A 57671-nucleotide genomic window follows, 5' to 3' on the forward strand; every position below is an offset into this window, starting at 1 on the left:
AGGTTAATTGATGGGGTTATGCTTATGCAGAAGCTCTTGATCGAAGCCCCAGTAAACGGCGGCCGTAACTATAACGGTCCTAAGGTAGCGAAATTCCTTGTCGGGTAAGTTCCGACCTGCACGAATGGCGTAATGATGGCCAGGCTGTCTCCACCCGAGACTCAGTGAAATTGAAATTGCCGTGAAGATGCGGTGTACCCGTGGCAAGACGGAAAGACCCCGTGAACCTTTACTATAGCTTGACAGTGAACATTGAGCCTTAATGTGTAGGATAGGTGGGAGGCAAAGAAGCATGCACGCCAGTGTGTGTGGAGTCGACCTTGAAATACCACCCTTTAATGTTTGATGTTCTAACCTATACTTCTGAATCGAGGTAAGGGACACTGTCTGGTGGGTAGTTTGACTGGGGCGGTCTCCTCCCAAAGAGTAACGGAGGAGCACGAAGGTTAGCTAATCCTGGTCGGACATCAGGAGGTTAGTGCAATGGCAAAAGCTAGCTTGACTGCGAGAGTGACGGCTCGAGCAGGTACGAAAGTAGGTCATAGTGATCCGGTGGTTCTGAATGGAAGGGCCATCGCTCAACGGATAAAAGGTACTCCGGGGATAACAGGCTGATACCGCCCAAGAGTTCATATCGACGGCGGTGTTTGGCACCTCGATGTCGGCTCATCACATCCTGGGGCTGAAGTAGGTCCCAAGGGTACGGCTGTTCGCCGTTTAAAGTGGTACGCGAGCTGGGTTTAGAACGTCGTGAGACAGTTCGGTCCCTATCTGCCATGGGCGTAGGAAAATTGAGAGGGTTTGCTTCTAGTACGAGAGGACCGAAGTGAACGCACCGCTGGTGTTCGGGTTGTGATGCCAATTGCATTGCCCGGTAGCTACGTGCGGAATAGATAAGTGCTGAAAGCATCTAAGTACGAAACTAGCCTTGAGATGAGTTTTCCCTGAAGAGATTCAGTAAGGTCCGTTTGAGACTAAGACGTAGATAGGTCAGGTGTGTAAGTGTAGTGATACATTGAGCTAACTGATACTAATGAACCGAGAGTCTTAACCTTACAACTCGGAGTTGTTTTGGAGTTACGCGATAGGATGATTGAAGTTGATATATTTAGAGAGATTGACTTTAAATTGTTTAATAAATGAGAGAGCAGTTTGTTCCGGATTGAGCAATTGCTGTGGATATGAGATAATACATGGTAATTGAGAGAAGAGAAGACAGGATATGTCTGGCGGTAATAGCGCGGTGGTCCCACCTGACCCCATGCCGAACTCAGAAGTGAAACGCCGTAGTGCCGATGGTAGTGTGGGTATTACCCATGTGAGAGTAGGGTGCCGCCAGACTTTTAAATTTTATTTATATTAACACACCAAATACGGTGGAGCGGTAGTTCAGTTGGTTAGAATACCTGCCTGTCACGCAGGGGGTCGCGGGTTCGAGCCCCGTCCGTTCCGCCACTTCCATTTAGGGGCGTAGTTCAATTGGTAGAGCACCGGTCTCCAAAACCGGGTGTTGGGAGTTCGAGACTCTCCGCCCCTGCCACAAGATAACATTTATGTTTTAATTTTAGCCAGTTAACCGATTTTATCCGTATAAATAAAAGAATTTTGTTTACAGATTAACTTTGTCAATTATAATTCCCGCCAACTACTTTTACAATCTAGAGGATAGAACATGGCTGAGAGTTTTATGAGTCAACAACGTTTTTTCGATAATAAGAATTATCCAAGAGGATTTTCTCGCCACGGCGATTTTACTATTAAAGAAGCTATGATTTTAGAAAAGTATGGTTGTGCTTTTAAAGATCTTGACACAGAAGCTAAAAAGCCTACCACTGCAGAAGAAAAATCATTTGTAGCGGTTTGCAAAGGTAAAAAAGAGCCATCAACTGATTTTGAAAAAACATGGTTGAAGTATCTTTCTCGTATAAATAAGCCAAAACGTTTTCATACATTATCTGGTGGAAAACCACAGGTTGATGTAACAGACGATTTTGTAGATAGTGATGACTAATTCTTTAACCAATATTTTTGTGTAATTGAATTAGTAACCGATCCATAGAGCGATAACTTAATGCTTCTGAAACATGTTTTCGTTCTATGGTTTCTGATAAATCTAAATCTGCGATTGTGCGCGATACTTTTAGTATTCGGTGCCATGCACGAGCAGAGAGACCTAATTTAATTAAAGCTTGCTCTAAATATTCATTATTTTCATTTGATAATTGGCAATAGCATTGAATTTCATTTGTGCTTAATTGGCTATTTAGTTTGCTGCTTCTTTTTAATTGAGTATTTCTTGCTGTTAGAACTCGTTGTTTTACTGTTTCAGTTGATTCTGCTGAAGTTACTTTTTGGCTTAGAGCACCTTTAGGTAGTAAAGGAACTTCAATAGAAATATCGAACCTGTCAAGAAATGGTCCTGAAAGCCGATTCAAATAGCGAATAGTTTGCTGTGGTGTTGTTCTATTATGTGTGCCTTGATAATGTCCTGTTGGACTTGGATTCATTGCCGCTATTAACTGAAATCTAGCGGGAAATTTTATTTTTGCATTTGCCCTTGAAATGATAATTTCTCCCGATTCAATGGGTTCTCTTAACGCGTCTAATACTTTTCGATTAAATTCTGGTAATTCGTCTAAAAATAATACGCCGTTATGGGCTAGAGAAATTTCTCCAGGTCTAGGGATTGTTCCTCCGCCAACAAGAGCTGCAGTTGATGCGCTATGGTGAGGCGCTCTAAAAGGTCTTTTACGCCAATTTTTTACTGATCCATATGAACTGACAAGGCTTGTTATTGCCGCACTTTCAAGTGCTTCATCATCAGATAATTGAGGTAATAAAGAGGTTAAACGCGTTGCTAACATAGTTTTACCTGTACCTGGAGGTCCAATTAATAATAAATTATGCCCTCCCGCTGCTGCAATTTCTAATGCTCTCTTGGCGTGTTCTTGCCCAATTATATCTTGTAAACTAGCTGGGTTATTGTTACCGCCTTGATATTCACGATATTGAACTGTTGGTAAATCAATTTCTTTATATAAATATTGGCATAATTCTAGTAAATTACTGGTGATTAATGTGTTGCTTTGGTGAATTAAAGAAATTTCTGATTGGTTTTCGGCGGAAATAATTAATCTGCGATTTTTCTTTTTAGAGGAAATTGCAGCTGGTATTGCGCCTTTTACGGCTCTAATATTTCCTGAAAGAGCTAATTCACCCAAAAATTCATAATGTAATAAATCTTCTGTTGGAATTTGCTCTGTTGCGGCAAGTATCGCAATAGCTATTGGTAAATCAAAGCGGCTTCCTTCTTTGGGTAAATCTGCTGGAGATAAGTTTACCGTTATTTTTTTAGCTGGAAAGGTAAAACCACTATTAATAATGGCACTTCTAACTCGATCTTTAGCTTCTTTAACGGTTGCTTCAGGAAGACCAACTAATACAAAGCCTGGTAACCCATTGCTAATATGAACTTCAACGTTTATTAATGGTGCTTGTATTCCAATAGAGGCTCGAGTATAAATAATTGCAAGTGACATAGTTTTTAATTATTAATATGTTTAATTTTATTATTATCATATTAGAAAATATCGAAAAAACCATTAAAGCCATTTATTAATGGGATATAACACGCAATAAATAATACGATTTTGCAGTGATTTTAATTTGTTTTATTTAAAATGCGTTTTGAAATAAGTAATGATATAAAAAATAGACAAGTATTACTTAATACTATAGAGGGACCTGTTGGGGTGTCATAAACAAATGAGAATAGCACTCCAGCAACTACCGATAGCATCCCTACTATTATTGCAATTAACGCCATTGTTTCGGGTGTTTTTGAATAATATTTTGCTGTTGCGGCAGGAATGATAAGTAAAGATGTAATAATTAGCGCTCCAACAAATTTCATTGACAGACCTATGGTTAATGCTAGTAGTAAAGTCAAAAGCAATTTTGTGAGCTGTACATTAATGCCATGGCTAAAAGCTAATTCTTCGCTTACAGTGATAAATAAAATGTTATTCCATTGCCAAAATAATAAAGCACCAATGAATACTACACAAATAATAATCTGATAAAGATCTAAATATGTTACTGATAAAAGATCGCCAAATAAATATCCCATTAAATCGATACGGATATTGTCCATTAAACTAATTACTACTAAGCCTAGTGATAAGGCACTATGAGCTAAAATACCAAGTAATGTATCAATTGGTAATTGTTTTTGTGCTTCTAACCAAAGTAATCCGATAGCTAGTAAGAGTGTGACAAAAATGACTGCATAAAATAAATTGATATCCAACAAAAAGCCAAATGCGATACCAAGTAAAGCAGCATGTGATAAAGTATCGCCAAAATAAGACATTCTTCGCCAAACAACGAAAGTGCCTAAAGGCCCAGTTATGCTAGTTAAACATAATCCCGCTAATAAAGAAGGTAATAGTAATTCAATCATTGTTTTTTCCTTCTATAACTAGGCAAAACAATACGCTTATTTTGCTCAATAGATTGTTTACAACAATCATGTTGGTGATTGTGATGATGTTTATAAATAGCGAGTTGCGAGGTTTCATGTTGTCCAAAAAGAGAAATAAACTCTGGATCATTAGAAACAATTGCTGGTGTGCCAGAACAGCATATATGATGATTTAAGCAGATTACTTCGTCGGTTTTTGCCATGACCAAATGAAGATCATGGGAAACCATTAACACGCCACAATTGAACTGTTTTTTTGCATCAGCGATTAAATCATATAATAGTACTTGGCCATTGACATCTACCCCTTGAGTAGGTTCATCAAGAATCAGTAATTGAGGGCGCTTAACTAAAGCTTGAGCGAGCAAAACACGTTGCAATTCACCACCTGATAATTGATGCATAGATTCATTGATTAAATATTCAGCTTTTACCATTGATAATATATTAAAAATATCCTTTTTATTTAACTGTCTATTAAGACACATAAAACGTCTAACAGTAATAGGTAGTGTTGGATTTAAGTTGATTGACTGCGGCACATAACCAATCGTTAAGTTAGGTAAGCATGTGATTGTTCCTGAGGTGTATGGCATTAATCCTAAAATAACTTTCACCAGTGTCGATTTACCCGCTCCATTAGGACCAAGTACTGTAATAATTTGATTAAGATGAATGACTAACGAAACCTCATATAATATTTTTTGATGGTCAATTTGCACCGAAACATTATCAAGCGAAATGAGTGGAGTCATTTTGTTAATCACCCTTGTCTATAAATATGTTATGTTATATTATAACAATAATTAACTCTATTTTACCATACATAATAAATATAGGAAAATTGTATGAAAAAATATATTCTACTAAATAGTAAAAAATTAGTTTTCTTAATGATACTTGGTTCATTAATGTTTATTCAAAGTATTGTTAATTATGCTAATGCGAAAGTTATTTCGTCTGTAAAGCCAATAGGATTTATTGTCGAAGCAATCGCTTCAGGAGTAACTGATAATGATATTTTACTTCCTGATGGCGCATCTCCACATAGTTATTATTTAAAACCATCTGATTTGGCTAAAGTTAAATCAGCTGAACTTGTGGTTTGGGTTGGCGAAGATATGGAAGCTTTTATGCCAACAATATTAAAAAGTATTGATAAGCAAAAACAAATTGAATTAATGGCAATACCAGAGATTAAAGTATTGCTTCGAACAGGTCATGAGGATCATGAACATGAAGATACTCACTCCCATCCTATACCTGCTAATGGTCATCATGGTGAATATGATGAACATATTTGGCTTTCACCTAAAATTGCCAAGGTGATTGCGCAGTCAATCCATGATCGACTTATTACCCTGTATCCAGATAAAAACGCATTGATTGATGCAAATCTAAACGAATTCATCATAAAACTTGCAGAAACAGAACAAAACATTGCAAAAAAACTCATTAACGTACAGAATAGAGGGTATTTTGTGTTTCATGATGCTTATGGGTATTTTGAATCGCAGTTCGGATTAAAGAATTTAGGCAGTTTTACTATAAATCCAGCAATTCAGCCGGGTGTTCAAAAGGTTTATGCAATTCAACAGGCGCTCAAAGAGCACCGAGCAGTATGTGTATTTCGAGAGCCACAGTTTAGCCCTGCAGTTATTGAAAAAATAGTGAATGGAACAGATGTACGTATTGGAGAGCTAAATCCATTAGGAACGGGTATTTCTCTTTCTAAAGATGCATATTCACAATTTTTAGCAAAATTAACAGAGCAACTGTTGGATTGTTTAGATAAAGACTAGTTTTAGAATAAATAGTTAAGGTTAATTTTGGCAAGACAAATAAAATCACCTGATATTGAAAAAAATAATTTTAGAAATACCTATTTTTCAATATTAGGTGTTCTTTTCATTGTTATCTTATTTATCGTTCTGTGGAATCCACTCAATTTGAATCGAACGGTTTATGTTCCTTTAACGCCTCAAGCTGAAACGACTGTAAATGATAACACCCATTCTTCTGTTGTTATCGATGATGGAAAAGTTGAGATGGTAAATGGGAAACCTTCTACAGTTACTGAATCATCAGATATTCCTGAAGATGAGATTGTTAAAGATGAATTAGATGACATTGTTGATGATAAAGATAATACTGTGCAATACACTATTGCACGAGGGGATACCCTGCATGATATCTTGATTCGTTATAACGTTAATCGAAATGACATCTATCAGTTAACGACAAAATTTAAACAACTTGCAAATTTGAGAATAGGTCAACAAATTAGTTGGACGACTGATGATAATCATAATTTGCAAACTTTTAGTTGGACAATCTCCAGTAATAATATTCGAATTTATGAAAAATCGGGCGATAAATTTGTAGAAAGTTCAGAAACAGTTGAAAGTGTACCACAAAATATTGTGATAAAAGGTGATATTAAAAGTAGCTTTGTTGCAGATGCTCGCAAAAATGGATTAACTAGTAATGAAATTGGCGTAATTACTCGTGCTTTACAATGGCGTTTAGATTTTCGTCGATTGCAAGTTGGTGATAAATTTTCAGTTGTTTTAACCAGAGAGATGCATGGCAATCGTTTATCTAATAGTCAGTTGTTAGGTGTACGCATTAAAAATGGTACCAAAGATTATTACGCTATTTTAGCAGATGATGGTAAATATTATGATATTAATGCGAACAGTTTGTCGCAAAGTTTTTTCCGTTATCCATTAGCAAAGCAAGCTAGAGTTTCCTCTGGTTTTAACCCTCGTCGCTTACATCCTGTTACCGGTGCGATAACTCCACATAATGGTGTTGATTTTGCAGTGTCTCGCGGTACACCAGTTTTATCAGTTGGTAATGGTGAAGTAGTCATTGCAAAGTATAGTGGTTCGGCTGGTAATTATATTGCTATTCGGCATGGGCGTCAGTATATGACAACTTATATGCATTTGGATAAGATTTTAGTCAAACCAGGTCAGCAAGTTAAACAAGGTGATAAGATTGGGTTATCTGGAAATACAGGCCGTTCTACAGGACCTCACCTGCACTTTGAGCTACACATTAATAATAAGCCGGTTAATCCATTGACAGCAAGTTTACCTATTTCGGAAGGGTTGACAGGTAAGTCAAAAAAAGCGTTTTTGTCGAAAGTTAAAACTATTAGCTCACAGCTAGATTTTTAAATTCATACACTTGTTTTATGCTTCAAAATCGATTTTACCTGAAACTTTTTTACAAAAAGAAGACCGCAATATTCTTAAAAAATTATGTTATGATAAGCTAATTTTTATTGAATAATAAATATTAGGTGCAGTTTGAACACGTCAACTAAAACATCAAAAAAACGGTCTCCCAAAAATTCTCCAAAAAATAAAAAAAATAAGAAGTCTACACTTTGGCGCCGGTTTTTGACCTTATTATTTAAGCTATTTCTTGTCATTGTGGCTGTAGCTATTGTTTACGGCGTTTATCTTGATCAACAAATCAAGGAGCGAGTTGATGGTAACGTGTGGGAGTTGCCAGCGGCAGTTTATGGACAAATTATAGATCTTGAGCCTGATAGTGAATATAGTCTAAATGATGTAGTGACAATGTTAGAGGGTGCACAATATCGTCAGCAAGATACAAAAGCCAGCCGCCCAGGTGAGTTTATTGTAAGTAATAATGCTGTTGAGGTTTATCGACGACCTTTTACATTTCCTGATGGTGAAGAGCCGTCATTTAGAGTTAGTATTACTTTTTATAAAAATCGTATAGATCGCATTACTAATCTAGAAACTGGGCGCGATTTTGGATTGCTAAAAATTGATCCTAAATTAATTACCATGATGCATTCTCCAAATGGCGAGCAACGATTATTTGTTCCATTGAAGCAGTTTCCTGATTCGTTATTGCAAACATTGGTTGCTACAGAAGATAAGCGTTTTTATGATCATCATGGTGTAAGCTTATATTCTATCGGTCGTGCTATTTTCGTTAATTTGACTACTGGCCGCATCGAAGGAGGTAGTACCTTAACTCAGCAAACTGTTAAAAACCTTTTTCTGACTAATGAACGTAGTTTAAGCCGTAAAATACGCGAAGCCTATATGGCTTTGATTTTAGATGGTCGTTATAGTAAAGAACGTATTTTAGAGCTTTATCTAAACGAAGTTTATTTTGGGCAAGCGGGAGGAGAAGAGATTCATGGTTTTCCATTGGCAAGTCTTTACTATTTTGGGCGGCCAGTTAATGAACTTACATTAGATCAGCAAGCAGTGCTAGTTGGTATGGTAAAAGGCGCTTCGTTATATAATCCGTGGACACAACCTCAACAAGTTATTGAGCGCCGTAACGTGGTGTTAAAACTTGCTCAGCAACAAGGCATAATTGATGATGAGTTGTATAATTTATTAAGTCAGCGCCCACTATCAGTGCTACCCAAGGGGGGGGTGATTTCACCGCAACCAGCATTTATGCAAGTTGTACGTAGTGAACTGCGAAGACAATTGGGTGATAAAGCAGATCATTTGTCAGGTATGAAGATTTTTACCACTTTTGATCCGGTAGCTCAATCTGCAGCAGAGCAAGCGGTGACTAACGAAATTGACAAATTGCGCAAATCAACGAAAAAAAAATTACAATCAGCAATGGTTGTAGTTAGTCGAGAAACAGGGGAAATTCGCTCAATTATTGGTAGTTCAGACCCACGTTACCCTGGTTATAACCGTGCTTGGCTAATGCAAAGAGCGATTGGTTCATTAGCTAAACCATCAACGTATTTAACTGCACTTGGGCAACCTGATTATTACCAACTTAATACATGGCTTAATGATAGCCCATTATCGGTTAAGCTTGATAGTGGTGGGTATTGGCAGCCTAAAAATTACGATCGTAAATTCCGTGATCGTGTTATGTTAGTGGACGCTTTGGCACTTTCATTAAATGTACCAACGGTTAATTTAGGTATGGAATTAGGACTGGATGCAACGAAAAATACTTTACAAGCATTAGGAGTTCCTACAGATCGTATACCTAATTTACCATCAAGATTGCTTGGTGCATTAGAATTAACACCATTAGAAACAGCTCAGATGTTTCAAACTATCACTAATAATGGGCAACGTTCTCCGCTTACTATTTTAAGATATGTATTGACTGATAAAGGTAAGCTAGTTTATCAAAGCTATCCACAACAACTTCAGGCAGTGTCTCGACAATCAGCTTATTTGACAACTTATGCTATGCAACAAGTTGTTAGTTCGGGCACATCTCGTTCATTAAAAGCTAAATACGGTTCGTTTAATTTAGCTGCTAAGACGGGGACAAGCAATGATTCTCGTGATAGCTGGTTTACAGGCGTTGACGGCAGGAATGTTGCTGTTATTTGGATTGGTTTAGATGATCATTCACCAATGAAATTAACTGGAGCTACAGGAGCGCTGAAAATTTATAGTGAATATTTACAAAACAATCCACCAAAGAAATTGGTATTGCCGATACCGCAAAATGTTTTTATGGTACCAATTGATAGTAATGGTCAGTGGCTATGTAATGGCGATGGTGTGCGTACTTTACCCGTATGGACCATTAACCCTAAGGATTTATGTTCTGGAAATAACCAAATGATGGCCACTGAACAGGTACCCAATTGGGTTACAGACCTATTAAATAATTAAGAGGGGAATAATATGCCTGAATTACCCGAAGTTGAAACAAGTCGTCGAGGCATTTTGCCATATTTAAAAGGACAGATTATACATAAAATTATTGTTAGACAACCTAAATTACGCTGGCCTGTTGATAGCGCTATAAGTAATGCACATGGACAGGTTATTTTAGATATACAGCGTCGAGCTAAATATTTATTGCTACAACTATCTAATAACTGGATCGTAATTCATTTAGGTATGTCAGGTAGTTTACGTATTTTACCAAAGCCTCAAAAAGCACAAAAGCATGATCATATAGACCTCATTTTAGAAAATAGTGTTACATTGCGTTATACTGATCCTAGGCGTTTTGGATCTTGGCTCTGGGCAAATTCGCTAGACGAAATACTGCAATTACAACATTTAGGTCCAGAACCGTTAAGTCATGAGTTTTCAGCTATATATTTATTCGAAAAAGCCAAAAATAGACAGGTTTCCATTAAAAGTTGGATTATGGATAACCATATTGTGGTTGGCGTTGGCAATATTTACGCTTCTGAGTCATTGTTTATGGCGAAAATCAATCCTAACCGTAAAGTAAGCTCATTACAATTAAATGAATTTGAAAGGCTTGTTGCTGCTATTAAGCAAGTTCTTAGCAAATCCATTGAACAAGGAGGGACAACGCTCAAGGATTTTCTTCAATCTAATGGAAAACCAGGGTATTTTGCACAAGAGCTACAAGTTTATGGGCGCAATGGCGAGCGATGTCTAATTTGTGGTGCAGAGATAAAATCGCAAAAAATAGGACAACGCAATACCTTTTATTGTGAATATTGCCAAATATAGCAACGTTAGCTCTACCAAATTATTATTTTTTGTGATTAGTTGCTAAGAATTTTAAATATTTTGCATGTATTGGCTCCCTTTCTTTTACAAAAATATCTTTTTAAGCCCTTTAAACCTTATTTAAATAAGATTAGTATAAGCAACTACAATTAAAGAAGTTATTTTTGTTACTGCGTTGATTACTTTATATAGTAAAACCATTAATATTACAGAGATCTTTTTATTTTAAAGGCTATGGACTTGTTACCTGTTATCAGCTATCTTTTTTCTGAATCATTGTTTATAGCTTGTAAAGTTTAATATATGGGGGGCAATTAGCTGTTGTATCTTAATTTTCAAAGGTTTTGTTTTCTTTTTTACGGATTTATATTTTATTTAACTCAATGTGTCTTATTTTTATTAAGGAATTTAAGATGATCAAATTCGCTTTTCGCTTTTTGACAACTTGTTTTATTCTATGTTTTACCACGATGGCTAATTCTGAGGTAAGAATTATTATTACCGATGGCGTAAGCTCTGCTAAACCAGTCGCTGTTGTGCCATTTAAGTGGACAGGCTCTGGTCAACCACCACAAATTATAGAAGATATCGTTGCTTCAGATTTACGTAATAGTGGTAAATTTAATCCTGTTGAAGTTAATAGTATGCCACAAAAACCAACAACAGCTTCTGAAGTTACGCCTGCGGCTTGGAATAATCTGGGGGTTTCTGCGGTAGTTGTCGGCTCGATTCAGCCAGATGCTTCTGGGAAATACCTTATCAATTATCAATTAGTTGATATCGTAAATCGCCCAGGTGCCGTTTTAGCACAAAATCAATATTCTATTGATAAGCGTTGGCTCCGTTACGCGGCTCACACTGCAAGTGATGAAATTTTTGAATCATTAACCGGTATTAAAGGTGCTTTTAGAACACGAATTGCTTATGTTGTTAAAACAACTAAAGGACCTTTTTCACATGAATTAAGAGTATCTGATTATGACGGTTATGATCAAATTACTGTTCATCGTTCCAAAGAACCATTAATGTCTCCAACTTGGTCACCAGATGGTAAAAAAATAGCCTATGTAACATTTGAAGGAGGCCATTCTTCACTAGTTTTAAAAACATTGGATAGTGGCGCTGTTCAAACAATTGCGTCTTTTCCTCAACATAATGGTGCGCCAGCGTTTTCTCCAGACGGCAGTAAATTAGCTTTTGCCTTATCTAAAGGGGGAAGTTTAAATTTATATATGATGGATTTAAGTAGCAAAAAAATCACGCAAATTACTTCTAATCGTAATAATAATACAGAACCATCTTGGATGCCTGATAATCAAACTATTGTTTACACTTCTGATCAAGCAGGTCGCCCTCAACTCTATAGTATCAACATTAATAGTGGTGCATCTCAAAGGCTAACTTGGGATAATACACAGAATCAAAATGCGCGGGTATCACCTGATGGTTCTTTTATTGCTATGATATCAACCAATAATGGTGAACAACATATTACTCGATATGATATAAGCACAAATACCTATCAACGTTTAACAGACACCTTTTTGGATGAAACGCCAAGCATTGCGCCAAATGGTACTATGATCATTTATAGCTCATCACAAGGATTAGGTACAATTTTGAATCTAGTTTCAACAGATGGTAATTTTAAAGCAAGATTACCAGCAACAGATGGGCAAGTAAAATTCCCTTCATGGTCGCCATATTTATAAGAAGAGGTTATAATTTGCACAATATTGCAATTATTAAAATTGTGTAAAGCACAAGGGCATTATAATATATACCTCTAATCGTTCTGGTTGGTAACGGCTGTTACTTTGAAGTTGGTTAGGTGTGTAAAAATACAGGTAATAATTTATTTAAACAAAAGGAGTTAATACAATGCAATTTTCTAAATTTCTTAAAGTAGCCGCGGTTGCTTTACCACTAATTACTGTAACTGCATGTTCGTCTAATAACAGTAGCAATGTAGCTGGTGTTGCAAGTGGTTCTTTATCAAAAGAAGCTTTAGAGCAATTAAATAAATTACAACAAATCAATACAGTATATTTTGATTTTGATAAATATAATGTTAAATCTGACTATGCAACATTATTAAATGCACATGCAGTATTTATTCGTGCAAATAACGTGAAAGTAATTATCGAAGGTCATGCAGATGAACGCGGTACGCCAGAATATAACATTGCATTAGGTGAACGTCGTGCTGCTGCAGTTAAATCATATTTACAAGGTAATGGTGCTTCTGGTAGCCAAATGGAAATTGTATCATATGGTAAAGAAAAACCAGCAGTATTAGGCCATGACGAAGAAGCTTATGCTAAAAACCGTCGTGCTGTAGTAACTTATGCTATCAACTAATAGCATTTTATAACGGCTGATTATTCAGCCGTTTCTTTTCTACATTCATGCTGAGTAATATAATATGCATAAAAAAACACTCGTATTGTTCTTATTTCTTTTATTCACTGGCTGTGCAGCAGGCAGTTCAGAATCGGATAGAACTATTCAGGCACAAGGTCAATTATTAATACAAAATCAGGAAAGGATTAATGATTTACAAGCTGAAGTGGATGCGCTTCGAGGGCAATTAGAAGAAACTAGATACCAACTTAATCAGACGATAGAACGTCAAAAAATGATTCTTCAACAAATGGTTGGTGGCTCAGACGTTTCTGCAAATGCGAACACTTCTGAGGATAATACTTCTTCATCAACGGCAACAACGCCATCATCTGATTTATCTGGTTGGGAAACTTCGGGTCGTGATAAGGCTGATTATAATTTTATCATGCAGTTTGTTAACGATGGGAAAAAAAGTAATGAGGTCGTTGCGGCATTTCAAAAATTTATAAAAGCTTATCCAAAGTCAGGTTATTTAGCTAATGCTAATTATTGGATAGGTCAACTTTATTATAAGCAAGGAAATAAAGATCAGGCTTCATTTTATTATGCAACTGTAGTGAAAAAGTTTGCGACCTCTTCCAAAGCTGCAGATAGCCTATATAAAGTTGGTTTGATTTTACTTGAGAAAGGCGATAAGAAAAATGCTAGAATCGTTTTTCAACAAGTTATAAGTAAATATTCTAAAAATAAAAACGTTGTTGATCAGGCTAAAAAAAAGTTAGCATCGCTAAAGTAAAATGTACAAATAACCATCTGTTAAATAGAAATATCAATAAAAGGGTTGCGTAACATTATAATTATAAGTATTATACCAACCCGAAATTACTTGAAACCTTAAGGAATTAAGTAGTTGTTTTCTGAAATGGGTTGTTAGCTCAGTCGGTAGAGCAGCGGACTTTTAATCCGTTTGTCGAGCGTTCGAATCGCTCACGACCCACCACACTCTCTAGAAAATTCATCAATCAATCAATCAATTATTTTTTATTAGCCCTTTATAAAGCTTGCTAAGGTGTTAATGAAATAATTTTATTTTGTATTAACAATGTAGGATCGGTGAGAGGATTGCTTCTTATCGTTATCGAAATGCTTCGTAGGTGGAAAAAGGGAGATATCTCCCTTTTTAAGGTTATTTATTCTTGGCTGCTAATTCAATAATTTTCATTGTTACTTCAAATGATTTAAGAAATGATGATAATGGTAAAAATTCAAAGCATGAATGGAAGTTATGAGCACCAGTAAAGTAATTTGGCGTGGTAAGCCCTCTAGCAGAAAGAGCAGAACCATCGGTTCCTCCACGCATTGCGATGGTTTTTGGTTGAATATTGAGTTGTTCAAATGATTGATAAATTAAATCAATACAGCGACGGTCATTACCTAAATAGTTAGCGATATTGCTATAGGTATCGGTAATGTTACACTCAATTTTTGCTTTTGGATATTTTAAGCTAATAAAACGTATAACTTCTTGTATATAAGCCTTACGCGCCTCATACTTAGCTAAATCAAAGTCACGAATACTCATTTTTAATGTTGTGGTACTTTGATTACCAACGATATCATTAAACCAAAAATACCCTTCTTTGCCTTCGGTATGTTCTGGTGTTTCAAAGCTATCAAAACAGTTAATAATGTCATTGGCAATGCCGATAGGATTGATTAAAACATTTTTAGCAGACATAGGATGAGCAGAGATGCCTTCAATTTCAATAATGGCTGAGCCAGCATTGAATGTCTCATAAACGACTTCACCTAACTCACAACAATCGATTGTGTAAGCAAAATCAGGCTTGAAACGGTTTAAATCCAGTTTTTTGGCACCATTTAAGCCGACTTCTTCATCTGGTACAAAGGCAACATAAATATCGCCATATGTATAATTTTGTTGTTGTAATTGCTCTAACATAGTCATCACAATGGCAATGGCTGCTTTATTATCAGCACCAAGTACGCTGGTACCATCAGTGACAATCAATTCATCATTGAGATATTTATTTAGTTCGGGATGCTGATCGACTTTAAACCAAATATTTTTATCTTTGTTTAATAGAATATCTTGGCCAGTAAAGGTTACTCTCTGTGGCTTAACTTTATCTGATAAGGCAACATCGACAGTATCAAGATGGGCAACATAGCCAATTTTAGGCGCTTTTGGGTTATTGCCGGGGAGTTTAGCCGTTAGAATACTATGTTCATCAAGATGAACATCTTGTAGATTAAGTTCGATTAACTCTTGTTTAAGTAATTTGGCTAATTCTGTTTGCCCTGGAGTTGAGGGCACATGTGTGCAACCAATAGCGCTTTGACTTGGAACGTTGACATAACGTAAAAAACGTTTAACTAGTTGTTCGGTAATATTCATAATATTTTGACTCCTTGTGGTGGCTAATTATTTACTGGCGGATAAACATAACCGCTATCAAAACCAATTGGTAGGCCTAGGAACCAAAAAAGCAATAAGTTTATCGTTAATGCAATAAGTAGTGCAGCGGTATAAGGAATCATCATTGAACTTAATGTACCTACACCCGTATTTTTACAGTATTGCTGGCAATAGGCAATAATCAGCGGGTAAAAAGCAAACATAGGCGTACTAACATTAACCGCAGAACTAATGCGGTAAGCGGCTTGAGTTAATTCTGGCGAGATACCAACAGACATAAGCATAGGTACAAAAATCGGCGCTAAAATAGCCCACTTCGATGATGCCGAGGTAATTAACACATTTAACATACTTGTTAGAATGATCACACCAAATATGGTTACAACTGGAGGCAGGTGCAGTGCTTTTAATAAATCGGCGCCACCAACTGCAATTAATGTTCCAATTTGTGAGTGAGAAAAGACATATAGAAATTGAGCACAAAAGAAAGCAAAAACAATGAATGGAATAAGTGATTTAGTGATATTTTCCATTGATTTTACAATATCGCGTGATGATTTAAATGCACCAGTTATAAAACCATGTATTAAGCCTGGAATAGCAAAAAATACAAATAATAATGGCACAATAATTTGCATAATTGGAGCCTTATTGCTTGTCATGCTTCCATCAGATGCACGCAATAAAGAGTTTTCTGGTAACAATAATAAAATTAAGCCAATAGCAATAATTATAAAGACAATTGAAGCTACTTTGAAAGCACGATTTTCAACGGGTGTAATCGCTGGCGAGTTGGCAATGTTATCTAATTTTAGATCACTATTTAAAGGCATGGTTGCATTTAATCGAGGCTCGACGATTTTATCGGTAACAAACCAGCAAGCTAATAATACAAAAAAGGTACCGCCAAAACTTAAGAAATAGTTACAAAGTACATTGACTTGATAAGATGGATCAATAATTTGTGCTGCACTTTGAGTAAAGCCTTGCATGATTGGATCGATAATAGATGGTGTATAGCTTGAACTAAATCCACCAGCTAATCCAGCGAATGAAGCCGCAATCCCAGCTAGCGGGTGGCGACCAATTGCATAGAACATCATAGCCGATACTGGCATTAAAATCACATAAGCTGAGTCAGCAGCAATGTGGCAAACCATACTGACAAAAATCACTGATGGTGTGACTAAATTTTTCGGGGTAATAGCCAGTAATTTTTTGAGTAGCACATGGATATAACCACTGCTCTCAGCAATACCTATACCTAATGTCGCCACAATTGTAATTCCAAGCGGTGGAAAGCTGATAAAATTAGGTACCATCTTGGTAAAAAAAGTAACAAGATGCTCAGGCGCTAACATATTAACAACAACAAGCTTATCTTGCGTGACAGGATTAATATAGTTAAAACTCACAAAAGAAAGCAATAGCGAAGCAACAAAACAGATGACTAAAGCATAGAAAAAAAGAGTGGTTACATCGGGGATTTTGTTTCCAATTCGTTCAATAGTATTTAGAAAACCCCCCGTTCTTATTGGTGACGGATTTGTTGTCTGATTCATAATAAAATTAGTGTAAATATTGTTCGGATTGACAATCTAACACATGTTTATAGTGTAGGCAAATAACGTTGTTTTATACTGAAATTATCCTTTTCTGAATATTTTTTACATCACTATTTTTTACCTAATTGATGTGGTTGGTATTGTGTCAAAAGTGCATTCCAAAGATGAACAAAAGATTAATTTTATAAGAGATAATGTTAAATTTATACGCTAGCGGTTTACCTAATAAAAGGCAAAGTTTATTGAAAAAAGCATGGTGGTTTTAAGCGATAGTTTGTAGACTATGCATCATTATCCGTTTTAGGTTGTATACTTTGTATATAAATTAAATATGAATCTTTTAAAATCTTTAGCAACCGTAAGTTCCATGACAATGGTTTCCCGTGTATTAGGTTTTGTGCGCGATGCCATTATTGCGCGTTTTTTTGGCGCAGGCATGGCGACCGATGCTTTTTTTGTTGCCTTCAAATTGCCTAATTTGCTACGGCGTATTTTTGCTGAAGGCGCCTTTTCTCAAGCCTTTGTGCCCATTCTGGCTGAATATAAGAATCAACAAGGTATTGAGGCAACACGTACTTTTGTTGCTTATATAGCTGGGCTTTTAACCTTAGTATTAGCCTTTGTTACCTTAATTGGCGTTGTTACTGCACCTTTTATTATAATGTTAACGGCTCCCGGATTTATGCAAGAGTCAGCCGAAAAATTTGAACTTGCAACGACCATGTTGCGTATAACCTTTCCTTATATCTTTTTTATATCACTGGCTTCACTTGTTGGCGCGATACTCAATACATGGAATCGCTTCTCTGTTCCTGCTTTTGTTCCAACGCTATTGAATGTAAGTATGATTCTATTCACGCTATTTTTGACTCCTTATTTTAACCCTCCAGTATTAGCGCTTGCTGCATCGGTTGGTGTAGGCGGTATTTTGCAATTACTTTATCAGCTTCCCTATTTAAAAAAAATTGGTATGTTAGTGTTGCCACGTATTAGTTTTAAAGATAGTGGTGTTTGGCGAGTCTTGAAACAGATGGGACCCGCAATTTTAGGGGTGTCAGTAGGGCAAATATCTTTAATTATTAATACGATTTTTGCCTCATTTCTAGTTTCAGGATCGGTCTCATGGATGTATTATGCAGACCGCTTAATGGAATTTCCTGCTGGCGTGCTTGGTGTAGCATTAGGTACGATTTTATTACCCTCGTTAGCGAAAAGTTTTTCTAAAAGTGATCATAAGCAATATTCTGAGGTATTAGATTGGGGATTGCGACTTTGTTTTTTACTGGCTTTGCCAAGTACCGTGGCATTAGGCGTTATTTCTCGTCCCCTTATATCAACATTATTTGAGTATGGACAATTTACTCTAAATGATACCTTAATGACACAGCGAGCCTTAGTGGCTTATTCTATCGGTCTACTTGGATTGATTTTAATTAAAGTGTTAGCACCCGCATTTTATTCGCGTCAGGATATTAAAACTCCCGTCAAAATTGCAATTGTTACGTTAATTTTAACACAGCTAATGAATCTCGTTTTTATTGGGCCATTACAGCATGCAGGCCTTTCACTATCCATTGGTTTAGCCGCTTGCTTTAATGCTGGGTTATTGTATTGGCAACTGCGTAAAAAACAACTTTATCAACCCCAACCTGGTTGGTATTACTTTTTAATTAAAGTGATTATTGCCGTAATATTAATGTCCACAGTGTTATGGTCTGGCTCACAGCTATTACCTGATTGGTCAACAGGTTCAATGTGGGTTCGTATTGGGCGATTATTTGCATTGGTAATTGTTGGAATCGTTGTTTATTTTGCATCATTGATTGCTATGGGATTTAAGATCAAACACTTTATTAAACGAATTGATTAACAACAACCAATAATTAAAATTTTGTTAAAAATTTTAGGTAACAGGAACGTTTAAGTAAGAATTAATAAGGAAATAAGATGAATAAAGTCTCTTTTTTTACACTACCTATTATAGGTAGTATAGTTTATTTTTTATTGAGTTGTTTTTTTTCGATGTATTTCGCATTTGTGCAATACAATTACGAAACTTTTTGGGACGCATTTCGGTCACTAGATTTTGATACTTCAATTTATTTCTATCAAAATAAATTTGTAAATACATTATGGGTTTTTGGGGTGTTGTCGCTTGTTCTTCATTACGCTAATGTTCATATTGTTAATAAAATCAATGTAATACTGTTGAATTTTATGATGATGATATTTTCAATAATTGCTGCATTTATTCAACAAACTATAATTGTTTATTACTACGAGCTACCTATTTTCCCAATAATGATAATAGTTATCTCATCAGTTATTTTTTGCGCTTTGCTATACAGCTTATTAATTTACTATTTAACAAATTTCTTTGAAAAATACTTTATAAAAAGCAAACAGTCATTTGCAATTACAGAAACTAATAGCTCAAATATTCACTTCATTTTATTTTCAACGTTTATTGGTTTTATTTTGATTAAAGGGTATGAATTAATCACTAATGCTTTTGATTTAATGCTTAGTGACTTTCAAGAGTCTTTGTATATTGGTGGTATATTGCTTGGACTGTTTTTGTCTAAAAGCTGTTTTAAGCAACCCTTTAATAAAATTCAATCAGAAAAACTCATTAAAAGTATTTCTGTGTCTGCCATGATGATTTTTATTTGCGACATTCTTTATTTTACTTTCATGTACAAAATGCCGATAAGATATTATATTAACGCTGATGTATTGATACATGCAGGTTGTAGACTACTCCTATTGGTATTGCTTATTATGCTAATTTGTTTGATTATTAATAAAGTGACTAAGCATTATTTTTTAAAACAAAAATAATAGAGATCAAATAAAATCAATGGCTTTTCTGGCTGATTTTAAAAAATGATTTGTTTTGAGGGGGGCGGTCATTTTGAGCTTTGAGGATATAATAAGCGATTGATGATAACGCTTGCGCTGGGGAGGGTTATGCTGAATCACCCAGCCCGTGAAATGGTTGCCGAATGCGGCCTGCACTGTCCATCTCGTTTACTCGGTTTTACGCATCGGTACCGATTTATTCCTGACAAAATTATTCCCGATAAAATAGCCTTAGCCAAACATTCTTGTTTGACGTGCTAACCTTGCTTTGCCGATGGCACATTATGACGTCGAATAAGGTACGGCATTAACCACCGTTGTAGATAAAAAGTGGATGATTTTTATAAAAAAAGCAAAATAAAAACTTCAATAAAATCAATGTGTTTTCTGAATGTTTTTAGCGTAAAATGAAGATTATTGAGATTGTGTAGTTTCGAATGTGCTAACATTTGTTATATTTTTCGGGGTAATAGCCAGTAATTTTTTGAGTAGCACATGGATATAACCACTGCTCTCAGCAATACCTATGCCTAATGTCGCCACAATTGTAATTCCAAGCGGTGGAAAGCTGATAAAATTAGGTACTATCTTGGTAAAAAAAGTAACAAAATACTTCTAGTTTCAGGATCGGTCTCATGGATGTATTATGCAGACCGCTTAATGGAATTTCCTGCTGGCGTGCTTGGCGTAGCATTAGGTACGATTTTATTACCCTCGTTAGCGAAAAGTTTTTCTAAAGGTGATCATAAGCAATATTCTAAGGTATTAGATTGGGGGATTGCGACTTTGTTTTTTACTGGCTTTGCCAAGTACCGTGGCATTAGGCGTTATCTCTCGTCCTCTTATATCAACATTAATTGAGTATGGGCAATTTACCCTAAATGATACCTTAATGACACAGCGAGCCTTAGTGGCTTATTCTATCGGTCTACTTGGATTGATTTTAATTAAAGTGTTAGCACCCGCATTTTATTCGCGTCAGGATATTAAAACTCCCGTCAAAATTGCAATTGTTACGTTAATTTTAACACAGCTAATGAATCTTGTTTTTATTGGGCCATTACAGCATGCAGGCCTTTCACTATCCATTGGTTTAGCCGCTTGCTTTAATGCTGGATTATTGTATTGGCAACTGCGTAAAAAACAACTTTATCAACCCCAACCTGGTTGGTATCTCTTTTTAATTAAAGTCATTATTGCCGTAATATTAATGTCCACAGTGTTATGGTCTGGCTCACAGCTATTACCTGATTGGTCAACGGGTTCAATGTGGGTTCGTATAGGGCGATTATTTTTATTGGTAATTGTTGGCATCGTTGTTTATTTTGTGTCATTGATTGCTATGGGATTTAAGATTAAACACTTTATTAAACGAATTGATTAATAATAAACAACGGGTAAAGATAAATTTCATTTTTTCAAAAAAGTATCAAATAGTAAAAATCATTAATTATAAAACTAATGAGGAAATAAGATGAATAAAGTGTCTTTTTTACTCTCCCCATTATTGATGGTGTAGTGTAGTTTATTTTTATTGAGTTGTTTTTTTCGATGTATTTCGCATTGGTGCAATACCATTACCAAACTTTTTTAGACGTATTTCGGTTACTAGATTTTGGTATTTCCAATTTATTTCTATCAAAATAAATTTGTAGATACATTATGGGTTTTTGGCGTGTTGTTGCTTGTTCTTCATTACGCTAATGTTCATATGGTTAATAAAATATAATGCTATTGATTTACATAATGATGATATTTTCGATAATTGCTGTATTTCTTCAACAAAAAAGTAGCGTACTATTAATCAATAGGTTATGATTTAAGTGCTTTAAAGCAAAGGAATACTCATTAATTGAGTGATTTTTAAAAATTAAATAAAAACATAAAGTTAATTAATAGGATAATCGGAATGCGTTATCATGACTGGGCTATGGTCTGCCAAATCTACGCCCAAAATCTTTTTTATTTTCACTATAGTCAAAATCAAACTCATTTCTTATTTTTATCACCGAAGTTATCGAAATCATCACGCTTAATAAAGTTGTCGGATATATCGGTGTTTTTTTTGTGGAGGTTGCGTTTTTTACCTTTTTCATTTTTCTTCTTTAATCTATCTAATTTATTTAGGTTACCTAAATCACATAAATTATTTAAATTAACTAAGTTCTCGCTGTTCTTTGCGCCACTGCTTTTATTGTCATATACGCAGGGTTCTCAGGCATTAACGGCGCATACATCAAGGGAAATTGAGGGTAATGCGCCGTATTTAACGTTTGATGGTGGGCGAACTAAGGTGACTTCGACGGATAACCTATTAGCTATTGAGTTGCCAGATGGTAGAACCCTCAAGCCATCAACTAACACATCAAGTTCGAGAAATCCGATACAGCTAGTCAATGGAACTACTTTTAATGATATACACATGGTGGTGCCATTATCGGTAAATACAGTCAGTTTAAATGACTTAATTACTCAAGGTAATTGGGGAGATGACGATGGGGATGGTCAGGGTACTAATGGTGTTACTGCGATGGGGAGTGTATCGGTGAGTTTTACTGATGCGGATAATAATACTGTAAGTCGTAGTGATGCATTAGATATTTGTAAGGCGCCTTATAAGATGACATTAAGTAGTACAGGAGGGGATTTACAAACAAAGTACGGGTTACCTAATACAAGAAATTTTAGTAGCCAAACAGTAACGTATTATATTAATCCGTATAGTGGTCCTCGTATTTGTTTTGTCAGGCCGAGTACTCATTCTTCCACCTTCGAACCCTCTGGCATGGTTCCTGATAAGGGATTTTTAGTTCAGTCAACAAGTTCGTCATCTTATGGCCTTAATTTTCCAACAACGGGGGGGAATGGTTTGTATTTTGATTTACTCATAGCTGGGGTTGATGCGAGTCAGTTGACATGGTCTTCAGTCTCACGTGGAGGGATAACAGCTACGGTGAGTTGGAGACTGCCAAAACAAGGCGGCGAAGAAGATGCGTGGATTCATGATGAAGATAGATCCAGTTATGTAACGCGAGTAACTTTAACGGGGCCTAGGGCAAGTGATGCTCAAATGCAGTCAGATAATCCTAGCCCTTTAACCGTACCATCTTTGCCACAGACATTTGAGTTGGTGGGTAGAGATAGTAGTGGGAATGAGGTGAAGTATGGATTTGTGTTGAGGCAGTGGTTTGTCCATCGGGGTGATAAATGGGATTATTGGTCTAACCAAATATCTTGGTGTGGTCGTTTGGGTTATCGTGCGCCAAAGATCAAGGATTTAACTAACGCGAAGTGTGGTTCAGATAATCGATTTCCATGTTATGATGGCATAGATGGCGCCACGCCGTCGTCAAATACATGGTATAACACGCGTTATATAGGCGCAGGATTTTTCACGGAGTGGGACAGCTTAGAATTTTATTTTGATAGCATGAACTACGACGATATGAGCTTCAGAAGTGCAAGCTGGACAAGCGACGCTACAGATAGCGGTGTCCAGTTTAGTGTCTATGGCGGTGCTGTCCGCATCAAAGATGGGTCGCACCGCGAGTACATTTATTGCACCACACCTTAGCTTTTATTTCTTAGCCCTTAATCCTTAGGTCGTGGAGGGGGGAGATGGTGCAAACAGAGGGTAATTTATTAAAGAACAGCGCCCTAGCGTAGTTGGGGCGCTTTATTGGGAGTGCGGTTGTTGTGGTTTAAATTCGAAGTTTATTTTGTTCAACAAAGCTAATACGTCCGAAACCACTGCACCCATCAATTGTAATCACAAAAAAGTATTGATTTATTGAAGTTTTTTGATGAAACGGCTTATTAAAAACTTTAATAAAATCAATGACTTTTCTGACGGATTTTTATGCCCCCCATCCCCCTACATCGTTATAATAAATGAACATCAATTGCTATTTTGTTATTACCTAAGGAAGTTATTTGGGCTGTTCTGCGTTAAGAAATCACAGATTTCTTGCTGTGATTTGAGTGTTCTAATATTTTGTAGGACGTCTGCTGCTTGAGTATAGTGCTGTTTTAAGTAAGCAAGCCACTGTTTGATGCGTGCAGAATGATAAAGCGGTTTAACGTCATCAATGGAGGATGTCGCATAGTGGATTAAAATTTCCATCACTTGTTGCCAACTGAATGCTGATTGTTCAGTCCGAATCATATTGGCCAAGTTAGGAATCGTTAAAATACCACGGCCTAGCATAATATCGTTAGTTTGGCTTTGGTTTATGCAATTTTTTGCATCCTCAATAGCAAAAATTTCACCATTGGCAATAACAGGAATATTTAGCTGTTGCTTGACTTGACCTATTGTTTGCCAATCTATTTTTTCGGCTTTATAACCATCTTCTTTGGTTCTGCCATGAATAGCAATTTCATTGGCACCGGCAAGCTCAATGGCGCTGGCGATGTCGTGGCAATGTGATTTATTATCCCATCCTAAGCGAATTTTGACTGATAATTTATTTGTTGCCCCTATTGCTTGCCTTACTTGGCTGACAATATTAAATATCTGTTCGGGATATTGTAATAAATAAGCGCCTCCGTGACTGCCAACGACCGTTTTGGCTGGGCAACCAAAATTGATATCAATACCATAAGAGCCTAATTCAATGGCTTTAACGGCATTTTCCGCCATCCACTCTGGCGACTGGCCAAGAATTTGTACCCGAACTGGCGTGCCAGATTTAGTTTTTCCGTTATGGTAAAGCTCAGGACACAGGCGATAAAAAGTCCGATTAGATAATTTATGATGGGTTACTCTAATAAATTCAGTCACACAATAATCAAATTGGTTAATTTCAGTTAAAAGTTGCCTGACTTGATAATCAAGTACACCCTCCATGGGCGCTAAAATAATTCGGTTAATTTTCATTGCGAAACCTGATTAGTATGACTATTTCCACAAATGCGACAGTTAAATTGTTTGGTAAATTTAACTTGGTTAAATTCCATTGTCATTGTATCAATCATTAATACACGACCAATTAATGGTTTTCCATATTGGGTTAGCACTTTGATGGCTTCTAAGGCTTGCATGGTGCCAAACATGCCAACAAGTGGCGCCATGACACCCGCTTCAACACATGTGAGTTGATCTTGACCAAATAAGTGGCTCAAACAGTGATAACAAGGTTCATCAGGTTGATAAGTAAATACGCTTAATAACCCCTCCATACGGATAGCCGCTCCAGAAACTAGCGGTTTTTTTACATGAAAACAACAACGGTTAATTTGCTCTCGTGTCACTAAGTTATCAGTGCAGTCGATGACAATATTATGCTGTTTGATAAGCGAAATGAGCTTGTCATCGTCAAGTTGCTGATGCACTGTTTCAATTAACGTATTGGCATTGATATTGGTTAAGGCCTCTTTTGCCACCTCGACTTTGTATTGATTGATAGCGCTTTCAGTATATAAGATTTGTCGATTTAAGTTGGATTTTGATATGGTGTCAAAATCAATTAATGTTAATTTACCTAAACCTGATGCAGCCAAATAGAGCGATGCCGCACAGCCGAGTCCACCTAAACCGATGATCAGTGCTGAACTGTTTTTTAATATTTGTTGTTTATCAATATCAAAACCACGCAATGTGATTTGTCTATCATAACGAAACAATTCTTGATCAGTCAGTTCTTGCATAGTGGGTGTTTATTGTGGTTAATGATGAAGAAGCATTATAACAGAAACTTGGCACAATAATGTGCCAAGCCATTAAGATTATTTGTCAAAGCCAGATAGGAATGTTAAATATTCTTCTTTGGTCATGAGTGGTTTATATTCTGACATCAGTGTTTGTGCTGGTTTTGCGTCGTCATAAAGTAAATCGATAATTGTACAGGCCATCATTTGTGCGGGACGGATGTAAGCCATATCTTCATCAAATACGGTATAATCTTTACCGTGTAAAACACCTCGAACCGAACCAATCCATGGGTGACTAACAGGCATAATGTGGGATAGATCGCCAGTATCCGTGCTTCCTGTCATATGAGGGGCAATAGAAACATTTTCTTCACCAATTAATGCTTCAGCATTATGTTTTAAAAGCTCGTTAAGCGTTGGATTATTATTTAATGGTAGATAGCCAGGCAAGTCCTTAATTTCACAGGTTGCCCCAACCGCCATAGCGCCTGCTTTTAGTGCTTGATTAATTCGCTCATTGGCATCAATCATGGCGGGCACATTGCCTGCTCGTACATAGCTTTCCATTCTGACATCGCTTGGAACCACATTAACTAAATCACCGCCTTGGGTAATAATTGGGTGAAATCGAATATAATCTTTTTCTTGAAATGTTTCGCGTATGGCATGTACGCCCATCATTCCCATCATAGCTGCATTTAAGGCATTTACTCCGGCATGTGGCGCTGCTGCTGCGTGCGACGCTTCGCCTTTATATTTAATCAGTTTACCGATAAAACCATTGCTTGTTGTTGATATTTCAATAAAACCATCTTGGCGGTCATTGGGTACGCTAGTTAAGTGTATTTGTAATGCCATATCGATATCATCAAATTCACCGCGCGAGATTAGCTCTGGTTTACCGCCAATATATTTGATTTTACCTTCCTCAATAAGGCGATTACGATATGTGATTTCAACATATTCTTCAGCTGGAACCGCAAAAGGTACCACATCCCCTGCTAAAAATTGCATGGCACCAGAATCTATTAGCCCCATGGTCACAGCCATCATATTGGCAATTTGAGCATTATGACCACAGCAGTGTGCCGCGCCAGATGTTTCATCAGCAGCAGGATGATCAGCGCAAATAATGGCATCAAGCTCCCCTATAACAGCAATGCTATACTTACTGCCTTTGCCCCCTTTTAAGCGGCCTTTTACACCTGTTATTGCTAATTTATTTTTAAATGGTACGCCCAGTTTTTCAAAGCTTTCTTCAACTTTTTTGGCCGTTTTGTGTTCTTTGTAACCAAGTTCAGGCTCTGCCCAAATTGATTCGGCGACCGCCTTAATATCGGCCTTACGATTTGCAATAGCAATACAAACCTTCTTTTTAAGTTCTTCTTTTGTCATAAATTAAATCCTAATCCAAATTAGATAACACCTTCCCAATGTAAGGTGATTTGCGCAATGATTGCTGCAAAAATAAAGGTACCTGAAAACACCGCCAAAGAAACCGGAATGATTCGCCACGAGATATTTTTAAATAATGCTAAATCTTTGCCAATAGCAAGCCCTGCATAAGCAAGTACTGGGGTACAAACAGCCAATAAAGAAACCTTGTCAGTAATTGAAACAATCTGCTCATGAAAAGGGAAAATAGGTGATGAAGCGGCTGCTGCAACGACCGATACCCATAATATGACAGGAAGTTTGTTGCATAAAGGAATCTTGCTAATAATATATCCAACAATTGATATGGCAACTAAAATTGATAATGCTTCTATTGACTGCATAAAGTCAATTTTATAACCAACAGTATTACCAGCTGCCATAATAATGGCAACTAAGATCAATAAAAAAATTGTTTCTAAAAACTTCATTATAGTGCTCCTTCTTTATGACGATTACGACGTAAACGGCTAAAAGTGTTATATAAGAAAGAAGCAAAAGGTAATGAAAATAATGTATAAATATAAATACCAACAATGCTAGACATTAAGTTCGCTGTCGTGGCATAGGCTTTAATATCTTCACTTATTTCTGGATAAAGATCACTTATTGGTGCCAGTGACGCAGCCATCATACTACCACTTCCAACGCCTGCGCCCATAGCTAAGGCATAAGGGTGGAGAATATCTAATTTTGCTATCACACTGGCTAGTATACTCATCCATATAGCACCATAAAGTGTGCCACAAATATACATCGCCATAACACCTCGACCTTCGGCAGAGTCCAATCCGTATTTATCGGCAACAATTGCGATATTGGGTTCACGAGCAACAGAGTAGGTTGCTCCAACTGCTTCGCGTTTCATACCTAGCATCATTGCTAGTGGTAAACCAAGTAAAATGGTGCCAGCAAAATGACCTAACTCTTGAAAGATTAATGCCGATTTTGCATCTTCTAGAATCATTTCTATTTTTGGTCCCACAGAAAGCCCCAGTTTGGCGATAAGTAGCATTAACGTTACCATCATGATGGCACTAGCATGATTCATATTTTTTAGATTTAATATTTTAAATTTTGGTAGGCTGATTATGCCGCCAATAATCATGGCATATAACATGGGGTATAATGTGATAATCCAAATAGATTGTTTGCCAATAAACTCACAGAATAAAACGACTATCATTGCGAGTAAATGCACTTTGTAGTCTTTTAATATTTCCATTCCTGCTCCTTTTTTATTTTTATCTATTTTATACTAGGGTCGCCCCTAAGGTATTTTGAAAGTGCTTTAAAGCCCATTGATGACCGATAGGATCAAAGCTTGCAACTGCATTTTTATGAATAACTATTTTATAACCTAAGTTATAAGCATCGACCGCCGTGTGTAAAATGCAAATATCAGTACAAACACCAATTAAATGAATTTCAGTTATATGTCTCTCGCGTAAGCGGAGATCGAGATCTGTGCCACAAAATGCTGAGTAGTGGCGTTTGTTGATCCAGTAAATATTGGTTGAGTTTTGATGTTTTTGATAGATTTGATGTAAATTACCAAATAATTGTTGTCCAACTGTTCCGACAAGATTATGAGGTGGGAAGAGTGAATTTTCAGGATGATATGTATCTGAAGGTTCATGGGAATCAATAGCAAAAACGATAAACTGATTATTTTTAATAAATGATTCAGTTATATTTAATATTTCGGGCTCAATTTGTTGACCGGCAGAGCCAGTAGTTAAGGCGCCATCGTTAGCAATGAAGTCATTGGTGTAGTCAATTGAAATTAAAGCTTTCATATCAAGTTAATAATATCTAAATCATACTAAAGCTTAGTAATAAATATTTGATATGACAAGTTTTAAATGAATCATTTTCCAATTTCATCAAGAAAAAAGGAATTTAATTTTGTTATCCTATTGAATTTAAAATAATTTGTAAAATTACTTATAAAGTAAAATTATTATCATCAACCGAGTATAAATAAATTAAATAGTGATTATTTTAAAACATAGGCTTTATCCCCTGATAAATTGCTCTATAATAATTGTTATTTTTGACAATTGCACACAGGATATATTTAATGAGAACAATTTATTGCGGACAACTAAACGCAAGTTATATTAATCAAGACGTCACATTATGTGGATGGGTCAATAAACGCCGTGATTTAGGTGGAATGATTTTTATTGATATGCGTGATCGTGAAGGAATTGTGCAAGTTTTTTTTGATCCTGATTATCAACAAGCATATCAATTAGCAGGTGAGTTACGTAATGAATTTTGTATCCAAATTAAAGGCAAGGTAAGAGCAAGGCCAGAAGGGCAAGTTAATAAAGATATGGCGACAGGTGAGGTTGAAATTTTAGCCACCGAGCTGACTATATTTAACCGTAGTGATGTTTTACCGCTTGATTTCAATCAAAACAACAGCGAAGAACAACGTTTAAAATATCGTTACATTGATTTGCGTCGCCCTGAAATGGCAACGATCTTTAAAACTCGAGCAAAAATTACCGCTTTTGTTCGCTCATTTATGAATGAACATGGCTTTTTAGATATCGAAACACCGATGTTGACTAAAGCAACACCTGAAGGCGCTCGTGATTATTTGGTGCCAAGCAGAATTCATAAAGGTGAGTTTTACGCACTACCGCAATCACCACAACTATTTAAGCAATTATTAATGATGTCAGGATTTGATCGATATTATCAAATTGTAAAATGTTTTCGTGATGAAGACTTACGTGCCGATCGCCAACCTGAATTTACCCAAATTGACGTTGAAACATCGTTTATGACAGCCGAACAAGTGCGTGATGTTATGGAACAGATGATCCGTGAACTTTGGTTGCATGTAAAAAATGTGGATTTAGGAAAGTTCCCTATTATGACTTTTGCTGAAGCGATGCGTCGTTATGGTAGTGATAAACCCGATTTACGTAATCCCCTTGAAATTATTGATGTGGCTGATTTGGTTAAAGATGTCGATTTTAAAGTGTTTTCAACACCAGCTAATGATCCTAAAGGGCGTGTAGCTTTACTTTGTGTACCAAATGGTGCGCAATTAACACGTAAACAACTTGATGAATATACACAATTCATTTCGGTTTATGGTGCTAAAGGTATGGCATGGATTAAGGTTAATGAACGTAGTAAGGGGTTAGATGGTGTACAAAGCCCTGTGGCAAAATTCTTTAATGAATCGCAAATGGAAGCATTACTTAATCGTGCCAATGCTAAAGATGGTGATATTTTATTATTTGGTGCTGATAGCTATAAAGTGGTGAGCGATGCACTAGGGGCATTACGTTTGAAAGTCGGTAAAGATTTAGCGTTAACCGATGAAAATAAATGGGCTGTACTTTGGGTGGTTGATTTCCCGATGTTTGAAGAAACCGATGAAGGGTTAAGTGCGATGCATCATCCATTTACGTCACCAAAAGATTATTCGCCAGAAGATCTTATTAAAAATCCTGAGAATGCGGTTGCTAATGCCTATGATATGGTCATTAATGGTTATGAAGTTGGAGGGGGATCTGTCCGTATTCACCGTAGTGAAATGCAACAGGCCGTTTTTTCAATTTTAGGTATTAACGAACATGATCAACGTGAGAAATTTGGGTTTTTACTTGATGCATTGAAATACGGTACGCCACCACATGCAGGATTAGCCTTCGGTTTAGATAGGTTAAGTATGTTATTAGCCGGAACGGATAATATTCGCGATGTGATAGCATTTCCTAAAACAACTGCGGCAACTTGTTTACTTACCGATGCGCCAAGCCCGGCAAATGCAGCAGCTTTGACTGAACTGGGTATTGAAGTAAGTAAAAAATAGTTATATTTGATGCAAAAATTTAAAAATCCTGAATCTGTTCTGGTAGTCATTTTTTGCCAGACAACAAAACGTTGCCTTATGTTACAACGCCAAGATGATCCCCATTTTTGGCAATCAGTAACAGGTAGTATGGAGGCTCATGAATCGCCACAAGAAACAGCAATTCGTGAAGTTTTAGAAGAAACAGGTATTGATATTCTTGGTCAAAATCTTGAGTTAATTGATGTAGAGCATATCGTTGAATTTGAAATTTTTCCACAATTCAGGCATCGATATGCGCCAGATGTTACGGTAAATAAAGAACATTGGTTTTATCTTCCTCTTATTGACGAGATAACGCCAATACTTACCGAACATTTAGCTTACCAATGGCTTAAGATTGATGATGCTGCCAATCTTACTTTGTCTCCCAATAATAGTGAAGCTATCGGTAACATTCATCGTTTGATTGAATCTAATTAAGGGGGTAGGAAATGAAATCGTATTTATATGCTATTGTGTTATCCTTTTTATACTTTTTTGTATCAACTAGCCATGCAGATATAGACATAAAAAAATGTCAACCTAATCAAAACGGTCATGTTATTTTTAATGATGATGATGATAAAATCGCTAAAAAAATCATTGATGATAAATTTGAACAATATCTCCTTTACCAAGTTGATCAGAATCAATTTATTGATATCGATGAAAAACAATTTGACGCTTTATCATCTAAAATTATTGAATGTAATCAAGATAAACAAACGCCTATATATAGGAAGGTTTTGCCGTAGTTAGGCTATATAGTTAGGTTATGTAGTTAGACTGATAAATAAGTGAGCATTAAGGATTAAAAATATTCTGGGTTTAGTTAACTCAAGGTTAGTTAGTAATAGAGAGCCATAATAAATGAATTTTTCAAATTTTCGGGATTTTTTAGATTATCTTGAGCAACACGGTGAGTTAAAGCGGATTTCGTTCCCTGTTAACCCTTATCTTGAAATGACCGAAATTGCTGATCGCGTTTTACGTAGTGAAGGCCCAACTTTATTATTCGAAAACCCAATTGGTTATGATATGCCTGTTTTATGTAATTTGTTTGGCACAGCTAAACGTGTTGCGATGGGAATGGGGCGCAAAGATACTTCAGCTTTGCGTGAAATTGGTGAGCTATTGGCATTTTTGCGTGAGCCCGATCCACCAAAAGGGATACGGCAATTTTTTAATGTCTTGCCTAAATATAAACAAGTACTAAATATGCCTGTTAAACGTCGTTCATCGGCGCCATGCCAAGAGATGGTTTTTAAAGATGATGATGTGGATTTGACCCGTTTACCTATTATGCATTGTTGGCCTGATGATGTGGCACCATTGCTGTCTTGGGGATTAACTATTACCAAAGGCCCTTATAAAGAACGGCAAAATGTGGGAATTTACCGTTTGCAATTATTAGGTAAAAATAAACTAATTATGCGCTGGCTTTCACACCGTGGCGGTGCACTTGATTTTGCTGAGTGGCAACAAGCGCATCCTAACGAGAGATTCCCTATTAGTGTCGCTATTGGCGCTGATCCCGCAACTATTTTAGGTGCAGTGACACCAGTGCCAGACACATTACCCGAATATGCTTTTTCAGGATTATTGCGCGGTAGTCGAACAGAGGTCGTCAAATCGTTATCAAGTGATTTAGACGTTCCTGCCAGTGCCGAGATAATTCTTGAAGGTTATATTGATCCTAATGAGCTAGCATCAGAAGGACCCTATGGCGATCACACGGGTTATTATAATGAGGTGGAACAATTTGCTGTCTTTACTGTGACGCATTTAACTCACCGTAAAGACGCCATTTATCATTCAACTTATACAGGCAGGCCACCAGATGAGCCGGCGATAATGGGACTGGCGTTAAATGAAGTCTTTATTCCAATTTTACAAAAACAGTTTCCTGAAATTGTTGATTTTTATCTACCGCCTGAAGGATGTTCATATCGTATTGCGATTGTGACAATTAAAAAACAATATCCTGGCCATGCTAAAAGAATCATGATGGGAGTGTGGTCTTATCTGCGACAATTTATGTACACTAAATTTGTTATTGTCTGTGATGATGACATTAATGCCCGAGACTGGAAAGATGTGATGTGGGCGATTTCTACTCGCATGGATCCACAGCGTGATACGACTTTTATCGATAATACACCGATCGATTACTTAGACTTTGCTTCACCAGTTTCTGGATTAGGCTCTAAAATGGGATTGGATGCTACTAATAAATGGTCTGGTGAAACAAATCGAGAGTGGGGCAAAATCATTAAAAAAGATCCTAAAGTTATTGCTCGAATTGACGAAATCTGGAATGAACTTGGTTTATAGTATTATCGTTATCACATTTTTTATTATGGTAAAGTTAAAAAACCCATTAGGTGTGATACAGAAGAATAGAATTGTAAAAGACAAAATGCGCATTAAAGAATTTATTCCTATAAATGAATAAACGGTATATTGATATAAAAATAATGCGCTAAATAAGTTTCTTTTTAAAAATGGCAATAATATTGATATCGTTGTTCAATCCTAATCAAATTTTTTGTTATCGACCTTATGTGGCATGATGATTCAACTTTATTGATTAATAATGTTTTATTTTAAAAATAGTATAAATAAAATAACCCAAATAAGTCTTAAACAAAAACTATTCCTTTTAGATGCATTTATGTATAATTATAGGTAATCTCATAAAAATTAGAAAAAATGAAAAAAATCAAGATATTATTTGTATTGTTATTATCCATTTCTTATAGTGTACAGGCCACCAGTTATAAGGCACAGCCAGATGATACTCAATTAAAGCTTAAAGAATCAGATTTATTGCTTCCCGCTTTGCGTTTATCTGCAGAAAAAGGTAATGCAGAAGCACAATATTCGTTAGGAAGTGTTTATAAACAAGGCTTGGGCGTTGAAGTTAGTGATGTTCGTGCTTTTTTCTGGTATAAAAAAGCAGCAGAACAGGGGCTAGCTAAAGCACAAAATAATCTAGCATTAATGTATCAAAGTGGCTTGGGTACCAATCGCGATTTCAACGAAGCCGTTAAATATTTCAAATTAGCGGCAGATCAAAATTATGCATTGGCTAAATACAATTTAGCTTTAATGTATCAACAAGGTGAAGGTGTTGAAAAAAACACATTGACCGCAATTGATTATTTTACACAAGCAGGTGATAGCGGGATTTATGACGCTTATTTAAATCTTGGAATTATGTATTTTTTTGGTGATGGCATAAAAGAAGATCGTATGATTGCGGCTGATTGGTTTAGTAAAGCAGCTAAAGAAAATATGCCAGAAGCGCAATATTATTTAGGACTAATGTCAGAAAAAGGAGATGGTTTAACCCAAGATTATATGGCTGCTAGTTATTTTTATACACAAGCAGCAGAACGGGGGCACGTACTTGCTATGTATAATTTAGCTATTATGTACGCAACAGGTACCGGAGCTAAACCTGATAATACGCAAGCAGCATATTGGTTTACTAAAGCTGCCGAAGCTGGCAATGTTGATGCTCAGTATAATATTGGTGTAATGTATGATGTAGGTGGTGGTGTTTCTAAAGACGATAAGAAAGCCGTTGAGTGGTATCTAAAAGCTGCAGAGCAAGGCAGTGTTGATGCACAATATAATTTAGGCATTAAATATCTAGAAGGTAAAGGCACAGATCAAGATAACGATCGTGCCATTTATTGGTTTACTAAAGCTAGCGAACAAGGAGACCAAGACGCTAAAACCTATTTAGAACACTTATTACCTAAAAAATAAAAGTGCTGTATTTTTGCTTTATCCAGAATTTCGCATACCAGCTGCAATGCCAGAAATGGTGATCATGAGTCCTTGCTCTACTATAATATTGTCATCGCCGCAGTGTTTCCGTGAACGGCTTAATAACTCTACTTGTAATAAGTTTAATGGCTCAATATAGGTATTACGCAAGGCTACAGATTGTGCGATCCAAGGCAAATCAGCCATTAAACTAACATCATCGGTGATCGTTAGCACAGTATTGATATCTTGGGTTAACAAATTCCTTAATTCTTCGCCTAGTGGCCATAAAGCAGGATCGACCAAACGTTGCTCATAATATTCGTGGATATCAGGCGCCGATTTGGCGTAAACCATTTCAAGCATGCCTAATCGAGCATTAAAAAAAGGCCACTTGTGATACATTTCTTTAAGAAGCTCTTTTTTTCCCTCCTCGATGACAGATCTCAGTGCGTTACCGGCTCCAAGCCAAGATGGTAGCATTAATCGGTTTTGTGTCCAGGCAAAAATCCATGGAATAGCACGTAAGCTTTCAATCCCCCCTCCCGTTCGACGTTTTTGTGGTCTGGAGCCTAGTGGTAATCTGCCTAATTCAACCTCTGGCGTTACCGCTCTAAAATAATCAACAAAATCAGCTCGTTCGCGTACATAACTGCGATAGCAATTGCAGGAAAGTTCCGACATTTCATCCATAAGATGGCGCCATGCTTGTTTTGGTGCTGGTGGGGGCAATAAATTGGCTTGTAAAATCGCTGAGGTATAAAGCATTAGGCTACTGAGAGCAACTTCTGGTAAACCAAGTTTAAAACGAATCATTTCACCTTGTTCGGTAACTCTAAGCCCACTTTTTAACGATCCAGGTGGTTGAGAAAGTAGAGCTGCATGAGCAGGTGCACCACCACGACCAATTGAGCCACCTCGACCATGGAATAATACTAAATTAATATTATATTTTTCAAATAAGCTAACTAGCTCTTCTTGCGATCGATACTGTGCCCAAGATGCGGCAAGTGTACCTGCATCTTTAGCCGAATCAGAATAACCTATCATCACCATTTGCTTACCTTGGATTTTGTCACGATACCAAGGTATATCCAGCAGCTTTTGCATAACCGATTTAGCGTTATTTAAGTCTTCTAATGTTTCAAATAATGGCGCAACAGGGATATACTTTTGGCAATCAACGATTTTCAATAATAAGTAAACAGCTAAAATATCTGAAGGCGCCTTAGCCATTGATATTACGTAAGAAGCAATTGATTCTTCGCCTGCTTTTTTGATAACTCGACAAGTATCTAATACTTCTTGAACTGTTTCATCTGGTTGCCAGTTATAAGGTAGTAATGGTCGGTTAGATTGCAACTCAGTTAATAAAAATACTTGTTTTTCTTCCTCTGACCATTTTGCATAGCTACCTAAATTCAGTTCTTGGGTCAACGCATCAAGTGCCTGAATATGTACGGAACTATCTTGGCGAATATCTAATCTAACCAATTGTAAACCAAAACTTTTTATCCGCCGTAAAGTATCAAGTAATGGACCATGGGCAATTGTTGACATGCCATTATCAATTAATGATTCATAACAGGTATAAAGTGGTGTCCATAACTGTTCGTTTTTAATTAAAATATCTCTTGGTGGTAGTACTTGTTCACTATTCAGTAAAGCTTCAATATAATTGTGAGTTTTTATTAAACGAGTGCGTAACTGTTTCATTACAGCTCGATAGGGCTCGGAAACGGTTTTGTTCTTTTCATCTAATAGATTGATAACAGATTGGTTACATTCTGTCATTGAAAGTTCACGGACAAGTATTTGAATATCAGATAAAAATAATTCAATTGACTTTAATCTAGCTTGTAACATTACTTTTTCTGTCACTTTTGCTGTCACATTTGGATTTCCGTCACGATCACCTCCCATCCATGAAGTAAATTTTATGGGAACATGTTCAACGGAGAGTTGTTCATCAAAAGTATCAACCAACTGGTCATTAAGTTCACGTAAGAATAAAGGCACGCCTTGCCATAAACTATCTTCAATGACAGAAAATCCCCATTTAGCTTCATCGATTGGGCTTGGGCGTTTTTTTCGGATTTCATCGGTATACCAAGCTTGGCAAACTAACTGTTTCAAGCGTCGCATAATCCGTTCTATCTCATAATCAGCTAAATCATCATGATCAAGCTGAGATAAACAGCTATTAATTGCGGTATAGGTGTTTATCATGGTTCTACGATTGATTTCAGTTGGATGAGCGGTTAATACTAATTCAATTGATAAATCATTAATTGCTTTGGTAATGGTTTCATTTGAAAAATTAAGTTTTTTTAGAGTACTAAATAATTCAGTCATTTTTTTAGGGCTACTAGAAGCTTCCCCATGCGGTGAAATACCATAATACTCAGCAGCAGTGTTAACTAAGTTCAAAAATTGGTTAAATGCGCGTGCAACATGCAATAGATCATCATCATTCAGATTTTCAATTAATTTGAGTAGCTCATTATGTGCTTGAACGTTTCCTTGTTGAGCTGATTTTGATAATTGTCTTATTTTTTCGACTAAATCGAATGTTTCATTGCCTGTGGCACGTTTAATCGCATTGCCTAGTAAAGTACCCAGCATATTGACATTACTTCGCATTGAGGAGTATTGGTTATTCATGATTTTCTCGTTTTTGATTTTATTATGCCTAAGATCCTTTAAAATGCATGAAAAAAATGGCAGTTTAATGACATCGGTATAATTGTTGGTTAACTTGCTTAAGATATATACTTTATAACAATGTTGCTTTGAATTTAAATAATAAAATTTTATGGTTTTAATTGTTTTTAATTGTTTTAATTATATTTACTTCAAAATATTAATAAGTAAAAATATTTCTTTAATTTTGAAATGTTCGTCTAAATAGTATTTAGCTGGTTTATTTTTCAGTGAACACAGTGTTGCAAACTGTATATTAATATCATTTGGGTATATACTAACAGTATTATGAATATGTATTGGATAATTAGATGATCGCTATTTTTTATATCGCGTCGATTATTGCTGTTATTGCTAGTATAAAAGTGATTAGTAGCTTGCGAGTTGATAAGGCAATTTTGTACCTTATTATTTCGCTGTTTGCTTCAGCGTCGATATTTATTCTACTTAATACCTATTTTTCTGCTGTTATATATATATTATTGTTTATTGGTGGAACAACGGCTCTTTTTTATGTTGTCGCTTCAATTTTGGCAATTCGTGTTGATAATATAGAAACAAAAAAACAAGGCATTAGCCCAAAAATTTGGTTAGGGCCATTAATTTTAGCTTTTATTTTGTTAGTCGCGCTTATTTATGGTGTAGTAACGGTCAACTATTCGGAGCTGAAAGAGTCTCATGAATTAATGCATGAAATGTCTGTATATGCATACATTTTAATGGCTGAATTAGCTATATTTTTATTATTAGGTGCAGCTGTGATTGCTTATCATTTTATGCATCGGCTGTTGTCGGAGAAATAATATGATCCCACTTATGCATTGTCTTATCTTTGCTTCTATTTTATTTGTGATCGGCTTATTAGGGGTAATGATTCGACGCAATCTCTATTTTCTGTTGCTTAGCCTGATGATTATGAATAATGGTGCAATCGTTGCGTTGTTTTCGGCAAGTAGTTATTGGCAACAATCTGATGGACAAGTACTTGCAATACTCGCGGTAATAACAGCCCTAGCAGAGATTTGTGTTGGGCTAGCATTAATGATGAAACTATTCTACCGCCGAAAAACCTTAAATATTGACTCACTGAGTGAGATGAAAGGATGAATCTACTTTATTTAACTATCATTGTTCCCTTGCTTTCTTTTTTTGGATTGATTTGCCTAGGGAGGCATATACGCTCAATTAATGTAATAATTATAGGCGTCAGTACTATGCTCATCGTTGCATTAATTACGGTATTTTCATGTATTGATTTTTATTCAAATACAGTGCCCGACATGACGCTAATCTATACTAGGCTATTATGGAATTGGATTTCTGTTGGTGATTTCGTTATACCTTTATCTTTGACACTAGATGGTTTATCACTAACTTTTTTAGTGCTAATCTCATTTTTTGGTTTCTTGATCTATTTTTTTGCAGCTTGTTATTTGACGTTAAGAAAGGATATTTATACTTTTTATGCTTACAGTAACTTATTAATTGCTAGCATGTTAACTATTATATTAGTTGATAATTTATTTGTTATGCTAATTGGTTGGGAAGGTGTGAGCATAAGTACTTACTTACTTATTGGTATTTACTATCAACAAGCGCGTAATGGCTATGCTGCAGTGAAAGCATTTATCGTTATGCATTTAACGGATATATTTTTAATCATTGGTATATTTTTACTTTATCAGACTTTAAACACATTAAATATTCATGATGTTTTGGTGCAAGCACATGATAATTTAGCGGTTGATTCAGACATTATATTCTGGATAACTTTAATGTTATTCCTTGGAGCAATGAGTAAATCTGCACTGTTTCCCATGCATTCATGGTTTGCCGAAACAACATTAGCGCCAATGCCCGCGGTAGCTTTGTTACAATCATCAACAGTTATTTTAGCTGGGGTATATTTAGTTTTAAGATTAAGTAATTTGTTTATGATGTCGAGCGATGTTTTAGCTATTATATCGATGATTTCATCATTAACGATATTATTTGCTAGTACTATTGCATTAGTGCAGTACGATATTAAACGAATTATCACGTATATCAATTTAGCGCAAATTAGTTACCTTTTTTATGCTTTTTCAACACAAAGTTGGAATTTGTCTTTGAATTGCTTAATTAATTACTCCGTAACAAGCACATTGTTAATTTTAGCCTCATCTATTGTAATTAAAAAATGCCAAGGTGAGCGTGATATAAGCAAATTAGGCGGTTTAATTAAATCTTTTCCAACGCTGTATATTGTATTTTTGTTAATTATGCTTTCACTCAGTGCTATTCCTTGGATTTCGGCATCATTTTATATCAAAGGAGATATCATTTGGGGAGTAATGGCGCAGGGTAGATTAATATCTGGAACGATTGGTCTGATAGGTATTTTATTTTCTAGCTTAGGCATTTGGCGTTTAATTTCAATGGTATTTTATCATAAACAAAAATGGTATGATTTTACAAAAATAAAATGGGTAAGCTATAGCCCAATTTTTATCTTATTGGTATTTACTACCGCTTTATTTATTCATTTTCCGTTACCGATTCATGGCATTATTCCATTAGGCAAGTTAGATACTAATGGGCAATTGCCTTTTCAACTACTATTAGCCGCAGTGACAGGTTTGAGCTTTCTTATTGCCTACATTTTATATGTGCGCCCTAATAGCGAAGTGCGAGAAGTACTTAATACACCAATGATTAAATTATTTTTACGTTTGTGTAATAGTGATTGGCGTTATGATTATTTATTAAATTGCTTATTTGTTAAACCTTATATCTATCTAGCTAAATTATTAAAAAAAGATCCTATTGCTTTATGGGATAATTGGATAATGTTGGGCATAAAAAAAATAAACGCATTTATCGTTGATCTAGAAAATGGGCAAATTAGATGGTATATGGTTTCGATGGTTATAGGCAGTATTATTATATTAATGTTACTGATTTTCATTTAATAAAGGTGTAATCATTCATGTTGTTATGGCTTGTTTTTTTACCTGTAATAGGCGGATTTGTTGGTTGGTTATGCCATGCATGTTTACAAAGGGGGGTAGTTTCCATCAACGTACAAAAGCGTTGGTCAAAATTACCCATAATTGTAGCATTTACCACAATTTGTATTACATTATCGATAGCGATCGTATTATGGATAGATGCCGCTGAAACACTAAAGCAAGGCGCAAACTGGGGAAAGGAAATTAATCTAGAGTGGATCCCATTACTAGGCATCCGTTTTCACCTTGTTTTAGATGGCTTATCAATGGTTGTTATTACCTCAACATTATTTATTGTATTATTGACTATTGTTTATTCTAGTAAAGAAAATTTAAACAATCTTGGTTTATTTTACCTGTGCCTATTATTTATGACATCAACCATTATGATGTTGTTTGTCGCCACTGACTTATTTTTAATGTTCTTTCTGTGGGAAGCTGTGGCAATACCGGTCTATTTTTTGATCTCCTTATGGGGGCGCCGAGATTCGAGCTCGCAATTACGCTTTAATGGGGCAAGCAAATTTTTGATTTATACCCAATTAAGCAGTTTGCTGATGCTAATTTCAATCGTTTCATTGGCACTAATTAACTGGAACTTAACAGGTCATTGGACATTTGATTCTCAGGAATTAATAAAAACACCAATATCAAGCCATACTGAATTTTTACTGATGTTAGGCTTTTTAGCTGCTTTGATAGTACGCATTCCTTTTGTTCCCTTTCATGGTTGGCTTGTTGAAGCCCATATTGAATCTTCAACAACTGGCTCAATGATGATTAGTGGATTATTACTCAATACAGCAGCATTTGGTTTATTACGTTTTGTTATACCACTATTTCCTAATGCTTCAATCATGATTATGCCATTGATGTTAGCTTGTGCACTGGCTACCGTTGTTTATGCAGCATTGCTTGCATTCAACCAAACCGATATTAAAAAACTTGTTGCTTATATTCATATCGCTTTAATGGGATTTGTTACTGCAATAATCTATAGCGGTTCTATTATTGCTTATCAAGGTGTAGTTATCCAGATGATAGCCATCAATTTGGCAATCGTTGGTATGTTTATAATTAGTGGGTTATTGGTTGAAAGTTATTCCACTCGGAATATAAACCAGTTCACTGGGTTAAAAGGACGAGTGCCTTATCTATCTTCGTTAACTTTATATTTTATATTAGCTGTGTTAGGTATTCCAGGTACAGCTAATTTTGTTGGTAATTATATGATGTTACTTGGTAGTTATAACACATTTTCTTTTTATACCATTTTGCTAGTAATTGGCTTATTATTATTGTCTATTTCATTTATCGTGCGTATGCAGCCAATATTCTATGGCGCCGCAGATAAAGAGGCTTCCACAAAACATCTACTTAGTAAAAAAGATATTTTGTTATTATCAAGCATCTTAATTGTCCTTATTTTTATTGGTTTGTATCCACAACTGATTTTAGATATGTCTTATTCTATCATGAATCAAACACAACAATACATAACCACAGAACGAGTGGGAGAGTAATAATCTATGATAGCTTTATCGCCTATTTTTGTACTAAGCATTGCCATCATTGTTGTGTTATTTTCATTATTTGTTTTTAAAATAAGCACTAAAGGATGTACTATTTTAACTATTTGTGGATTAACATGTGCGTTAGCTTGTTCCGCGGTAGTTGGCTATAAAATTTCATTTAATGCACAAGCTATTGCAGATATCAGTAGTGATAATATGCAATTATCGGTATCAGTTTCAGATGCCAATAAAGAACTAACTCCATCAACTGAAGAAACGATAGCAATTGATACTGTGTCTACTGATGATGTGGACAAACAAAATGAAAACATTGATGACAACGTCAACAACAGTAAGATTGATAAGACAAATATTGATGCTAATTCAAACACTGATAATAGTTCAATAGATGAGTGGAAAGCGCACCATATCACCGCACTTTTTACTTGTGATGGTTATGGGTTGCTTTATACCAGTTTGATTTTAATGATATCTATTGCTGTAGCCTGTTTTGCTTATCGTTGGTTCCGGCAAGAAAAGATTCATCACGGACTATTTTATTTAATCCTACTTTTCATGACATTAGGTGGAGTAACACTCTTATACGCAAGCCATCTCATTGCATTTTTTATTGGGATTGAACTGTTATCTATTCCATTTGTAGGGTTAATTGGCTATCAATATACACAGACTCATTCATTAGAAGCAGCAGTTAAATACATGATTTTATCTGCTATTGCCAGTGTATTTTTATTGATAGGGATTGCATTTTATTATGCAACTACTGGTGAGCTAACATTCAGTGGGCTAAGTTATCAACTCTCAACGATGACTTACCCAAGTACATTATTACTGATGGGTGTTTGTTTGATGTTAGTTGGTATTGGTTTTAAATTATCTCTCGTTCCATTCCAACTTTGGCTACCCGATGTTTATCAAGGCGCACCAACGGTTGTTGCTTTATTATTATCAACAGTTGGAAAGGTAGCAGTTTTTTGTGCCATTGCTAGGCTGTTTTTATTGGCACCGATTGTGAACAATGAAACAATCCGTATTATTTTAGTTATTATGGCTTTTTGTTCTATTTTATGGGGCAATCTATTGGCATTGATGCAAAGTAGCTTAAAGCGAGTACTTGCTTACTCCTCAATTGCACATTTTGGCTATTTATTTACAGCGTTAATTGCTGTGCAATATCAAGTACTTGCATTAGAAACTATTGGCGTTTATCTCATTGGCTATATTTTAGCTAATATCTGTATTTTAGGCACAATCAGCTTAGATTCCCATTCAGATGAACTACAAGATCATGAAAATGAGATCGATCTTTCAGGTCTATTTTGGCGAAGACCAATTCTTGCGCTAGCTATGGGGATTGGTTTTTTATCTTTAGCTGGTACACCATTAACCGCAGGTTTTGTCGGTCGATTTTTACTGGTGCTATTAGGTGTTACAGCAGAATTATGGTGGTTAGTTGCTGCTGTAGTGATTGGTAGTGCATTAGGACTTTATTTTTATGCTCGCTTAATTATCAATCTTTATATAAAACCAATTAACTGTGATGGAAAAATGTTAAGTGGAGCCTCGATTAAGTTAAAATGGACTAATATTAGAATAAGCGAATTAATCATCGTATTATGTGCCTTATTGACGATGCTTTGCGGAATTTACCCTAAATGGTTATTTAACTTAGTTAGCATGGCTCAATATTTAACCACATAATGAGCCTATATCAGCTTCCTTTAATTCAATAGTGGAGTCATATTAACTAAAATAAATAAAACCAGCATTTTATCCTAAAGCATATGTTTTCCTAAGGCTTTTTGACAAGAAATAGTTAATAACAGATTTATTTATTATGTTATAATTCTGACCTTTAAAAATTTATTTTAATCAAGAGGACCAGTATGGACTTTTTAATCTCTAATGCTTATGCTGCAGATGGTAGCCAACCCGGTGGCGATTTTTTCATGCCAATTATGTTAGTTGTGTTTGGTTTATTTTTCTATTTTATGATCATGCGTCCACAACAAAAACGCGCAAAGGCACATCGCGATCTTATGGCTTCTATCTCCAAAGGCGATGAAGTATTAACCAATGGCGGACTTATTGGTCGTGTATCAAAAGTCAACGAAAATGGCTACATAGCGCTAGAATTAAATGATACTACTGAAGTTGTGATCAAGCGTGACTTTATCACATCAGTTTTACCAAAAGGGACAATGAAATCGCTATAATAGGGATCATCTATTATTGTTCATTGTATTGATTATCTAATTCCACAAGAGAATATGTCGTGTTAAACCGCTATCCTTTGTGGAAGTACATTATGTTGGTCGTTGTAATTTGCCTCGGCCTTCTTTATGCACTTCCAAATATTTATGGTGAAGATCCTGCTATACAGATTTCAGGCTCAAATACTGCTGAAATTAATGTTGCTACGCAAGATAAAATCAGAAAACTTTTAGCTGATAATCACATCGAGACTAAATCATTAATTTATGAAAATAAGTCAATTTTAATTCGCGTTGGTGATAATGATACACAGCTTAAAGCAAAAGAGCTCATATCAGAAGCATTAGGTGAAGAATATATCGTTGCATTGAACTTAGCACCAGCAACACCAACGTGGCTGACAGCATTAGGTGCTGAGCCTATGAAACTCGGTCTTGATTTACGTGGTGGCGTTCACTTTTTAATGGAAGTCGATATGACAACCGCATTAAGTAAACTCACTGAACAATCTATTGAAAACATAAAAACTGAATTTACAAATAGCAAATTAAATTATAAAAAAATCAGCAAAAATAGTAATCAACAAATTGTATTACAATTTGATAATACGGATGATCGCAATAAAGGTATTACTAAAATTAATGGATTGCGAGATTACAAAGTAGCTTCTCAAACAGACAGCAGTATTGTTGTCGATATCAGTGAACAACGTTTACAACAAACTAAAAATGATGCTGTGCAACAAAATACCGCTATTTTACGTAATCGTGTTAATCAACTAGGCGTTGCCGAACCTATTGTTCAACGCCAAGGTGCTGATCGTATTGTAGTTGAATTACCAGGTATTCAAGACACCGCGTTAGCTAAGCGCATTTTAGGGGCTACAGCGACACTTGAGTTTAGGCAAGTTAACGAAGAAAGCACACCAAACTTACCGGCCATTATCAATGGTGATATGCGCGTTCCTTATGGTTCAGAAATTCAGTATATGGAAAATGGACGTCCTGTATTACTTTATAAACGTATTGTATTAACAGGAAATCATATTACTGATTCTTCATATCGTGTTAATCCATATGGATTACCTGAAGTTGCTATTACGCTTGATGGTGCAGGCGGTAAAAAAATGTTTGATTTTACCCAAAAAAATCTTCATAAATCGATGGCAACCTTATTTGTTGAATACAAAGATACAGGAAAACGCGATGAAAACGACAAGCCGATTCTTGAAAAACAAGAACGAGTTATTAACGTCGCGACTATTCAAGGTATTTTTAGTGATCGTTTCCAAGTAACGGGTATAGGTAGTATTGATGAAGCTAAAAATTTATCACTATTATTACGTGCAGGGGCATTAATTGCACCGATCCAAATTATTGAGGAACGAACTGTTGGGCCATCCATGGGGCAAGAAAATATCACCCAAGGCTTAGAATCTTGTGTATGGGGTTTGGCGGTTTCAGTTATTTTTATGTTAGTAATGTATCGCCTATTTGGTGTGTTTGCTAGCCTTGCATTAGTTGCAAACTTAATTTTAATTGTTGGTGCAATGTCTTTACTTCCTGGGGCAACGCTAAGCATGCCGGGTATTGCTGGTATTGTATTGACCGTAGGTATGGCTGTTGATGCTAATGTACTGATTAACGAAAGAATAAAAGAAGAGCTGAGTAATGGTCGAAGTGTGCAACATGCAATTAATGAAGGATATGCAGGAGCTTGGAGCAGTATTTTTGATGCCAATCTTACTACTTTAATTACTGCGGTTATTCTTTATGCAGTTGGTACTGGTTCAATTAAAGGCTTTGCTATTACGTTAGGTATCGGTATCGTTACATCAATGTTTACATCGATTGTTGGTACTCGCGCATTAGCCAATCTTATTTATGGCGGTCGTCGCGTTAATAAGTTATCAATTTAGAGGTTTATTGTGATTATTAATAAAAAAGAAAATCATGATGTTAGAGAATTAAATCATGGTCGCAGAGTCCTCGACTTTTTAAAATTTGGCTTCGTTGCTTTTGTTATTTCTATGCTCTTAGTTGTAGCGTCTTTTGTCGTTATTTTTGTTAAAGGATTCAATCTAGGGCAAGACTTCACTGGCGGAACAACAGTCGAGCTTACCGTAACAAAAAATGTTAATCTTGATGATATTCGTAATAGTTTACGCGATGCAGGCTATCATGAGCCGATAGTACAATATTACGGTAGTAGTAAAGATATCATCATTCGGTTACCTTCGGCTAAGCAAGAAGACAATACCTCATCGGCTATTGATAATGCGCTAGGTACAAAAATTTCCAATTTAATACATAAAGATATTGATGCAGATGCTCAAATCAAACGTATTGAATTTGTAGGTCCAACTGTTGGCGCTGAACTTGCTCAAGATGGTATTTTGGCAATCTGTGCCGCATTAGTTTGTATTTTAATCTATATTGCATTCCGTTTTGAGTGGCGATTTGGTACTGGAGCGGTTGTTGCTTTAGCGCATGATGTCGTCATTACTGCAGGTTATCTATCACTATTTGAACGAGAATTAGATTTAACGATTATTGCTGCAATGTTATCCATTATTGGTTATTCACTCAACGATACTATTGTTGTCTTTGATAGAATTCGTGAAAATTTTAGAAAGATACGCCGTGCAGAACCTTATGATGTAATTAATATCTCATTAACGCAAACGTTGCATCGTACTTTAATGACATCTGGGACAACACTTGTTGTGGTGATTATTCTATATATCTTTGGTGGTTCAATGTTAAAAGGATTTTCTGAAACATTAGGGGTGGGTATTGTGCTTGGTACCATCTCATCAATTTATGTGGCGGCTTATATGTCACTTAAATTAGGCGTAAAAAGAGAACACTTTATGCCACCAAAAATTGAAGCAGAAGGAGCTGATCAACCTTCAATATTACGCTAATTGTTTAAACTCTGCCATTAATTGGCAGAGTTTCATTAGACTATTTTTAAAACAAATGATACCAAATTGATTGACACCTACCATTTAGTTGCATATTATTAGCCACAGTTTTATCCCTTTCTTTTGGGGCCATAGCTCAGCTGGGAGAGCGCAACGCTGGCAGCGTTGAGGTCAGGGGTTCGATCCCCCTTGGCTCCACCAATTCAATAAACAGTAACATTCTTTAAAGCCCATTAAAGTACACTAAACCCAATAACAACAAGCCTTAAAAGCAATTTTATTATCCAGTAAGTATCATTAAGGTACATTTACAACCAAATTTTTTAGGTATATGCTTAGGTTATACGGGCGCAGTATACTTATATATCGTATACCTAAAATAGTTATGGCAAGGAAAACGCACCCATTAATAGACACCCAAATAAAAGCCACCAAACCAAGAGATAAAGATTACTCTTTATTTGATGGCGGTGGTATGTATCTCTTAGTTAAATCGAATAATTCTAAAATCTGGCGTTTTAAGTATACGCGTCCATATACCAAAAAGGGCGCATTAATTAGCTTCGGTAGTTATCCTGAGGTTTCACTACAGCAAGCGCGAAAACAACGAGATGAAGCGCGAGAATTAATAAAGCAAGGTGTAGATCCTCAAGAGCACAAAGCAGAACAAGAACAACGTAAGCATGACGAAATTACTAGCACCTTTAAAAAGGTAGCCGCTGATTGGTTTAAAGTTAAAAGTGGCAAAGGACTAACTGAAAGCACCTTAAAAAGAACGTGGGAATCGTTAGAGTTACATTTATTTCCTTATATTGGTGATAAATCAATCTTTAAATTAAAAGCAAAAGAATTTATTAAGGCCATGGAGTCACTAAGAGCTAATGGTAAATTAGAAACAATTAAAAGACTTTGCCAACGTATCAATGAGATTATGTTTTATGCGGTGAATATAGGCTTGATTGATGCTAACCCAGCAGCCAAGATAAAAGATGCTTTTGAAAGCCCTATAAAAGGGCAAATGCCAACAATAAACGCGCAAGAGCTGCCCCAATTTATGCAATCCCTTGCTATGGCCAGAATCGAATTACAAACGCGTTGCTTGATTGAATGGCAATTATTAACAATGACACGCCCAAATGAAGCGGTAGGGGCAAAATGGCAAGAGATTGATCTAGACAATTGCTTATGGGTTATTCCTGCCGAAAAAATGAAAATGAGGCGAGAGCATACTATTACACTCAATAAGCAGGCTATGGCTATATTATCAATTATGAAGCCTATAAGTGGGCATAGAGAGCATATTTTCCCAAGCATGAAACCGCCTTATACAACCCCGATGAATAGTAGTACTGCTAACATGGCAATAAAACGAATGGGGTATAAAAACAAACTAGTCGCACATGGATTACGAGCCTTAGCTAGTACAGTATTAAACGAGCAGGGATTTGACCCTAATATTATTGAGGCAGCACTTGCACACGTCGATATCAATAGCGTAAGGCGAGCTTATAACCGAGCTACTTACCTAGAACAACGTAGAATCATGCTTGATTGGTGGGGTGACTTTGTCGAGCAAGCAAGCCAAGGAAATGTCTCACTATCAGGTAACCGCAATTTAAAGCTAGTTAATCATTAACCATATCACGCTATTCATACCGTGCCCCATATTTGGGTTATTCACTTCAATTCTCCATAATAACCACTCCTCATATCTGAGGGGTGCTTTTTTAAATGTCATCCTTTACCTATACCAATTATTAAGTTGTTTTTATGCTTACCTCCCCATAATCTTAAACTTTTAATATAAAGTGTTCACTACTATTCACCAACCTAATATTAATTTATATATATCAATATATTATATACTTATTATATATATTTTTTGGTGTTCACTAGTATTCACTAGTGTTCACTACTATACACATTCTTAAAATAATCCTGATCCTGTAATTAACCAATTGAAATATAAATATATTTATATAACGTTATTATTTTATTAAAATAAAATAATTATTAATCATAATGTTAAGCTAGGATGATTTTAAGGTTGATCTAGGGCTATTATTAGAGGAAAAGAATAAATGCTCTATGGTGATTTCCACCATACAGGTATTACATTTGCAATCTGCTAAAAAGCCAGCAGGTTTATTAAATTGAATTACTCAACCATAGCTATTTATGGTTACCCATTTAGTAATAGCAGTCAAAAAAATTATTTCAATTCGCGGTTTTGCATAAAAAGGAGGGTAGGCGGTTTAGAGCGTATAAGGTCGTAGGAATTTACTCCCCCCTCCTCTTGGTTGGTTTAGTGAATTTTTGGACACGTTAGAAAGCAATCTAATAATTCGCCTTATTGGATTATAATAGCCTTATTATTAGTAAGTTAGGTGGTAATATGGCAGGGCGAAAATCAAAGATAAAGGACATGTTAAAACTAGGGCAAGAGTATTTGCATAAACAGGGCTATATCAAAAATGGCGAAATCATTCCCTCTATGGCTGGACTGGCTTTATATGCTAACTGTTCAAGGTCAAGTTTATATAATTATGCGAGTTCAAGCGAAGAATTTAAGGACATGTTAGAACTTATCAAAGCACGCCAAGAAGTCGAGTTAATTAATAAAGGCTTAAAGGGTGAGTTTAACGCGAGTATTGCTAAATTGATGCTTGCTAATCATGGTTATTCTGAAAAGCAGACATTAGATCATCAATCTATGGGTAGTAGCATTATAGCCAAATCTAAACCAGTGCGCATAGAACTAGTATCGCCATCACCAAAGGATTTAACCGCCTGAAATCCCCCTGCTCCAAATTAGCTACTACTTATGGAATTTAAATATCTTAAAATCCGTTTAATTAATGAGAACTAAATACAATTTCTTCAATAAAAAGATAAAAGGTGGTTTAAGAGTTTATTATTAATTAGATTGAAAAATGAGCAATCAAAACTAAGATTAATTTTATTGAAAACACAATATCTACTTAGCTTTTATGTAAAAATAACTACATATAGTGTTTTTAGAAAACTCTTTCATGTTAAGCGTCAATAAAGGTCAATAAACATTAGTAGACATGTTACAAAAAATAATTATACTAGCTCCTAACAGTGCCCCTTTATACCTCTACATTTTTTGGTCGTTAATCTTTAATTTTGATTAATGCCTAAAACTTGATACGTTTGGGGCTTTCTTTTTTCTACTACATAATATTTTATGGCTAACTTAAAACCACATCTTTCATATGAAGATCAGCTAATAAAGTTAGAAAATCGGGGGATGATTTTCTCTGATTTAGACCGCAAACAAGCCCAAAAGAAGTTGGCCAATGTTGGATATTATAGGTTATCGGGTTATTGGTACCCTTTTCGAAAATTAAAAATCCCACCGCCTTCTGATAAACTTGAATCACGAAGAAATGAAAATTTTATAGAAAATACTCTATTCAGCAATATCTATAAGCTATATTTGTTTGATGTTAAGCTTAGAAATATTATTTTTTTGGGGCTGGAACGAATAGAAACATATTTAAAAGCGATTATTGCTTATGAGTTAGGAAAAATTTCACCAACTGCATATAAAGATAAAAAAATAATAGATAATAATTCACATGACAAACATGATAATTGGTTAAATAATTTAAATATTTTAATAGATAAAAATAAATCTAATGATTGTATAAAATGGAATATAGAAAAGTATAACGAAATTCCTATATGGGCTATTGTCGAAATATGGAATTTTGGAACAATGTCTAAATTTTATGGAATCCTTGATGATAAATATAAAGTTGCTATATGTAAATCGATGAAATTTCTCAGACCAAATAGCAAAAATGTGAAATTATCACTTAAGACATCATTAGAATATTTAAATATCATTAGAAATAGGTGTGCTCACCACGTTCGGTTATGGAATACCTCCGTGTCAAATAATAAAATTAATTTAGAAATGTTTGATAATTTAGATCTAAATGTCGCTAATTTAAATAATGATAGCCCTGAACTATATAGAATAGCAGGAATTATTTATATGATTTGGAGTTTTACATTACGTATTTCAGAGCATTCAGATTGGTTAGAAACAATTGTAAATCATATAAATGATCCTTATTATGTTAACGCTGTTAAATATTCTCAAATGGGGTTTAATAATGGAAGCTTAATTGGCATAAATAATTTGCTAAAATTGTATAAACAGCAAACTACATAATTTATCTCAATAAAATCTCACATCTAAAACAAATTTCATTTATATAATTACTAGTACTTATATAGGTATCCATTCAGGTATCCAGTGAAACTACTTTAAATTAATGGATACTAATCTAAGCAAAAGCGGTAATAATTGCTAATGCTTGCTTTCACAGAAAAATGGAAACCATTGCTTAAGTAAACCATACCCGATTAAGGTTCAAAAGGCAGTTATCTTCATTATGAAGACAGCTAAAAACTTACCTATTTGCTAAACTTGCTAAAATAGCCTTTTTTTCTTCATCAGTGACTTCCCTTGGCTGAGTTCTGCCTAGATTTCTAACTTTCGGCTTAGACATTTTAAAACCGTTAGCAATTTGCGTTTCAACTATGAAAATTTCACGAAACGTTAAAACAAATTCACCACTTGTGTTTTGCTTTTGAGTAAGCCCAACAGACGTAAGTATCATGTTTTTATACTGCCGTGTGTTAGTCTGTAGTGTGACAGGCTCACCGCTTCGCTGTATTGCTAACAGTTTTTCATGAGCATCAGCAATACGATCTGATGATGAGCTGTTTAAAAATGGAGATTAGTAGTCAAGTAAAAAATCAGCCACAACTTGATTTTTGACTTTCTCTTTTGTTTCATTTATGGATGCATAATAACGCTGAATCATTTTTTCCGCTTGTTCAGTGATTGGGCTAATTTTCATTGGCGCAGGGTATTCCTCAAAATTATAACCTGTCATCCGCTCAATCGAATTAGCTTTAGGCTCATAACTGACAACTAACCCGTACACCGTCACTTCTTTCGGGTCTAATACTGCGTGGTCCGCAATATTAGCCCCATTTTCAATTGGGTTTTCCGTTACTCTTAATTTTGATGTGTGTTGTTCAACAGTGTTGATATCAAGATTAAACGTGAAATTATCACTGATAATTAACCCAAAATTATTTGATGATTTATTTAATATAGATTTAAACGCCATTTTTCTATAACCTCTAAGTATTATTTTAATCCTGTAATTTTATCATAATTAATTCCATGTATATAAACACAGTGCTATAATGTACCTAACTGTATATTAATGTATTATTTGCGTCTAGGCTGATCCCCGAACATTCGCAACCCTAGCGAACTGGCGCAAATATCTATTAGGGGCGTGAGGGGCGTATGGCATTGAATCCAAAATTACCACCAATTCCATTTGTTAAACTAGAAAGAGCCGCTAGAATTCTAGATTGTGATGTAGATGATTTTTTATTTTGGAATAGTGAGGGGATGATTGCTTTGTATGCTTTCGTTAATAAGCTTGAATGTTCTTTGTGTTTTTGTGCAAAGAAAAAAGAATATAACGAACAATGTGAAACATTCATAGAAAAATTTAATAATGTCAATAAAATTGAAAATAGTATTAGGGTATTGGGGCAATTTACTACCAATATTTTAGGAAGAGCTAGTCGCTACCCACACCCACGTAAGTATGACTATCTTATTGAAACACCAGACAAGATAAAACCCGATAATTTCCCGAGACTTTTTAGAGCAACATACTTTGGTAAAGCTTACGGGATTTGGCGAATTAAAAGATTTAGCCATTGGTTGCAATTAAGACAAAACATGCGTACATGTGGAAATAAAAAAGGGTTCACTCCTCATGAAGTTTCTATTCAAACCCTACTGCCAATGACCAAAATTGGCGACATGGATGAAATTTTTGATTACTATTTAAAAATTAGGGGTGACAATGAGTTTATTTTTAATGCTAATGAATTACTTATTTCGACAGAAGATATCATTTTACTACAATCCGCAAATAACGAATTCTTACCTGATTTATTTATTGATGAACTGGGCTTATGCCCATCTTTCATACGTTGGGGAGATGTAATAGACTCTGGTGAAAACAAAGCAAATGTTAAAATAATGAGAAAACCCGAAAATTTTTACAAGCCATTTGCTATTGAAACAGCTTTATTAACAAGAGAAAAATTTCCACATTGTAAAGTAGTCTCCTTATCCAGAAAAATACTCTCTAAAATTGCTAATGATTTTAATGCTACAAATCCACCAACCGAAAAAACCATTTCAAATTGGTTATATGAAATCAAAATAGGTAAACCCTCCGTTACAAATAATAATGATTTTGAGTTGGTTATACCAGATGAATGGCAAGAATTTTCTGAATAAAATGGAAACTAATTTAGTAAAATGGGAATTATATCATTTTAATATATAGCGGTATTCAATGCTTAGTTATTGATAGTTAATCAGCTAATTTATTAGGTTTTTTCCCATTTTATTAAATGGGAAATTTTAATATTTAATGTAATGCATGTTTGTTTATACAGTTATATTCTTATAGCATCTTTTAGATACAGGAGAATATAACTAATGACAAACCAAATCCTTTCCAAACAAGAAGTAAAAAACTTACTACATTTCAAATCTGACACCAGCCTTTACACGCTAGAGAAGAAAGATAAAACTTTTCCGCAAAAAATTAGAATCGGTTTACGCCGTGTTGGCTATCGAGCTGATGAGATTTATTCTTGGCTTGAATCTCGCAGAGTAGAACGTCGCGAGGTAGCATAATGGTGATAAAACAAAACCCTCTATATCGCGAAATAATCGAGGGCTTGCATTGGAATCTTGACGCTTCCAATCATAGCCAATCTGATTATAAAAAGCTACCCAAAAAGCCGAGAGCTTACCTATTAATTGCGTGTACTGGTGACAATGGTATTACCGAAAATGAGATATTGCTCACCTGTAGGCTTTCTAGTGGTAGAAATTACTGTTCAGAGCTAGAAAGAAAGTTAGGCATCACATTAAAGCGCATGGATGAACCTAATACCGACGGAATAGGCTCACACTATCGCTATTACCTAGCCAATAAGGAAGATGCTCAAAAGGTGGTTAATCTGATTCTTAGTTATGAAAATAGCTTATTAACTGAATCAGATATCAGCCAAATTTTAGCACTTTACCCAAGCAAAGCAGCTTAATTAATTGATTTTATAGCAAAGCTCATTTTTGAGCCGACGGTATCCCTTTGCCTAAATTTAGCTAAAAGAGGGATTTTTCGACACGTTAGGAGTAATACTTATGACAGATTTTAATAATTTAGTACCAGTAACCGAAACACAATTAAACGGCAAATTACAGCAAACAGTTAGCGCAAAGGCTTTACATAATTACTTAAAAGTAGGAAATGATTTTTCAACATGGATAAAGGGAAGAATAAAAGAATATGGACTTATTAAAAATGATGATTTTTTAATCTTTGATTCATCAGAATTCAGGAATCAAAGTACAAATAATGAACAGCAAATAAAATGGACAACTAAGCGAGGTGGAGATCGTAAAAGTACAGATTACATCCTTACAATCGGAACCGCTAAAGAATTAGCAATGATTGAAAATAACGAGAAAGGACGAGCAATAAGAAAGTACTTTATACGTTGTGAAGAACACCTTAAAGAAATCGCTCCAGCAATCCAAAAGAAAGCACTTAATCGATTAAAAGCGCGTTTAGAAGTCGCAGATTATAGCCGTCCTATGTGTGACGCTTTAACTATACAACGATTATCCCTAGGCAAGGAGACCAAGCCACATCACTATACTAATGAATTTGATATGATTAATCGTATTGTACTTGGCATGACAGCAAAGGCTTACCGAAAAGCTCATAATCTCACGGGTGATATTCGCGACCATATCACTGAAGAACAGCTTAATCACTTAGCTTACCTTGAGAAATCCAATATCACGTTAATAGATATGGGTTGGAATTATGAAAAACGAAAAGCAGAACTCATCAAGTTATCACAAAGCTACATGATTCGGTTATTGGGTAAGGTGGCTTAATTATGATGACTACACACCCATTTAACGCCCTAGCAATAGGGCAATATACTCAAGCCCTAAATAATCGCTTAAATTGCTGTTTTGATGGGATTAACGCCATCCAAAAGGTGAAATCATTCTTCTTGGTTGGCAATAATTCTAGTTTTCAGTCAAAAAAGCCTATTTCAGTGGAAACCAGTGTAAAAGTACGCACTAAGTACGCAATGAAAACCGTTTTTTTAATGCGTACTAATCATTGCATGGGGTTGAATTTTAAAAGTAGGTTTCTTGAGTCCATAAAAAGAAACCACAAGAAACTTAATTATTATGCTTTAGGTATAATTCCTCGTGATTGTAATTCTTTTCTTAAAACTCTTTTAATCCAAGTAGCCAAGCTAGTATCGCCATCTTTCATAGCTTCTTCTTCTAACTGTTGCCGAAATTCTTCGGTTAATCGCATTTGGTATTGTGGTGATCTTTTTTCTTTTGGTGTTGACATGGTAATTACCAGATATTATTATAATTACACGGTGACGACCATTATAATGGTCGCGCCCCAAAAAACAATAGCCCAGAGAGTTCACGCCTCAATAAGCTATCTAACCACAAACATTAAATGGAGTAATGCTATGGCTAATAGTAATGATACCCTACGCCCTAAAAATGGGCAACCCGACCTATTTAATTTAATTTCTGTTTTAAATCTCTATCAAGCAGATATTAAATCAAGTAAAAAACACTTGCACAATCTCAATCATTCGGGCTATATTGATAACGCCTTAGCAAAATCTAAGGTCAGGATTGGAACCCTGAACAGTTACTTGGCGACACATGACGCCCAAAGCGTCTTTTTTTGTGTCAATGCTTGCGCACACCTATTTATCAATATTTCTTCTATGGTGGCGTTAGTGGGGCATCCGAAAGGATGGCTGGGTCACCAAGTAACCAGTAGTTCCAACCCTGCTAACGTCACCGCCAACGAGATTGGAACCTCTAGCGGTGGTTATGTAAATCATTACTTGGAGGCTGTCACTATGACTACGATCCCTACCCCTATTATATCCACTCAAAAACTATATAAATTCTATGACCTATCAACGGCTCAAGTAGTCCAAATAACGGCAACAACCGAACGCCAAGCACGCAAGAGCCTAGGCAAATCATCCCTTATCTTTATTGCCAGAATTCGCTTATATCCAGTTATTGAAGACACTAAAAGCTTTGGAGGTTATCACTATGGGCAATAATAACTTTCAGATATTAAATAACATCGAAACAAAACTTATTCAAGTTCGGAGCATGGCTAAAATTGCCTTAGATAACACTAACTATAAGTGCGCAGGATATGACGAGCCTTTTATCGAACAAGCCGACATGAGTAATTTACTATGGGTTATCGTTGATTTAGTAGAGCAAGCTTTTGATGAGTTACAAGAGTACGGGTTAACAGAGGATAATAATAATGGCTAATATCTCATTGGACGCAATTAATACTATCAATACAAGACTAGGACAAGCTAACGCTATCACCACGCTTTTAATGGCTGATTGTGATTCAAACACGCCAATTAACGAAGAATTACGCTCCTATGCCCTTGATGCTGTATCAGACTTAATTAACGATTCTAAAAAGCTATTTAGAAGCGAAACCGAGCGCAAGGAGGCAAAGAATGAAAGAGTTTGATTTTGTCCATAACGATGACGATACCAAACGATTACCACCCGAAGTTAGGCGATTTTATATTTTAGTGGCTCAATTTGAGCTACTAGACATGGAACAAACTAAGGGCTAAAAATATGAAAATCAACGAAATTACAGCCCAAGCCGTAGGTAAATGGGATTATATCTTTCAATCATTAGGTATTGAGGTGGGTAATGGCAAACATTGCCCTTGCCCTGTCTGTGGAGGTAAGGATAGATTTAGATTTGATAACCAAAATGGTAGAGGTACTTATATCTGTAACCAGTGCGGTAGTGGTGACGGCTTAGAGCTTATCAAAAACTATTGTCAATGCGACGCTAAAGAAGCATCGAGTAAAGTAGTGGAGTGTTTAAATCTTTCTAATCAGAATAACAAAATACGGGAAAATCTCGTATTTAGAAAAATAGATTCTGAACAATTACATAATGATAACATACCAGATAATCCCGTATGTAAAAGGGTCGAGTATTTGCTATCTAAAGCAACATTAGGGCAATCTCAATACCTGACCAAGAAAGGGTTAACCTTTGATTTACCCTTGTTAGATAACGGGCGCATTTTTGTGCCTATGCTGAATCTTCATAATGAATACGCAGGTGGTCAATTTATCGAGCCTGACGGCAGTAAGCACTTAATGAAAAACTCAAATAAGAAAAGTG

At 35.7% G+C, this 57671-nt stretch carries 50 protein-coding genes, 4 tRNA genes, 2 rRNA genes and 4 pseudogenes (1 of these 60 running past the window's edge); 44 read left to right on the forward strand and 16 right to left on the reverse strand.

Annotation, left to right across the window (positions count from 1 at the left end; translation table 11 throughout):
• The 5 genes from A9G41_RS01215 to A9G41_RS01235 all read left to right on the forward strand — a co-directional run.
• Positions 1 to 1055 (forward strand): 23S ribosomal RNA (locus A9G41_RS01215); the annotation flags it as partial.
• A 170-nt stretch (positions 1056 to 1225) separates the two neighbouring features.
• A 5S ribosomal RNA gene (rrf, locus tag A9G41_RS01220) occupies positions 1226 to 1341 on the forward strand.
• Positions 1342 to 1378: 37 nt separating this feature from the next.
• Positions 1379 to 1455: transfer RNA gene (locus A9G41_RS01225), tRNA-Asp, on the forward strand.
• Positions 1456 to 1464: 9 nt separating this feature from the next.
• Positions 1465 to 1540: transfer RNA gene (locus A9G41_RS01230), tRNA-Trp, on the forward strand.
• A gap of 132 nt (positions 1541 to 1672) precedes the next feature.
• Positions 1673 to 2011, forward strand: coding sequence for a DUF413 domain-containing protein (locus A9G41_RS01235; RefSeq protein WP_075539209.1), 339 nt, complete (start codon positions 1673 to 1675; stop codon positions 2009 to 2011).
• Positions 2012 to 2015: 4 nt separating this feature from the next.
• On the opposite strand, the gene A9G41_RS01240 is transcribed toward A9G41_RS01235, so the two are convergent.
• From A9G41_RS01240 to znuC, 3 genes are all read right to left on the reverse strand, one after another.
• Positions 2016 to 3539: a YifB family Mg chelatase-like AAA ATPase gene (locus tag A9G41_RS01240; protein ID WP_075539210.1), complete on the reverse strand. Its 1524-nt coding sequence runs from the start codon at positions 3537 to 3539 to the stop codon at positions 2016 to 2018.
• Between the two features lie 122 nt (positions 3540 to 3661).
• The gene (gene znuB, locus A9G41_RS01245; protein WP_065582817.1) at positions 3662 to 4462 is read right to left on the reverse strand and encodes a zinc ABC transporter permease subunit ZnuB; all 801 of its coding nucleotides are present in this window, start codon (positions 4460 to 4462) and stop codon (positions 3662 to 3664) included.
• Positions 4459 to 5238: a zinc ABC transporter ATP-binding protein ZnuC gene (gene znuC, locus A9G41_RS01250; protein ID WP_075539211.1), complete on the reverse strand. Its 780-nt coding sequence runs from the start codon at positions 5236 to 5238 to the stop codon at positions 4459 to 4461. Before znuC ends, znuB begins: the two co-directional genes overlap by 4 nt.
• 93 nt (positions 5239 to 5331) lie before the next feature.
• Here znuC and znuA point away from each other — a divergent pair, with 93 nt between their 5' ends.
• The 8 genes and pseudogenes from znuA (at position 5332) to A9G41_RS01290 (ending at position 14311) form a co-directional block, all read left to right on the forward strand.
• On the forward strand, positions 5332 to 6285 hold the full coding sequence (gene znuA / locus A9G41_RS01255; protein ID WP_065582819.1) for a zinc ABC transporter substrate-binding protein ZnuA: 954 nt from the start codon (positions 5332 to 5334) through the stop codon (positions 6283 to 6285).
• A 27-nt stretch (positions 6286 to 6312) separates the two neighbouring features.
• A complete protein-coding gene (gene mepM, locus A9G41_RS01260; RefSeq protein ID WP_065567796.1) occupies positions 6313 to 7668 on the forward strand; it encodes a murein DD-endopeptidase MepM in 1356 nt (451 codons plus the stop codon).
• A 162-nt stretch (positions 7669 to 7830) separates the two neighbouring features.
• Positions 7831 to 10143: pseudogene (gene mrcB, locus A9G41_RS01265) on the forward strand (bifunctional glycosyl transferase/transpeptidase); the annotation flags it as partial.
• A 12-nt stretch (positions 10144 to 10155) separates the two neighbouring features.
• A complete protein-coding gene (mutM, locus tag A9G41_RS01270) occupies positions 10156 to 10965 on the forward strand; it encodes a bifunctional DNA-formamidopyrimidine glycosylase/DNA-(apurinic or apyrimidinic site) lyase (protein ID WP_065582821.1) in 810 nt (269 codons plus the stop codon).
• A gap of 416 nt (positions 10966 to 11381) precedes the next feature.
• Positions 11382 to 12677 (forward strand): Tol-Pal system beta propeller repeat protein TolB, encoded by a 1296-nt coding sequence (tolB, locus tag A9G41_RS01275; RefSeq protein WP_065580071.1) that lies wholly within the window; start codon positions 11382 to 11384, stop codon positions 12675 to 12677.
• 169 nt (positions 12678 to 12846) lie between these two features.
• Positions 12847 to 13326: a peptidoglycan-associated lipoprotein Pal gene (pal, locus tag A9G41_RS01280; RefSeq protein WP_065653014.1), complete on the forward strand. Its 480-nt coding sequence runs from the start codon at positions 12847 to 12849 to the stop codon at positions 13324 to 13326.
• A 64-nt stretch (positions 13327 to 13390) separates the two neighbouring features.
• Positions 13391 to 14107 carry a tol-pal system protein YbgF gene (ybgF, locus tag A9G41_RS01285; RefSeq protein WP_075539213.1) on the forward strand — a complete coding sequence of 239 codons (717 nt, stop codon included), beginning with the start codon at positions 13391 to 13393 and terminating at the stop codon, positions 14105 to 14107.
• A gap of 128 nt (positions 14108 to 14235) precedes the next feature.
• Positions 14236 to 14311 (forward strand) — tRNA-Lys (locus A9G41_RS01290).
• A 186-nt stretch (positions 14312 to 14497) separates the two neighbouring features.
• On the opposite strand, the gene pepT is transcribed toward A9G41_RS01290, so the two are convergent.
• Entirely contained in the window at positions 14498 to 15730 is a 1233-nt protein-coding gene (gene pepT / locus A9G41_RS01295) for a peptidase T (RefSeq protein WP_065582824.1), read from the reverse strand.
• A 23-nt stretch (positions 15731 to 15753) separates the two neighbouring features.
• A complete protein-coding gene (locus A9G41_RS01300) occupies positions 15754 to 17313 on the reverse strand; it encodes an AbgT family transporter (protein ID WP_065582825.1) in 1560 nt (519 codons plus the stop codon).
• A 334-nt stretch (positions 17314 to 17647) separates the two neighbouring features.
• On the opposite strand from A9G41_RS01300, the gene murJ (A9G41_RS01305) reads away from it, so the two are divergent.
• The 3 genes from murJ (A9G41_RS01305) to A9G41_RS14145 all read left to right on the forward strand — a co-directional run bounded on the left by murJ (A9G41_RS01305) (position 17648) and on the right by A9G41_RS14145 (position 20439).
• The gene (gene murJ / locus A9G41_RS01305; protein ID WP_065582826.1) at positions 17648 to 19186 is read left to right on the forward strand and encodes a murein biosynthesis integral membrane protein MurJ; all 1539 of its coding nucleotides are present in this window, start codon (positions 17648 to 17650) and stop codon (positions 19184 to 19186) included.
• A 77-nt stretch (positions 19187 to 19263) separates the two neighbouring features.
• Entirely contained in the window at positions 19264 to 20157 is an 894-nt protein-coding gene (locus tag A9G41_RS01310) for a hypothetical protein (protein WP_065582827.1), read from the forward strand.
• Positions 20158 to 20286: 129 nt separating this feature from the next.
• On the forward strand, positions 20287 to 20439 hold the full coding sequence (locus A9G41_RS14145; RefSeq protein ID WP_176700478.1) for a hypothetical protein: 153 nt from the start codon (positions 20287 to 20289) through the stop codon (positions 20437 to 20439).
• A gap of 192 nt (positions 20440 to 20631) precedes the next feature.
• Here the strand turns inward: A9G41_RS14145 and A9G41_RS14875 are convergent.
• Positions 20632 to 20784 (reverse strand): annotated as a pseudogene (locus A9G41_RS14875) (AbgT family transporter); the annotation flags it as partial.
• A gap of 9 nt (positions 20785 to 20793) precedes the next feature.
• On the opposite strand from A9G41_RS14875, the pseudogene murJ (A9G41_RS01320) reads away from it, so the two are divergent.
• Positions 20794 to 21562, forward strand: a pseudogene (gene murJ / locus A9G41_RS01320) (murein biosynthesis integral membrane protein MurJ); the annotation flags it as partial.
• Positions 21563 to 22087: 525 nt separating this feature from the next.
• Positions 22088 to 23752: a hypothetical protein gene (locus tag A9G41_RS01325; protein ID WP_075539214.1), complete on the forward strand. Its 1665-nt coding sequence runs from the start codon at positions 22088 to 22090 to the stop codon at positions 23750 to 23752.
• A gap of 342 nt (positions 23753 to 24094) precedes the next feature.
• On the opposite strand, the gene dusC is transcribed toward A9G41_RS01325, so the two are convergent.
• From dusC to A9G41_RS01355, 6 genes are all read right to left on the reverse strand, one after another.
• The gene (gene dusC, locus A9G41_RS01330) at positions 24095 to 25057 is read right to left on the reverse strand and encodes a tRNA dihydrouridine(16) synthase DusC (RefSeq protein WP_065582831.1); all 963 of its coding nucleotides are present in this window, start codon (positions 25055 to 25057) and stop codon (positions 24095 to 24097) included.
• Positions 25054 to 25827, reverse strand: a complete 774-nt coding sequence (locus tag A9G41_RS01335) for a molybdopterin-synthase adenylyltransferase MoeB (protein ID WP_065582832.1) — start codon at positions 25825 to 25827, stop codon at positions 25054 to 25056. The genes dusC and A9G41_RS01335 overlap by 4 nt, the downstream gene beginning before the upstream one ends.
• Positions 25828 to 25905: 78 nt before the next feature.
• The gene (locus tag A9G41_RS01340) at positions 25906 to 27225 is read right to left on the reverse strand and encodes an amidohydrolase (protein ID WP_065582833.1); all 1320 of its coding nucleotides are present in this window, start codon (positions 27223 to 27225) and stop codon (positions 25906 to 25908) included.
• Positions 27226 to 27245: 20 nt separating this feature from the next.
• Positions 27246 to 27695 (reverse strand): hypothetical protein, encoded by a 450-nt coding sequence (locus A9G41_RS01345; protein WP_065582834.1) that lies wholly within the window; start codon positions 27693 to 27695, stop codon positions 27246 to 27248.
• On the reverse strand, positions 27695 to 28489 hold the full coding sequence (locus A9G41_RS01350; RefSeq protein ID WP_075539215.1) for a DUF3100 domain-containing protein: 795 nt from the start codon (positions 28487 to 28489) through the stop codon (positions 27695 to 27697). The genes A9G41_RS01345 and A9G41_RS01350 overlap by 1 nt, the downstream gene beginning before the upstream one ends.
• A 28-nt stretch (positions 28490 to 28517) precedes the next feature.
• Complete coding sequence (locus A9G41_RS01355; protein WP_075539216.1) at positions 28518 to 29063, reverse strand: cysteine hydrolase family protein; 546 nt, start codon at positions 29061 to 29063, stop codon at positions 28518 to 28520.
• Between the two features lie 284 nt (positions 29064 to 29347).
• On the opposite strand from A9G41_RS01355, the gene aspS reads away from it, so the two are divergent.
• The 5 genes from aspS (at position 29348) to A9G41_RS01380 (ending at position 34903) form a co-directional block, all read left to right on the forward strand.
• Positions 29348 to 31105, forward strand: coding sequence for an aspartate--tRNA ligase (gene aspS, locus A9G41_RS01360; protein ID WP_065582837.1), 1758 nt, complete (start codon positions 29348 to 29350; stop codon positions 31103 to 31105).
• Between the two features lie 9 nt (positions 31106 to 31114).
• Entirely contained in the window at positions 31115 to 31567 is a 453-nt protein-coding gene (nudB, locus tag A9G41_RS01365; protein ID WP_065580139.1) for a dihydroneopterin triphosphate diphosphatase, read from the forward strand.
• An 11-nt stretch (positions 31568 to 31578) separates the two neighbouring features.
• Complete coding sequence (locus A9G41_RS01370; protein ID WP_065582838.1) at positions 31579 to 31881, forward strand: hypothetical protein; 303 nt, start codon at positions 31579 to 31581, stop codon at positions 31879 to 31881.
• A gap of 115 nt (positions 31882 to 31996) precedes the next feature.
• Complete coding sequence (gene ubiD / locus A9G41_RS01375; protein WP_065582839.1) at positions 31997 to 33460, forward strand: 4-hydroxy-3-polyprenylbenzoate decarboxylase; 1464 nt, start codon at positions 31997 to 31999, stop codon at positions 33458 to 33460.
• 378 nt (positions 33461 to 33838) lie between these two features.
• Positions 33839 to 34903, forward strand: coding sequence for an SEL1-like repeat protein (locus tag A9G41_RS01380; RefSeq protein ID WP_065582840.1), 1065 nt, complete (start codon positions 33839 to 33841; stop codon positions 34901 to 34903).
• 18 nt (positions 34904 to 34921) lie between these two features.
• Here A9G41_RS01380 and ppc read toward each other — a convergent pair whose 3' ends face one another.
• Positions 34922 to 37567 carry a phosphoenolpyruvate carboxylase gene (gene ppc, locus A9G41_RS01385; protein ID WP_075539217.1) on the reverse strand — a complete coding sequence of 882 codons (2646 nt, stop codon included), beginning with the start codon at positions 37565 to 37567 and terminating at the stop codon, positions 34922 to 34924.
• 350 nt (positions 37568 to 37917) lie between these two features.
• Here ppc and A9G41_RS01390 point away from each other — a divergent pair, with 350 nt between their 5' ends.
• From A9G41_RS01390 to A9G41_RS01445, 12 genes are all read left to right on the forward strand, one after another.
• Positions 37918 to 38409 (forward strand): NADH-quinone oxidoreductase subunit J, encoded by a 492-nt coding sequence (locus tag A9G41_RS01390; protein ID WP_065582842.1) that lies wholly within the window; start codon positions 37918 to 37920, stop codon positions 38407 to 38409.
• A 1-nt stretch (position 38410) separates the two neighbouring features.
• Positions 38411 to 38713 (forward strand): NADH-quinone oxidoreductase subunit NuoK, encoded by a 303-nt coding sequence (nuoK, locus tag A9G41_RS01395; protein WP_065580136.1) that lies wholly within the window; start codon positions 38411 to 38413, stop codon positions 38711 to 38713.
• 107 nt (positions 38714 to 38820) lie between these two features.
• Positions 38821 to 40557 carry an NADH-quinone oxidoreductase subunit 5 family protein gene (locus A9G41_RS01400; RefSeq protein WP_065582843.1) on the forward strand — a complete coding sequence of 579 codons (1737 nt, stop codon included), beginning with the start codon at positions 38821 to 38823 and terminating at the stop codon, positions 40555 to 40557.
• 17 nt (positions 40558 to 40574) lie between these two features.
• Positions 40575 to 42119: a complex I subunit 4 family protein gene (locus A9G41_RS01405; protein ID WP_065582844.1), complete on the forward strand. Its 1545-nt coding sequence runs from the start codon at positions 40575 to 40577 to the stop codon at positions 42117 to 42119.
• Between the two features lie 6 nt (positions 42120 to 42125).
• Complete coding sequence (locus A9G41_RS01410) at positions 42126 to 43832, forward strand: NADH-quinone oxidoreductase subunit N (protein ID WP_065566192.1); 1707 nt, start codon at positions 42126 to 42128, stop codon at positions 43830 to 43832.
• Between the two features lie 185 nt (positions 43833 to 44017).
• Complete coding sequence (gene yajC / locus A9G41_RS01415) at positions 44018 to 44347, forward strand: preprotein translocase subunit YajC (RefSeq protein WP_065566193.1); 330 nt, start codon at positions 44018 to 44020, stop codon at positions 44345 to 44347.
• A 59-nt stretch (positions 44348 to 44406) separates the two neighbouring features.
• On the forward strand, positions 44407 to 46263 hold the full coding sequence (gene secD, locus A9G41_RS01420; protein WP_081302223.1) for a protein translocase subunit SecD: 1857 nt from the start codon (positions 44407 to 44409) through the stop codon (positions 46261 to 46263).
• Positions 46264 to 46278: 15 nt separating this feature from the next.
• Positions 46279 to 47271 (forward strand): protein translocase subunit SecF, encoded by a 993-nt coding sequence (secF, locus tag A9G41_RS01425; RefSeq protein WP_065566199.1) that lies wholly within the window; start codon positions 46279 to 46281, stop codon positions 47269 to 47271.
• Positions 47272 to 47396: 125 nt separating this feature from the next.
• A tRNA-Ala gene (locus tag A9G41_RS01430) sits at positions 47397 to 47472 on the forward strand.
• 184 nt (positions 47473 to 47656) lie between these two features.
• A complete protein-coding gene (locus tag A9G41_RS01435; RefSeq protein ID WP_075539219.1) occupies positions 47657 to 48907 on the forward strand; it encodes an integrase domain-containing protein in 1251 nt (416 codons plus the stop codon).
• A gap of 759 nt (positions 48908 to 49666) precedes the next feature.
• A complete protein-coding gene (locus A9G41_RS01440) occupies positions 49667 to 50065 on the forward strand; it encodes a terminase small subunit (RefSeq protein ID WP_065582846.1) in 399 nt (132 codons plus the stop codon).
• Positions 50066 to 50482: 417 nt separating this feature from the next.
• Positions 50483 to 51478, forward strand: coding sequence for an Abi family protein (locus A9G41_RS01445; protein WP_065582847.1), 996 nt, complete (start codon positions 50483 to 50485; stop codon positions 51476 to 51478).
• A gap of 241 nt (positions 51479 to 51719) precedes the next feature.
• Here the strand turns inward: A9G41_RS01445 and A9G41_RS13315 are convergent.
• Both A9G41_RS13315 and A9G41_RS13320 read right to left on the reverse strand, forming a co-directional pair.
• A pseudogene (locus A9G41_RS13315) lies at positions 51720 to 52022 on the reverse strand (phage baseplate protein); the annotation flags it as partial.
• Positions 52023 to 52049: 27 nt separating this feature from the next.
• Positions 52050 to 52448, reverse strand: coding sequence for a phage baseplate protein (locus A9G41_RS13320; RefSeq protein ID WP_082259599.1), 399 nt, complete (start codon positions 52446 to 52448; stop codon positions 52050 to 52052).
• 185 nt (positions 52449 to 52633) lie between these two features.
• On the opposite strand from A9G41_RS13320, the gene A9G41_RS01455 reads away from it, so the two are divergent.
• From A9G41_RS01455 to A9G41_RS01470, 4 genes are all read left to right on the forward strand, one after another.
• Positions 52634 to 53650 (forward strand): hypothetical protein, encoded by a 1017-nt coding sequence (locus A9G41_RS01455; RefSeq protein ID WP_034914933.1) that lies wholly within the window; start codon positions 52634 to 52636, stop codon positions 53648 to 53650.
• Positions 53651 to 53854: 204 nt separating this feature from the next.
• The gene (locus A9G41_RS01460; protein WP_065582849.1) at positions 53855 to 54055 is read left to right on the forward strand and encodes a helix-turn-helix transcriptional regulator; all 201 of its coding nucleotides are present in this window, start codon (positions 53855 to 53857) and stop codon (positions 54053 to 54055) included.
• Positions 54055 to 54468 carry a hypothetical protein gene (locus A9G41_RS01465; protein ID WP_065582850.1) on the forward strand — a complete coding sequence of 138 codons (414 nt, stop codon included), beginning with the start codon at positions 54055 to 54057 and terminating at the stop codon, positions 54466 to 54468. Before A9G41_RS01460 ends, A9G41_RS01465 begins: the two co-directional genes overlap by 1 nt.
• 100 nt (positions 54469 to 54568) lie before the next feature.
• The gene (locus tag A9G41_RS01470) at positions 54569 to 55330 is read left to right on the forward strand and encodes an antA/AntB antirepressor family protein (RefSeq protein WP_065582851.1); all 762 of its coding nucleotides are present in this window, start codon (positions 54569 to 54571) and stop codon (positions 55328 to 55330) included.
• A gap of 304 nt (positions 55331 to 55634) precedes the next feature.
• On the opposite strand, the gene A9G41_RS14150 is transcribed toward A9G41_RS01470, so the two are convergent.
• Complete coding sequence (locus A9G41_RS14150; protein WP_176700243.1) at positions 55635 to 55808, reverse strand: hypothetical protein; 174 nt, start codon at positions 55806 to 55808, stop codon at positions 55635 to 55637.
• A 130-nt stretch (positions 55809 to 55938) separates the two neighbouring features.
• Here A9G41_RS14150 and A9G41_RS01475 point away from each other — a divergent pair, with 130 nt between their 5' ends.
• The 5 genes from A9G41_RS01475 to A9G41_RS01490 all read left to right on the forward strand — a co-directional run.
• Positions 55939 to 56556, forward strand: coding sequence for a host cell division inhibitor Icd-like protein (locus tag A9G41_RS01475; RefSeq protein ID WP_065582852.1), 618 nt, complete (start codon positions 55939 to 55941; stop codon positions 56554 to 56556).
• Positions 56546 to 56779, forward strand: coding sequence for a hypothetical protein (locus A9G41_RS01480; protein ID WP_065582853.1), 234 nt, complete (start codon positions 56546 to 56548; stop codon positions 56777 to 56779). The genes A9G41_RS01475 and A9G41_RS01480 overlap by 11 nt, the downstream gene beginning before the upstream one ends.
• Positions 56772 to 56993 (forward strand): hypothetical protein, encoded by a 222-nt coding sequence (locus tag A9G41_RS01485; RefSeq protein ID WP_065582854.1) that lies wholly within the window; start codon positions 56772 to 56774, stop codon positions 56991 to 56993. The genes A9G41_RS01480 and A9G41_RS01485 overlap by 8 nt, the downstream gene beginning before the upstream one ends.
• Positions 56980 to 57102 (forward strand): hypothetical protein, encoded by a 123-nt coding sequence (locus tag A9G41_RS14610; protein WP_255307307.1) that lies wholly within the window; start codon positions 56980 to 56982, stop codon positions 57100 to 57102. Before A9G41_RS01485 ends, A9G41_RS14610 begins: the two co-directional genes overlap by 14 nt.
• 4 nt (positions 57103 to 57106) lie before the next feature.
• Positions 57107 to 57671, forward strand: part of the annotated coding region (locus A9G41_RS01490; RefSeq protein ID WP_075539218.1) for a primase-helicase zinc-binding domain-containing protein (this coding region is incomplete at its 3' end). Its footprint extends 1239 nt past the window's final position; 565 of its 1804 annotated nt are in view.

It is taken from the genome of Gilliamella sp. Nev5-1 (genome assembly GCF_001690895.1).
Classification (GTDB): domain Bacteria; phylum Pseudomonadota; class Gammaproteobacteria; order Enterobacterales; family Orbaceae; genus Gilliamella; species Gilliamella apicola_C.

Bases quoted from the DNA above. Each gene is read 5' to 3' on its own strand.
- A9G41_RS01335 (WP_065582832.1), bottom strand. From the start codon at position 25,827: ATGCAAGAACTGACTGATCAAGAATTGTTTCGTTATGATAGACAAATC.
- aspS (WP_065582837.1), top strand. From the start codon at position 29,348: ATGAGAACAATTTATTGCGGACAACTAAACGCAAGTTATATTAATCAA.
- A9G41_RS01345 (WP_065582834.1), bottom strand. From the start codon at position 27,695: ATGAAGTTTTTAGAAACAATTTTTTTATTGATCTTAGTTGCCATTATT.
- nuoK (WP_065580136.1), top strand. From the start codon at position 38,411: ATGATCCCACTTATGCATTGTCTTATCTTTGCTTCTATTTTATTTGTG.
- A9G41_RS01455 (WP_034914933.1), top strand. From the start codon at position 52,634: ATGGCATTGAATCCAAAATTACCACCAATTCCATTTGTTAAACTAGAA.
- A9G41_RS01440 (WP_065582846.1), top strand. From the start codon at position 49,667: ATGGCAGGGCGAAAATCAAAGATAAAGGACATGTTAAAACTAGGGCAA.
- A9G41_RS01470 (WP_065582851.1), top strand. From the start codon at position 54,569: ATGACAGATTTTAATAATTTAGTACCAGTAACCGAAACACAATTAAAC.
- znuC (WP_075539211.1), bottom strand. From the start codon at position 5,238: ATGACTCCACTCATTTCGCTTGATAATGTTTCGGTGCAAATTGACCAT.
- A9G41_RS01435 (WP_075539219.1), top strand. From the start codon at position 47,657: ATGGCAAGGAAAACGCACCCATTAATAGACACCCAAATAAAAGCCACC.
- A9G41_RS14150 (WP_176700243.1), bottom strand. From the start codon at position 55,808: ATGTCAACACCAAAAGAAAAAAGATCACCACAATACCAAATGCGATTA.
- A9G41_RS01340 (WP_065582833.1), bottom strand. From the start codon at position 27,225: ATGACAAAAGAAGAACTTAAAAAGAAGGTTTGTATTGCTATTGCAAAT.
- A9G41_RS14610 (WP_255307307.1), top strand. From the start codon at position 56,980: ATGAAAGAGTTTGATTTTGTCCATAACGATGACGATACCAAACGATTA.
- A9G41_RS01405 (WP_065582844.1), top strand. From the start codon at position 40,575: ATGTTGTTATGGCTTGTTTTTTTACCTGTAATAGGCGGATTTGTTGGT.
- A9G41_RS13320 (WP_082259599.1), bottom strand. From the start codon at position 52,448: ATGGCGTTTAAATCTATATTAAATAAATCATCAAATAATTTTGGGTTA.
- A9G41_RS01475 (WP_065582852.1), top strand. From the start codon at position 55,939: ATGGCTAATAGTAATGATACCCTACGCCCTAAAAATGGGCAACCCGAC.
- nudB (WP_065580139.1), top strand. From the start codon at position 31,115: ATGCAAAAATTTAAAAATCCTGAATCTGTTCTGGTAGTCATTTTTTGC.
- A9G41_RS01350 (WP_075539215.1), bottom strand. From the start codon at position 28,489: ATGGAAATATTAAAAGACTACAAAGTGCATTTACTCGCAATGATAGTC.
- A9G41_RS01480 (WP_065582853.1), top strand. From the start codon at position 56,546: ATGGGCAATAATAACTTTCAGATATTAAATAACATCGAAACAAAACTT.
- yajC (WP_065566193.1), top strand. From the start codon at position 44,018: ATGGACTTTTTAATCTCTAATGCTTATGCTGCAGATGGTAGCCAACCC.
- dusC (WP_065582831.1), bottom strand. From the start codon at position 25,057: ATGAAAATTAACCGAATTATTTTAGCGCCCATGGAGGGTGTACTTGAT.
- A9G41_RS01325 (WP_075539214.1), top strand. From the start codon at position 22,088: ATGCGTTATCATGACTGGGCTATGGTCTGCCAAATCTACGCCCAAAAT.
- A9G41_RS01310 (WP_065582827.1), top strand. From the start codon at position 19,264: ATGAATAAAGTCTCTTTTTTTACACTACCTATTATAGGTAGTATAGTT.
- znuA (WP_065582819.1), top strand. From the start codon at position 5,332: ATGAAAAAATATATTCTACTAAATAGTAAAAAATTAGTTTTCTTAATG.
- pepT (WP_065582824.1), bottom strand. From the start codon at position 15,730: ATGAATATTACCGAACAACTAGTTAAACGTTTTTTACGTTATGTCAAC.
- A9G41_RS01380 (WP_065582840.1), top strand. From the start codon at position 33,839: ATGAAAAAAATCAAGATATTATTTGTATTGTTATTATCCATTTCTTAT.
- A9G41_RS01410 (WP_065566192.1), top strand. From the start codon at position 42,126: ATGATAGCTTTATCGCCTATTTTTGTACTAAGCATTGCCATCATTGTT.
- ybgF (WP_075539213.1), top strand. From the start codon at position 13,391: ATGCATAAAAAAACACTCGTATTGTTCTTATTTCTTTTATTCACTGGC.
- A9G41_RS14145 (WP_176700478.1), top strand. From the start codon at position 20,287: ATGCTGAATCACCCAGCCCGTGAAATGGTTGCCGAATGCGGCCTGCAC.
- A9G41_RS01240 (WP_075539210.1), bottom strand. From the start codon at position 3,539: ATGTCACTTGCAATTATTTATACTCGAGCCTCTATTGGAATACAAGCA.
- murJ (WP_065582826.1), top strand. From the start codon at position 17,648: ATGAATCTTTTAAAATCTTTAGCAACCGTAAGTTCCATGACAATGGTT.
- A9G41_RS01355 (WP_075539216.1), bottom strand. From the start codon at position 29,063: ATGAAAGCTTTAATTTCAATTGACTACACCAATGACTTCATTGCTAAC.
- A9G41_RS01400 (WP_065582843.1), top strand. From the start codon at position 38,821: ATGCTCATCGTTGCATTAATTACGGTATTTTCATGTATTGATTTTTAT.
- A9G41_RS01390 (WP_065582842.1), top strand. From the start codon at position 37,918: ATGATCGCTATTTTTTATATCGCGTCGATTATTGCTGTTATTGCTAGT.
- A9G41_RS01445 (WP_065582847.1), top strand. From the start codon at position 50,483: ATGGCTAACTTAAAACCACATCTTTCATATGAAGATCAGCTAATAAAG.
- A9G41_RS01370 (WP_065582838.1), top strand. From the start codon at position 31,579: ATGAAATCGTATTTATATGCTATTGTGTTATCCTTTTTATACTTTTTT.
- ppc (WP_075539217.1), bottom strand. From the start codon at position 37,567: ATGAATAACCAATACTCCTCAATGCGAAGTAATGTCAATATGCTGGGT.
- A9G41_RS01485 (WP_065582854.1), top strand. From the start codon at position 56,772: ATGGCTAATATCTCATTGGACGCAATTAATACTATCAATACAAGACTA.
- A9G41_RS01235 (WP_075539209.1), top strand. From the start codon at position 1,673: ATGGCTGAGAGTTTTATGAGTCAACAACGTTTTTTCGATAATAAGAAT.
- A9G41_RS01300 (WP_065582825.1), bottom strand. From the start codon at position 17,313: ATGAATCAGACAACAAATCCGTCACCAATAAGAACGGGGGGTTTTCTA.
- znuB (WP_065582817.1), bottom strand. From the start codon at position 4,462: ATGATTGAATTACTATTACCTTCTTTATTAGCGGGATTATGTTTAACT.
- mutM (WP_065582821.1), top strand. From the start codon at position 10,156: ATGCCTGAATTACCCGAAGTTGAAACAAGTCGTCGAGGCATTTTGCCA.
- pal (WP_065653014.1), top strand. From the start codon at position 12,847: ATGCAATTTTCTAAATTTCTTAAAGTAGCCGCGGTTGCTTTACCACTA.
- ubiD (WP_065582839.1), top strand. From the start codon at position 31,997: ATGAATTTTTCAAATTTTCGGGATTTTTTAGATTATCTTGAGCAACAC.
- A9G41_RS01460 (WP_065582849.1), top strand. From the start codon at position 53,855: ATGACAAACCAAATCCTTTCCAAACAAGAAGTAAAAAACTTACTACAT.
- A9G41_RS01465 (WP_065582850.1), top strand. From the start codon at position 54,055: ATGGTGATAAAACAAAACCCTCTATATCGCGAAATAATCGAGGGCTTG.